General features: G+C 44.8%; 35 protein-coding genes and 2 pseudogenes (1 of these 37 running past the window's edge). 2 read left to right on the top strand and 35 right to left on the bottom strand.

Annotated elements, in window-relative coordinates:
* From ASL11_RS23645 to ASL11_RS23635, 3 genes are all read right to left on the bottom strand, one after another.
* On the bottom strand, nt 1–450 hold the 5' portion of the coding sequence (locus ASL11_RS23645; protein ID WP_056620454.1) for a carbohydrate ABC transporter permease. The gene continues 402 nt to the left of window position 1, outside the view; the window shows 450 of its 852 coding nt (coding positions 1–450); its start codon is at nt 448–450; its stop codon lies beyond the left edge, outside the window.
* Nucleotides 410–1,372, bottom strand: coding sequence for a carbohydrate ABC transporter permease (locus ASL11_RS23640; RefSeq protein ID WP_056620452.1), 963 nt, complete (start codon nt 1,370–1,372; stop codon nt 410–412). Before ASL11_RS23640 ends, ASL11_RS23645 begins: the two co-directional genes overlap by 41 nt.
* A 69-nt stretch (nt 1,373–1,441) precedes the next feature.
* Entirely contained in the window at nt 1,442–2,758 is a 1,317-nt protein-coding gene (locus tag ASL11_RS23635) for an ABC transporter substrate-binding protein (protein WP_056620450.1), read from the bottom strand.
* A gap of 290 nt (nt 2,759–3,048) precedes the next feature.
* Here ASL11_RS23635 and ASL11_RS23630 point away from each other — a divergent pair, with 290 nt between their 5' ends.
* Nucleotides 3,049–5,328: a helix-turn-helix domain-containing protein gene (locus ASL11_RS23630; RefSeq protein WP_162261677.1), complete on the top strand. Its 2,280-nt coding sequence runs from the start codon at nt 3,049–3,051 to the stop codon at nt 5,326–5,328.
* 60 nt (nt 5,329–5,388) lie between these two features.
* On the opposite strand, the gene ASL11_RS23625 is transcribed toward ASL11_RS23630, so the two are convergent.
* The 30 genes and pseudogenes from ASL11_RS23625 to ASL11_RS23470 form a co-directional block, all read right to left on the bottom strand.
* Nucleotides 5,389–6,048 carry an ABC transporter ATP-binding protein gene (locus ASL11_RS23625; protein ID WP_056620446.1) on the bottom strand — a complete coding sequence of 220 codons (660 nt, stop codon included), beginning with the start codon at nt 6,046–6,048 and terminating at the stop codon, nt 5,389–5,391.
* Nucleotides 6,049–6,133: 85 nt separating this feature from the next.
* Nucleotides 6,134–6,490, bottom strand: a pseudogene (locus tag ASL11_RS23620) (sigma-70 family RNA polymerase sigma factor); the annotation flags it as partial.
* A 1-nt stretch (nt 6,491) separates the two neighbouring features.
* The coding region (locus ASL11_RS23615; RefSeq protein WP_268796225.1) for a sigma factor at nt 6,492–6,779 on the bottom strand (288 nt) is incomplete at its 3' end.
* A gap of 195 nt (nt 6,780–6,974) precedes the next feature.
* Entirely contained in the window at nt 6,975–8,564 is a 1,590-nt protein-coding gene (locus tag ASL11_RS23610; RefSeq protein WP_157257023.1) for a glycoside hydrolase family 3 protein, read from the bottom strand.
* Nucleotides 8,565–8,586: 22 nt separating this feature from the next.
* The gene (locus ASL11_RS23605; protein WP_056620442.1) at nt 8,587–9,510 is read right to left on the bottom strand and encodes a dienelactone hydrolase family protein; all 924 of its coding nucleotides are present in this window, start codon (nt 9,508–9,510) and stop codon (nt 8,587–8,589) included.
* Nucleotides 9,511–9,536: 26 nt separating this feature from the next.
* Complete coding sequence (locus ASL11_RS23600) at nt 9,537–10,784, bottom strand: carbon-nitrogen hydrolase family protein (RefSeq protein ID WP_056620440.1); 1,248 nt, start codon at nt 10,782–10,784, stop codon at nt 9,537–9,539.
* A 73-nt stretch (nt 10,785–10,857) separates the two neighbouring features.
* On the bottom strand, nt 10,858–14,079 hold the full coding sequence (locus tag ASL11_RS23595; protein WP_056620438.1) for a golvesin C-terminal-like domain-containing protein: 3,222 nt from the start codon (nt 14,077–14,079) through the stop codon (nt 10,858–10,860).
* Nucleotides 14,080–14,157: 78 nt separating this feature from the next.
* Nucleotides 14,158–15,855 carry an extracellular solute-binding protein gene (locus ASL11_RS23590; RefSeq protein WP_056620436.1) on the bottom strand — a complete coding sequence of 566 codons (1,698 nt, stop codon included), beginning with the start codon at nt 15,853–15,855 and terminating at the stop codon, nt 14,158–14,160.
* Between the two features lie 47 nt (nt 15,856–15,902).
* Nucleotides 15,903–16,793, bottom strand: coding sequence for a carbohydrate ABC transporter permease (locus tag ASL11_RS23585; protein ID WP_056620434.1), 891 nt, complete (start codon nt 16,791–16,793; stop codon nt 15,903–15,905).
* A 17-nt stretch (nt 16,794–16,810) separates the two neighbouring features.
* On the bottom strand, nt 16,811–17,707 hold the full coding sequence (locus tag ASL11_RS23580) for an ABC transporter permease (protein WP_056620432.1): 897 nt from the start codon (nt 17,705–17,707) through the stop codon (nt 16,811–16,813).
* Between the two features lie 379 nt (nt 17,708–18,086).
* A complete protein-coding gene (locus ASL11_RS23575) occupies nt 18,087–19,115 on the bottom strand; it encodes an NAD(P)-dependent oxidoreductase (protein ID WP_056620431.1) in 1,029 nt (342 codons plus the stop codon).
* A gap of 5 nt (nt 19,116–19,120) precedes the next feature.
* Nucleotides 19,121–19,981, bottom strand: a complete 861-nt coding sequence (locus ASL11_RS23570; RefSeq protein WP_056620429.1) for a PmoA family protein — start codon at nt 19,979–19,981, stop codon at nt 19,121–19,123.
* Nucleotides 19,982–20,006: 25 nt separating this feature from the next.
* Entirely contained in the window at nt 20,007–21,110 is a 1,104-nt protein-coding gene (locus tag ASL11_RS23565; protein WP_056620427.1) for a Gfo/Idh/MocA family protein, read from the bottom strand.
* A gap of 349 nt (nt 21,111–21,459) precedes the next feature.
* A complete protein-coding gene (locus ASL11_RS23560; RefSeq protein ID WP_056620425.1) occupies nt 21,460–23,136 on the bottom strand; it encodes a response regulator transcription factor in 1,677 nt (558 codons plus the stop codon).
* Nucleotides 23,130–24,905 (bottom strand): sensor histidine kinase, encoded by a 1,776-nt coding sequence (locus ASL11_RS23555; protein ID WP_056620424.1) that lies wholly within the window; start codon nt 24,903–24,905, stop codon nt 23,130–23,132. The genes ASL11_RS23560 and ASL11_RS23555 overlap by 7 nt, the downstream gene beginning before the upstream one ends.
* 175 nt (nt 24,906–25,080) lie before the next feature.
* Nucleotides 25,081–26,376 (bottom strand): Gfo/Idh/MocA family protein, encoded by a 1,296-nt coding sequence (locus ASL11_RS23550; protein ID WP_056620422.1) that lies wholly within the window; start codon nt 26,374–26,376, stop codon nt 25,081–25,083.
* Between the two features lie 93 nt (nt 26,377–26,469).
* The gene (locus tag ASL11_RS23545) at nt 26,470–27,414 is read right to left on the bottom strand and encodes an SGNH/GDSL hydrolase family protein (protein ID WP_056620421.1); all 945 of its coding nucleotides are present in this window, start codon (nt 27,412–27,414) and stop codon (nt 26,470–26,472) included.
* A gap of 19 nt (nt 27,415–27,433) precedes the next feature.
* On the bottom strand, nt 27,434–27,766 hold the full coding sequence (locus tag ASL11_RS23540; protein ID WP_056620419.1) for a hypothetical protein: 333 nt from the start codon (nt 27,764–27,766) through the stop codon (nt 27,434–27,436).
* Nucleotides 27,767–28,674: 908 nt separating this feature from the next.
* Entirely contained in the window at nt 28,675–29,343 is a 669-nt protein-coding gene (locus tag ASL11_RS23530) for an ABC transporter ATP-binding protein (RefSeq protein ID WP_056620416.1), read from the bottom strand.
* Between the two features lie 77 nt (nt 29,344–29,420).
* Nucleotides 29,421–30,122 carry an RNA polymerase sporulation sigma factor SigK gene (gene sigK / locus ASL11_RS23525; RefSeq protein WP_056620415.1) on the bottom strand — a complete coding sequence of 234 codons (702 nt, stop codon included), beginning with the start codon at nt 30,120–30,122 and terminating at the stop codon, nt 29,421–29,423.
* A 681-nt stretch (nt 30,123–30,803) separates the two neighbouring features.
* Nucleotides 30,804–31,469 (bottom strand): annotated as a pseudogene (locus ASL11_RS23515) (acetylxylan esterase); the annotation flags it as partial.
* A gap of 26 nt (nt 31,470–31,495) precedes the next feature.
* Nucleotides 31,496–33,799, bottom strand: a complete 2,304-nt coding sequence (locus ASL11_RS23510) for an FAD-dependent oxidoreductase (RefSeq protein ID WP_056620412.1) — start codon at nt 33,797–33,799, stop codon at nt 31,496–31,498.
* An 85-nt stretch (nt 33,800–33,884) separates the two neighbouring features.
* Nucleotides 33,885–35,438, bottom strand: coding sequence for an extracellular solute-binding protein (locus ASL11_RS23505; protein WP_056620410.1), 1,554 nt, complete (start codon nt 35,436–35,438; stop codon nt 33,885–33,887).
* Nucleotides 35,439–35,519: 81 nt separating this feature from the next.
* Nucleotides 35,520–36,380 (bottom strand): carbohydrate ABC transporter permease, encoded by an 861-nt coding sequence (locus ASL11_RS23500; RefSeq protein ID WP_056620409.1) that lies wholly within the window; start codon nt 36,378–36,380, stop codon nt 35,520–35,522.
* Nucleotides 36,374–37,336, bottom strand: a complete 963-nt coding sequence (locus tag ASL11_RS23495; protein ID WP_056620407.1) for an ABC transporter permease — start codon at nt 37,334–37,336, stop codon at nt 36,374–36,376. Before ASL11_RS23495 ends, ASL11_RS23500 begins: the two co-directional genes overlap by 7 nt.
* Before the next feature lie 188 nt (nt 37,337–37,524).
* Nucleotides 37,525–39,333, bottom strand: a complete 1,809-nt coding sequence (locus ASL11_RS23490; protein WP_056620405.1) for a cache domain-containing sensor histidine kinase — start codon at nt 39,331–39,333, stop codon at nt 37,525–37,527.
* Nucleotides 39,330–40,862 carry a response regulator transcription factor gene (locus ASL11_RS23485; RefSeq protein ID WP_056620404.1) on the bottom strand — a complete coding sequence of 511 codons (1,533 nt, stop codon included), beginning with the start codon at nt 40,860–40,862 and terminating at the stop codon, nt 39,330–39,332. The genes ASL11_RS23490 and ASL11_RS23485 overlap by 4 nt, the downstream gene beginning before the upstream one ends.
* A 176-nt stretch (nt 40,863–41,038) precedes the next feature.
* Nucleotides 41,039–43,219 (bottom strand): S-layer homology domain-containing protein, encoded by a 2,181-nt coding sequence (locus tag ASL11_RS23480; RefSeq protein WP_056620403.1) that lies wholly within the window; start codon nt 43,217–43,219, stop codon nt 41,039–41,041.
* Between the two features lie 46 nt (nt 43,220–43,265).
* Complete coding sequence (locus ASL11_RS23475; protein WP_056620402.1) at nt 43,266–49,472, bottom strand: golvesin C-terminal-like domain-containing protein; 6,207 nt, start codon at nt 49,470–49,472, stop codon at nt 43,266–43,268.
* 357 nt (nt 49,473–49,829) lie between these two features.
* On the bottom strand, nt 49,830–50,972 hold the full coding sequence (locus ASL11_RS23470; RefSeq protein ID WP_056620400.1) for a golvesin C-terminal-like domain-containing protein: 1,143 nt from the start codon (nt 50,970–50,972) through the stop codon (nt 49,830–49,832).
* A gap of 530 nt (nt 50,973–51,502) precedes the next feature.
* On the opposite strand from ASL11_RS23470, the gene ASL11_RS23465 reads away from it, so the two are divergent.
* Nucleotides 51,503–53,524: an S-layer homology domain-containing protein gene (locus ASL11_RS23465; protein ID WP_056620397.1), complete on the top strand. Its 2,022-nt coding sequence runs from the start codon at nt 51,503–51,505 to the stop codon at nt 53,522–53,524.
* 131 nt (nt 53,525–53,655) lie between these two features.
* On the opposite strand, the gene ASL11_RS23460 is transcribed toward ASL11_RS23465, so the two are convergent.
* On the bottom strand, nt 53,656–55,401 hold the full coding sequence (locus tag ASL11_RS23460) for a cadherin-like beta sandwich domain-containing protein (protein ID WP_056620395.1): 1,746 nt from the start codon (nt 55,399–55,401) through the stop codon (nt 53,656–53,658).
* A 223-nt stretch (nt 55,402–55,624) separates the two neighbouring features.
* On the bottom strand, nt 55,625–57,671 hold a 2,047-nt coding region (locus ASL11_RS23455; protein ID WP_200962476.1), incomplete at its 5' end, for an Ig-like domain-containing protein.

Genomic DNA, 57,671 nt, shown 5'->3' with positions numbered 1-57,671 from the left:
TGCAATGACCAAACCTGCATGCGTGTTCAGCAGACCGTACGATTTGTACATCGCATAAAGCGCAATCAGGAGCGAAACGACCGGAAGCATCTGCGTCGACAGGATAGCGAACATCAGAAAATTTTTGAATTTAAAATGGAATCTGGAAAAGCCGTAACCGGCAAACATGGCCACAAGCAGCGTAATCAATGTCGTGCAGCTGCTGACAAACAAGCTATTCCGATAATAAATCACAAAGTAATTGTCGGAGAACAATTTGATATAATGCGCTAGGACAAGTTTCTTCGGTATCCATTCTGGCGGAATCTGGAACAGCACGGAATTATCTTTGAAAGAAGTGACAAACATCCAGTAAAGCGGAAAGATGAGAAAGAGAATGAATACAAGCAAACCCGCATATTGTCCCAAATTAGGTAGCTTGCTTTTGCTTGACGGAGCTGATCTTTGCATGCCTCTTCTCCTTTCTAGATGCTGGTGTGTCTTCTCCCAAGGCGAAGAGCTTATTGTAAAGACTAGAAATAAGGACCATAATAATGAGCCATAACGCGCCGATTGCAGCACCTTTCCCCAAATTCATCTGTACAAATGCTGCTTTATAACTGTAAATGGCCAATGTCGTCGTTTTGTCTAACGGACCGCCACCTGTCATGATCCAGAAGAGCGGGAACATTTTGAAGTTCTCAATAATGGAAATCAGTGTAATTGTCTTGATGTTGTTTTTGAGTAATGGAAGGGTGATGTTGGTCAAAATCTGCCAACGGTTTGCACCATCGATACGCGCTGCCTCATACATGTCTTCAGAGATGCCTTGCATGCCTGCGAGCAGCATCGTACTCATGAAGGGCAGCTGGCGCCAAAGCGCCGTCACGATTACGGCCGGGAGCGCCAGATCCATATTTGTTAACCATTCCTGCGGCTTGTCAATGATATGGAGCAGCTGGAGTACGTAGTTAATCAAGCCGTATTGCGGCTGGAACAGCCACATCCAAAGCAGCGCCGAGACAATTGTCGGCACAATCCACGGAATGAGAATGATCGTACGGAAAAATTTCTTGAAGCGAATCGAGCTGTTTAGAATCAGGGCCAACGCCATACCCAGCACAAACTGGACACTTACGATACAAAACACATAGGTTAAGGTGACGCGAAGCGCAGTAAAAAATTCACCATCCTGCAAAATTTCCTTATAATTGGCAAAATTGTTCCACGGCTGACTTTTCATGCTGAGCAATGAAACTTTAAAGAAGCTCATCGTAATGGACTTTACAATCGGTATGCCAATCGTAAAGAGCAGCATGGCCAGAGCCGGTAAAATCAACGCGAGTAAAAAAAGTCGGTCCTTCGCCAGCTCGGAGAGTCTTGTTCCTCTCATGTATGATTCACTCCTATCCGCTTCTAACGGGAGAGTTCCCGAAAGAGCTCTCCTGCCAGATGATGTTTGTTATTTCAGCGATGTCTTCAGCTTCGCATCAAGTTCTTGTGCAGCTTTCTCCGGTGAAGCGGTATCCGTCGAGACTTTCAGCAGCGCATCGGCAATGTCGATATACGCTTGCTCCATACCTGGATGATTCTTAGGAAGCGGTTGAATGTTGTTCATTTGCTGCATCAATACTTTATCGAATTCGCTTTCCGTGAACATCGAGCTAAGCGATTTACGGGCGGAAATTATGTCGTTCTGCTTATGATAAATCGAGATCGCATCTTTATCCGTCAAATATTTAATGAAGTCGGCAGCAGCTTGCTTATGCTTGGAATCTGCCGAGATGACGAGACCGTGCGCTTCCCCGATCGACACGCTCTTGCCGGTTGCACCTGCCGGAATCGGAGCCGCCCCCCACACTTTGTCAAACTCTGCGCCTTTGCCGCTCAAGTTACGGAACACCGCTTTCCCGTAGTTCCCGTCGACATACATACCCAATTGGCCGATAGAGAACAGGTTTCGAAGGTCCTTCAGCTTCGCGCCGGACGGGCCGATGCCGTCTTTCACCAAACTTTTATAATAGTTCAGCGTGCTCACCATTTCTGGCGTATTCGCATTTACTTTTCCATTTCTATCTAAAATAGATCCGCCAAAGCCGTACAAGTTCCTCATCGCGATCTCGCCGTTAATCGCCAGCTTGTCCGAAGGCTCTCCGAAGCCGTAAATCTTCTGACCGCTGTCTGTTTTCAAATTCGAAATCGCTTTCGCCGCCTTCAGCATTTCATCAACCGTCGCAGGTGCTTTATCCGGCAAGCCCGCCTTTTTGAACAGCTCTTTATTGTAATAGAGAATATATGGCGTTGGTGCCCAAGGCACACCCATCAGCTTGCCATTATAAGAGAAATCTTCCTTAAAGCTCGGCATTAAATCATCTACATACGATTTGCCCATGAGATCATCCAACGGTGTAATGATATCTGATGCTGCATAAGAACCGAACCAAGCTGGGAACGTTTGAATAATGTCCGGAGCATTGCCCGTTGAGGCCATTACGAACGTTTGCTGTTTAATATCTGCAAAAGGAATGCCGACAAACTCAATTTTGACATTCGAATTTTTCGCCTCGTAATTTTTTACCATTTCTTCTAATGCACCTTTGGTTGCCGCTTCACTTATACTCCAAGATGCAAACGTTAATTTAATCGGTTCACTGCTTTTTCCTGCACTCGCTGTTGCTTCCGCCTCATTAGTTGTATCCGTGTTCGAGCCGCAAGCAGTAAGTGCGCCGGTCAGCAAGGCTGCCGATAACGTTAGGTACGCCGCTTTTTTCATCTTCATATAGTAGTTCCTCCCTTTTGGTTGAAGCTTCATTTGTTGTGTGAACTTCACACCTTTATTATCGATGTCCGCATGACGGCCGTATATCTCCAATGCGAGAGAAACACACATAAATCATGACTTTCCGCATCATCAAGTATTGACATCTCTCATAAATTCATGACATTTGGTCTGTAATTTAGTTTTATTTTGACTGCTCAGCTCGCATCTATGGCATAATATGAGTACTTATATTGAAGTAGGTGTTCGTTCTGATTTCTATCGTAAAACTTAAAAGGTCGCTCCAAGAATTGCCGAAGCTATTTTGGACGTATTTCATTTCCTACTTGATTGTCATTCTCTTACCGCTTATTGCGCTGAGCTATGCTTCCTACAATTTCACCGTATCCACGCTGGAGAACGAATTGAGTCAGGCGACCATCTACGCGTCCAAACAGAAAAATGCTTCCATCGAGAATACGATAGCAGAAATCCAATCGATCGCTATCCGAATCGGACTGGACGGACGGGTCACCAGCTTTCTGAACGATTTGACGAATCCATTCCTTCTGAATGAGACTCGCGATATTCTAAAAACGGCCGCATCCGCAAACGAAGCCATCCAGTCGATCGACTTTTACGCCAAAGAAGCTAATCTGATTATTGCCTCTGACGGCTATACGCGCACATATACGAACTCAACACAGGATATTTGGATCGACGAAGATCTCGGCGAGAACGATATGGGTTTCTGGTTAAGCTCCCGTCATGGAAACGGCATTGATCTAGATAAAATTGTGACCTATGTCGTAAAGGTGCCCGTACAACGGAATGGATTCCAAGGTCTCTTGGCCGTGCATATTCATGAATCCGTCTTAAGCAGTCTGCTTCAGAAAATGGAAGGCAATCCGCACACCATCACCTATATTATGGACCGTCTGGGCAACGTCATTTCCACCTCAGCTGCAGTTTCACTAAAGCCGGAGCATGTCCAAGCCTTATTCAAGGAGAGCAGCAAGGCTCCTGCCAGCATCGGGTACCGCATCTTGAAACAAGATGGCGATCGAAATCTCATTACATATGTAAAAACGCTGCATAACCAGTGGAGCATTGTAACCGAAACGCCCTTACAGTATTTACTCTCCAAACTGTCGTATATTCGGACCGTCGCTTGGGCAGCTTTTATTATTTTAGTTGCTCTGGGACTTATTTTATCCTATTTCATATCTAGAAAAATGATCAGTCCAATTCAATTATTAATTAAAAAGGCGCTTCCTTATAACAAAAGCGGCAATGAAGCAAAGGATACGCTTCGCCCGCAGAAGAATGAGCTGGAAGCGATCTCTCATATTCTGGACCATGTATTCCGTAAAAATGAGGCTTGGGAGCAGCAGTTTCATATGAATTTGCCTGTATTACGCGAACGATTCCTGCTTGCCCTTATCCATCATAAATTCAGTAGTATTCACGAAATGAACGGAAAATTGGAATTTTTGCATCTTCAATTTCCGTATCCGCAGCACGTCGTTTTTCTAATTGAGATCGATAATTACAGCCTGCTCGTCGGCAGCTACTCCGTCACAGATCAAAACTTGTATAAATACGCCATGATGAACATTGCAGAAGAGATTGCATCCGGCAGCCATATCGCTTTGGCTGCGGAAGCGGATGAGAACCAACTCGCGCTGCTGGTCAATATCGGCGGCGACTCCGAGCATATGAAACATGAGCTTGCTGCGCTTGGCGAGCAAATCAAGAATGTGATCTACCAACTGCTGAAAATCTCCGTTACCATTGGAATTGGACGTCCTTATCCACAGCTCTTGGACGCCCATTATTCCTACAAAGAAGCGTGTGAGGTCATTCGCTCAAAGATTATGGTCGGTACCAATACCGTATTAACCTATGAGGATTTGATTAAGGAAGCGGATGACGAGTTCTATTTGCCGCCGCATTTTACCAATCATATGTACAACTTCTTAAAAGCCGGGCAGCTTAACGAGGCGCTTGGCAGCCTTGAAGAATTGTATCAACAGATAAAGGCGCGCACGAAGCTGAGTGAGGAAGTCATTTTCCGGACGTACAATTTGATCGTGGAGGGTATTTTACGCAATATGCAGGAATTTAACGTGCAAACCGAAACGATTTTCGGCAAAAACCATAACCTATTTCGCGAGCTTGCCTCCAAAGAGACGATACATGCAATTCATGAATGGATTTGTGGCATGGTGCAAAAAATTTATCACACACTAGAGCAGCAACAGCCCAAAAAGAATACCCACATCGAAACAGTCATCGCCTATATGGATGCGAATTACGATCAAGACCTCTCGGTCGAGATGATTGCCGAGCAGGTGAATTTGAACCATGCCTATGTCAGCCGCATGTTTAAGCAAGAAGTTGGCAAAACCATGCTGGAATATCTAACGCTGAAGCGTCTGGAGGTCAGTAAGGTGTTTCTGAAGGAAACCGAACAAACGATTCTTGAAATCGCGACGAATGTCGGCTATAACAACGTCAACAGCTTCATTCGGTTCTTCAAGCGCTATGAAGGGCTAACCCCGGGAGATTACCGCAAAACGATTCGCTGACATCAAATAAGAGAGCTTCATCACTTCTTCGAAGTGATGAAGCTCTCTTTCTTTTGCGATTCAATTAACTAGCCGACCATCCCTAAACCTCACAACCCGCTTTGCTTGCTCCGCAACCTGCCGATCATGCGTAATCACAATAATCGTCCGCCCCTGCTCATTCAACCGCCTGAATATTTCCACAGTCTTCGAATCCAGCGCGCCCGTCGGCTCATCCGCCAAAATAATCGGTGGACCGCCAGCCAACGTCCGAGCAATGGCAACACGCTGCTGCTGCCCACCAGATAGTTCCGAAGGAAAGTGCTTCCTTCTATCCAGCAAATCAACCGCTTCCAACGCTTGTAGGACAAGCGGCTCCCGCTGCTTTCTCGACAGTCCCCGGTAAATCAACGGTAACTCCACATTCTCATAAGCACTCAGTCTCGGCAGCAAGTTAAAGTTCTGAAAAACAAACCCGATCTTCCGATTCCGAATCTCGGCCAATTGTGAATCCTTCAGCGAGTGAATCTGCTTCCCATCGAGCACATACAGACCTTCATCCGAAACGTCCAAACAGCCGATGATGTTCATCAGCGTGGACTTTCCTGAGCCCGAAGGCCCCATAATAGCAACAAATTCGCCCTGCGCGATGTCTAAAGAAATATCGTCTAGGGCGCGGATTGTCTCCCCGCCCATGTGATAAAATTTGCTTACATGCTCAATTTGAATTAAGGCTGTCATTGTCTTCGCCTCCATTATTTGATGCCAAATGAATGAAGAATGCGATTTAAATCAATGTGTACTAATTCAAATGAAATCAATTCTTTTACCGCTTCGCCTTATAAAATTCATGATACAGCTTCATTAACGCCCGCTTCTCAATCCGCGACACGTACGAACGCGAAATCCCCAGTTCCTTAGCAATCTCCCGCTGCGTCCGCTCTTCACCGCCAAGCTCCAAACCAAACCGACCAACGACAACTTCCTTCTCGCGGTCGTCCAAAATTTCCAAATTGCGATAAATTTTCGACTTCTCGATCTTTAACTGTACTGCATCCACCACGTCGTCAGCCTCGCTGCCAAGGATATCAATCAGCGTAATTTCATTCCCCTCTTTATCCGTTCCGATGGGATCATGCAAGGATACATCTTTCCGCGTTTTCTTCAAGGAGCGCAGATGCATNGTCGTCAGCCTCGCTGCCAAGGATATCAATCAGCGTAATTTCATTCCCCTCTTTATCCGTTCCGATGGGATCATGCAAGGATACATCTTTCCGCGTTTTCTTCAAGGAGCGCAGATGCATTAAGATCTCATTTTCAATACAACGTGCTGCAAAAGTCGCCAGCTTTGTGCCCTTATTCGGCGAGAAAGACTCGATGGCTTTGATTAGCCCAATCGTCCCGATGGAGATCAAATCTTCCAAATCTTCCCCCGTATTGTCGAATTTTTTGAGGTTGTGAACACGAAGCAAGGTAAATTACTTTACATATCTTTATTTCAAACTGATGTGTTGAGTAATGACCAACTATGTTGAAATTACTTACTTTTTCTTCCAAGTGAACATAAAACTAAACCCAATACCTGGTAGGTACTGAGTCTAGTTTTTGTTATGTATGTTAGCCCATTATAGTGAATTCATTTTATTCCGGTATAGCCTACTGTTGCTTTATTGGTGAGCGAACAACTCTCGATTGATTGGAATTTTGCCGGTCATCGCTTGCAGCAATAACTCGGCCGAGCATTCAATATCACCATACATATTAATTATAGAATCAATAGAGGCTTCATACTCTCGGTGAACGAACGGATGGAAATGAGATACGAAAATGATCGGCGTTCGTAACTTCGTCCACCCTCCCATCATATTTCTAGCCACTTCATCATGTAGACGAACTACGTTTAGCCCATAACTAAGCTTACAGCCAATTGAACAAATAATCAGGTCGGCAGCTTTCTCCGAAGCTGCTTCAAAAAGCGCATCTGGTCCTGGATCCAACCATTGCGTCACATGACCGGAGAACTTACTGATCTCCTGCTTCATACGAGCATGCAGTTCCATCAATTGATCATGATTGTTCATTATGACCACATGGAGTACTCTGGTCTGTGGCTCAATGGGGAAAGGAATTAATTCGGCGCGATCGCGTACGACGGTAATGCAAGCCTGCGCCACCTGCTTGGCGGTTCGCTGGTGTGCTTCCCGATCGAACTGTGTACTTCCCGCCACCACTGCTTCTTGATTGAATAGCCCCATCTGCGTTTTGACGGCTACAATGCGGCTAGCCCGATCGCGTAGCGTTTCGATCGAAAGCTTCCCGCATGCAAGCCGCTGCTCCATCTCTGAGTAAAATCGCTCATTTATACGGGGAAAGAGCAGCATGTCACAACCACTCTCCAGCGCGTCAGCACAAACATCGTAATAATTTCTAAACCCGACGGCACCACCCATTTCAAGCGCATCAGACACGATTAATCCTTCAAAACCCATCCGCTTGCGTAGCACCCCCTGCAGTAAATTAGGAGAAATTGTCGCCGGCGGATACAGACCACGTTCATCTGGCTCGTCTAGGCATGGCAGCGCGATATGTCCCGGCATCACGGCCATTGCACCTCGGTCAATTAATTCCTGAAAGACTCGTCCTGGCCCATGCCACCATTTTTCCTGAGATAATGAAATGACCGGTGTCGTCAAATGATGATCCAAACTAGTAAATCCGTCTCCTGGAAAATGTTTAATTGTTGCCATCATGCCATGTTCTTGTAACCCCTTCATGTATGCGCCGGCTATTTTCACAACATGTTCCGGGGTGACACCTGGACTCCTCATACTGACAACTGGGCTGTCGGGATCAACTGCCAGATCTGCCACAGGTGAAAACGTCCAATTGAACCCAAGCACTTCAGCTTCTTGTGCTGCTATACGTCCGGTCTCATACGCCAACGTCTCCGAATTTGTTTGGCTTAAGCCCATCATATAGGGAAACTTGGTAGCTCCTAAAATCATATTACCCGGTCCGCATTCCAGATCGCTGACGATAAATGGCGGAATTGTACAGGTTTTCTTGAACTCTGCAATTACCCCCTCCAGCCGGCTGCGCTCCATGGGATGAAAAAACATTGCGCCGAACTCCTCTAGACACTCTTCCCCGATTCGTCCTAAAGTAGGACAGCAGACTTGCTTCAACAATTGTTTATGGCTAAGCGATTGCACCTTCGCTTGTATTTCTTCCGTGACAGTGACTCGATATTTCCCCACTTAGTCAGCTCCCCACTCAAATTCATACGTTCATTGATTTGTTTAACCACGCTTGTAAGTAAGCAATAACTTCCTCCCGCATCGCCTTCGTCTCCAGATGGGCAACGTCATACCTGGATAACTTCCATGACTCGGAAGCTCCTAATACTTCATAGACGCTTCTTAATTCGCGATCTATTTTATCTAAGCCCTTGACCGGGGTTAAGGGATCCAGACTGCCTGCCAAGCTCAAATGGGGTCGCGGGGCAATCAAAGCATTAATTTGAGCCGTTGTAAAATGATTCAATAAATCGGATACATAGTAATATAAGCCATGTCGGTCGAGCCCGCCCTCCTCCAAGAGCGCCTCAAAATCAGTCAGGCAGCAGATGTCAACCGTCACTTGAATACGCGGATCCAACGCTGCGAGCCACCATGCCATCGTACTCCCCATCGACATCCCTAGCGTACCTATCCGTGCAGGATCCACATCAGAACGAGATACGAGATAATCTACAGCGCGCAGGCTGTCAAAAACCATCATTCCCCACATCGTCCGCCCTTGCCAGAGCAGCTCCTTAAAAATGGTCGCTTCGCTGCGCACACTTCGTTCCCCAAATGCCCAAGCGTCAATACATAAAACAGAAATCCCCAATTGTGTGAGACTCTCGCCGTAGGATACTTCGTTCATATAAGGAGCTGGCGAGAGCAACTCCTCTTTGCCAACCTTGTATCGCCCGCCATGCGAGTGGTTATAGAGCATAACCGGAGAACGCGGGCCTGCATGCTTGGCGCGTAAAAAATAGGCAGGAACTGGCTCGCGATCATTCAATTCCAATACGAGTTTCTCTAATATATACGAACTGTTCTCTTGTTCTTGCAACAGATGCGCTTGAATCGGCTTCGTTCGAGACGGCAGCTTGCCCAGCAGTCCCATCAATTCTTCTCTGCGACCAACGACACTCATCATTCACAGCCTCCCCGTAGTGCGATTTAGATTAGATCCGCGTAAGTATCAGGTCTTCTTTCTTTTCTGAAAAGACTACGCGCTTCCCCATTTCCTGGGCCTACCGACAGCCAGTACTTATACAACCGTTGATCCAAGTCAAGATCTGCAGCAAAAACACCCATCTCCTCGTCCTGTACATATCCGATCAGTTCACCGTTAGGAGCAATCACTCGACTGGCGTTAGCTCCGCCCCCGCAACCAGCCACGACGACATATAGTCCATTATCCCGTGCCCTGGCTCTTGTCTGCAATAAGCCATTTCCTATCGTTGGGATAAAAATGACTTCCGCACCTTGCAGCGCCAAGACCCGCGCTGACTCGGGAAACTCCTGGTCATGGCAAATTAAAATCCCCATTCGACCAAAATCAGTGTCTATGACGACATGCTCATCGCCAGGCATGACACCCATTTCCGCCTCGTACAATGGCAGATGAATTTTTCGATACTTCCCTGCAATCTTGCCTTCACGGTCCAGCAGTACTGCCGTATTGTAAATATGCGCTTCGTCGCGTTCATACATTGTAAAAAGAATGTAGCTGCTAAGAGCACTCGCTTGCTCCGATAGGATCTCAGTAAGCGGACCCGGTATAGGTTGACATCTTTGAACCAAAGGTAGTTGCACGAAACCTTCATAGAACGTCTCTGTCAGCACAATGATATCCGGATGATGAAGCCCCGCCAAATGAAGCAAATCCAGCATTAATTTCAGATTGGTATCCATGTCTTCCGTGGGTCTGGCGTAGGTAGTGACGACTCGTACGGCTCTTTGGGTCGTAGCTTTGCACAATTGAACTTGTGCGTTTCGCCATATGACGGTTCCATCAGCGCCCCAACGAAACGTCAGCTCCAGACGCAATTGCGTGGCACGCGAAGGCGCATCCAGTGTACGTCGCATTGTTCTCCACGTTTCTTCCTTTTCTTCAACAAGCTCAAGATAGTCACGCTGCAGCAAAATCCCCTCATCGTCCATCCATGTCGCAATCATGTAGACGCTCACTTGCTCATGGAGAACATCGCTCAGCTGATATTCCGCTTGAATGACATAACTCTGCTTTTCTACAATAGGGATATTCCGGCTATGCCAACTTCCATAACACCCTTTTTTTCCTGCCCCGCTCATCTCCAGTTGTAATCCCTCATCTACCACAATTCGTGCATGAGAAGGCGATACTTCTTCCCTGGGTGCCCAGAATTGCCATTCCCCATCTTCCATACTCATGATTGTTCGCATCGGGGCGAGTTCCCTCCTGATTCTATGCATGATCGTAATCTGAAAGAGGGGCTTTTCAGCCCCTCCAGAGAACCTAATTTTTAGTAAACTTGACGGCATCCGCAATCACATAGTTACTGTTGGCATTGTCAGTTAGCTCTACATATCCTGTAGCCCCTAGAGCAAAGTCAAAAGTACCTAATAAAATCCAGTTACCTCCAGGCGACGTTTGCTCGTTGACCAGGAACGTTTGGGAGCCTCCATTGTAGTACACGGTGAACGGGGCGTTGGAAGCCCGATCACCATTCCCATTCGGCAAGCGATAATACACTTTGTAATTGCCTGACTGCGTAATAGTTGGTTTCCAGCAAATGGAATCCACTCCGGTTCCTGTTGCATTAAACGCATAATCCGAACCGTAATAATTAGGGAGTGAAGCTGACGAGTTCCAAGTTCCTGTCTTTTCCGCTTGGAGATTATCAATGATAATACTTCCATCAGCAGGAGTGGCTTTCACACTTTTGGAATGTACACTTGTCAACGTGCTGTTCACAGCTGATACTACATAATCATAAGCTGTTCCATTGGATAAACCTGTATCCGTATAAGCAGCCGATGTCAAATTGGAGGCAATTGGGGTATAAGCACCTCCAGCGACTGTACGCCGCTTGACCGTATAGCTGGTTGCGCCAGGTACGCTTCCCCAGCTTAGATTCACTTGTGAATCTCCTGCCACTGCCGTGAAACCAGCTGGTGCAGACAAGAACTGCGTGGAAGAGTACGCCAAGAAATTATCGAATACAGCGGTGACAGAATCCCCATTTTGTCTTGCTTCACCTGTCAGCATGATGCTGAAATCATTATTCCAGGTAACCGGAACACTTGCATACTCCACATCGTCAACTAAGAAATGAACGTTGCTGCCGTCATGAACAAGCTTAATTTCATGGTCACCATGATCCGAATTCGTATACACGGTAACATCACTGCCGTCATTTAAATTATAGGCCCATACCCCTGTATCGCTATTTTGACTAAAATGAATATTCTCTGTATAGGTACGCCACAGCTTAATTCCGCTGCGATACCCCGACCCCGTGCCATTCGCAGAGACCCGATCTACTTTCACGGTTAGTGGAGAACTTGCCGTCGCCTGAAAAAATGGAATGGATTGCACCCCTTTGCCACCCCAGTAATTTACACTGGTCGTACCGGAAAATGTCAACGATCCACTGGATTGGCTGGCACCAATGCCAGTCACAGCTGTCGACCGAAATCCCTTGTCGATGACTCTCCATTTTGTTAAATCAATTGCCGTGCCGTTAAAATTATCAATAAAATAATTGCTCGGTGTGACTTCACTCGAATTTCCGTTTTCTCCGTAGGCACCTTCGGCAGAGACGACATAGTAATAGAGCGTATCATCCGATATATCAGAGTCTACATAAGTAGTTGCCGTCACACTTGAAGCAATCACCGTGTAAGGTCCGCCTGGAGTCGTACTTCGTTTAACGTTATAACTAGATGCTCCTTGGGAAGGCCGCCAACTTAAATTCACATTCGGATAATCGCCAACTGCTTTGAGTCCAAGCACTTTGAACTGAATCACAGCTAATCCATATACACTTGGATCGCCGACTCTCGTTGCCTTAATAATGGTCTGGGGCATAGGCGGCATGGCGTTCGGCGCAGTAAATGTCCCGCTGGTCGAGATCGCTCCTTGCGACACACCGCCAAGCACAGACCATGTCGTTCCATACGTGCTGCCAATGACTGTATCATTGAAAGTAGTTGTACTTCCAAACACAGCAGAAATTTCTCCAGGCGTAATCTCAATCTGCTCCGGTTCCCCAACCGTCGTGTATACGGCTACACTATTCGCAGGCAGATTCGTATCACTAAAACTGCTCCCAACACTCGTCCAAGAGGCATCACTAGGTATCGTTACAGCTCCTGGTGTAGGTACCAACGTACTGGTATACAAATGCCGACTAACAGTTTTGTTTATACTCGAATTAAACTGAATGTCTACACTTTTGCTCGCTGAAGAACTGCTGTTAACAACATACACCGTGTACTCACCATCAGCTCTTCTCACTGACGTTACATGCAAGTCAGGATCATCCGACGTTGTCAATAGCACCTGCGCATGCGAACCTGTAAAAGTAGAGAACAAGCCAAGCGAATAATACGAATACCGAGGCATCGTTGATTCCGGTAGCCATGGCCAAGCTCCAAAAGTAGTATCGATAAAATTCAGCGGATCGACCAGCTGTTGATCGGCAAGGCGCCAATATAGCATACTGGATACGCCATTTCGCATTCCGGATACCATTAAATCTGCAAGATTAACACCATACTGAAAGGTACTACGGTCTTCATTGGTCCCACGAGCTGCAAATTCGGTCAAAATGTGTGGTTTCCCCGTAGGCGCGATATAACTATTGCGAGTTGAAAGCCAAATCGGCAATGTGCTGTAATCCATGTTATAAGCATGACCATCATAAATATCGAGAACATCATTCATATACGTCGCTGCATACGCTGTCCATTCTGAACTCGAACCGGATTCATCAGGCCCGACTAACTTTATCGTGGAGCGCATGCCGTCTGCAATTAACCGATCGTGAATAGCTTGGTACATGTCCTTGTAATAGTCCTTTGGATCAATGCCTGCTGGTGTCTCGAAATCACCACCACTTGGTTCATTGTAGGACATCACATACTTAATGTTATCATATCCCTTTACCGTAATCAGTTGGTGCAGCGATGCCGAAACCCATTCGGCCCACTCATCCAGATCGTTCGGGGCGCTATTGGCTGAACTCGGTAATCCACTGAATGCGAGCCAACTCTGTACGGCAGCATCCATCTTCCAACCGGCGACGAGCATGACATCGATTTGTTCTGATTTTAGGAAATCAAGCACTTTGTAAACAGACTGCATTTTAGCGCTATTCGTCTGCATATTCGACCAGTTCGTGACGTCAGGGTCGTTGTTATCGTTCGCAGGCTCCATCCAATCGGTCTGATACCACACGCGAACAAGGCTCGGATGCAACTTGGCTACCCGCTGTTTCTCCACTTCCCACCAGTCATCATTGAAACCATTGGCTGCAGCTTCGCTCATGAACTGCGTAGGATCAAACTCGCCACCGAATCCGAGGAAATCATTGTTAACAATAGAAGATGTATCTATGGTTACTGTTGAGCCAGATGCATACGCAGAAGATGCCCCAAACATAGCCGTAATCGCGAAAGCCACCAACATAAAGGTCATTCTCACCCTTTTTACAAACCATCCATTACATCTCATTATTTCATTTCCTCCTTTTTAATAAGGGAATGTTGTTTGATTGGAGGACAGAACGATTCTGCCCTCCAGCAAATTTTGTTAGTTACCTTTATTTTTTTTGTACGCCTCGTTAGCCTCCTGTTCGATCTTGCTTCCACCTGACAGTTTCCATTGCTCAACAAACTTATCAAAATCAGAGATAGGTGCTGCGTTCATAATAATTTTGGTGAAAACTTCCATTTCCATTTTCGTTAGCGTTGCAAGTTTATCGACCATCGTTGGTGTCGGCGAATAGATAAATTCGTCAAAAACAAATGTTTTCTGCTTATCGTACTGATCAATGACTTTAAAGGCACCCTCTGGCCCAAACGTCCGATCTGAATACCACATCTTGTAATCGCCATTTCTAAACTTGGTAATGCGGTCAAAGTGAACAGAGGCAGGGAAATCAAGTTTGCTGCCATCCCCTGTCTTGAGCGCGTCGACAACTTTATACCAAGCTTCTAGATTAAGATTAGGTGACTCTAGTTGAACCGGCGCAAATTTGGCAGGGAAAATCCCGTCTTTCGCAATAAAAGGATTAACTGACCCGGAATAATCGGTTTCAATATATTTTTTCAAATACGTGTTCAGCAGCTTGATAACAGCTTCCGGGTTCTTCACGCCTTTTCTTACAACGATAAATGTTTCTGCCGTTGGATTCGCTTGTACCTTCGCCGGGGCTGAGTCTACGGAGACGATTGGATACGTCTGCCAAAGCGGATAAGCGGCATCCTTGTTTTTCTCATAATTAATGTCATACGTTTTGCCTGGTGGATCCCACAGATGCCCGTATATTAAGCCGATTTTCTCCGCATTCACGTCTTCCAGGATCTTGTTCGTGTCCTTGACGGAAAATTCTTTGTCTAGGACGCCGTTTTTATACAAATCCTGAAGCTTCTGCAACGCGACTTTCATTTCTGGCTGCACCGAACCGAATACGATTTTACCCGATTCGTCTTTTACCCAATAGTCTGGATAAGCATGGTACCCGTTAAAAAAGCCCCTGACCGAACCAAAATTCTGCAGCATCTCTTTGTTAATGGCCAGACCGTATGTGTCGTTTTTTCCGTCCCCATCCGGATCCATCTTGCTAAACGCTTCTGCAATTTTCATCACATCATCCATCGTCTTAGGCGGTGAAAGGTTCACTTTTTTCAGCCAATCGGTTCTAAGCCAGATCATTTCAGTCGAAGCAACGCCCCCGTTTGAGGCTGTATGCGGAATTGCCATCAATTTACCGTTCACGGTCGAGGCTTTGATCGCAGCCCCACCATCGACTGTGAGCGTTTTCTTCGCAAAGGGACTCCCATACTTTTCGTAGACAGCAGTCAAGTCTTCAAGCGCTCCTTCGTCTACGAGTCGCTGCATGGTCACCTTGTCGACTTCAAAGAAGTCAGGCAAACTGCCCGAAGCAATCGTTACATTTAATTTCTGGTTGTATTGCGACTTGTCCACAACCCACATATTTTTCACTTTTATGCCAAGTTCATCTTCAAAAATACCGTTCCAAATATTCTTATCCAGCGACTCTCCGTCTTTAAATTTAAACCCAGCATCAGTAAATCGTACCGTCGATACTTCAATAGGCGGATTGTACTTACCATTGGTTGGCGTTGCGGACTGCGAATTGGCTTCTTTCGATGGTTCTGATGGACTTGGACTCCCCTTTTCATTCGTATCACTGCTGCATGCGGAAAGCGTCATAAGAGCAGAAATCAGAACCATATTCAGCACGTTGACATGTTTAACTTTCATTTTCAATCCCCCTGGGAATAATATGTTACCTACTGATTTCATTGAACTTAACCTTTTACACTGCCTACAACAATTCCTTTGATAAAGAAACGCTGAAGAAATGGATATAAGAGCAAAATGGGTAGCGCACCTAAAAAGATTTGTGCTGATTTTGCCGTCCGACTTGAAACATCCTCAAATAACTTCATATTAACCAAATCCATGCTCCCCATTATGGTATCAACATTATTGACGATGGTGTACAGATAGCTCTGAAGCGGATAATTTGATGGTGAGTTCATGAAAATAAGTCCATCGAACCAGGCGTTCCAATGACCTACGGTAGCAAATAGCGTTAAAGTCGCGATGGATGGCATGGATAACGGAACGTATACTTTCCATAAGATCCTCATATATCCTGCCCCGTCGATGAAAGCGGCTTCCTCTAACTCTTTAGGAATTCCTCTAAAAAAGTTCAGGAGCAGCACGACATTAAAGACCGGAAGGGCATGTGGAAGAATTAGCGACCAAATGGAATCAAGCATGCCTAGCATCTTAACTGTCATATACAAAGGAATAAGACCGCCCGAGAAAAGCATCGTAAATACCAATATCCAGACATACACAGTCCGACCTTTAAACTCAGACGATTCCTTAGATAAAGGATACGCTGCCAAAACAGTTAGTACCATATTCACTGTCACCCCGAGCAGAACCCGCTTCAGGGTTACAATCAACGACAAGAGAAATTCTGACTTTCGAAGAATGAATTCGTACGATATGAATGTAAAATCTTTTGGCCAGAGCTTAACAAATCCTGCAGAAACCGCAAGATTGGAGCTAAGTGAAATCGCGAGTATATGAATCAGCGGAAGGATACATAAAACCGCCAGCAGGATCAGAAACGTATAATTGAGCACAACGAACAGCCATCTCGACCAAGAATAACGATCTACCAAGTTCAACTTCCTTCTCTCTAAAAGATTCTATAGTTCGCAATCCGGTAGGCAAGATAGTAGGACACGGAAATGAGTACTAGCGAGACTACCGACTTCATCATGCCAACTGCTGTTGCCACACTGTATTGTGCATCGATCAAGCCAATCCGGTACACAAAAGTATCAATAATGTCACCACTTTGATAGACTACTGGACTGTAGAGATTAAACACTTGCTCAAAGCCGGCATTCAATATGCTGCCGATGCTTAACGTAGCCATCAGGACAATGATCGGCGCAATACCCGGCAGCGTGATATGAAGCGCACATTTCCAGCGATTCGCGCCATCGATAACAGCCGACTCGTAGAGCGACGGATTAATACCCGCAATAGCCGCCAGATAGACAATCGTACTGAAACCAAATTCCTTCCATTCATTGGACAACACCAGTGTAAAAGGAAACCACTTATTATCGCCAAGAAAAAATATCGGATCGATGCCAATCGCTTGAAGCAACTGGTTCACAATCCCTGCCGATGGGGACAAGACATCCACTAAGATGCCTCCCAAGAGTACCCAGGACAAAAAATGCGGTAAATAAACTAGTGTCTGGATACTTCTCTTGACGAACGTAATGCGCATTTCATTTAAGAGCAGCGAAATGACTATGGGCACCAGGAGCCCCGCTATAATTTTCATAACGGCGATGATGATGGTATTTAGAGTTACTTGGAAAAAGTCGGGTAAATGTATGACATAGCGAAAATTATCAAGTCCTACCCAATTCGAACCCAATATTCCTTTGGAGGGCACATACTTTTCAAATGCCATCACCAAACCGAACAACGGAATATAGCTGAAGATTAAGACTGTGATAATGCCTGGTAAAACCATTAGATGCAAGGAAACCTTGGAAACCCATCGATTATTCATTATTTTTCTCTCACCCCCTCGTTATGCCCTGCTTCTCTTTCATAATAAAATGTATTGGGATGTAAAAATACGAGACATTTCATACTTTCTTATCTTCTCTCATGAACTTTGTTAAATAAGTTCGTACGCTTCCACGCAACAAAAATACCGCCGAATCAACGAGGGGACTCGCATGTCCGACGCCAGTTCATTCACAAAGCATTTAATTAGTTTCCCGATATCCTTTGCAATGTTTGAAATGGAGTATGATAAACAAGCTGACGCCGGTTGAATACCGACGACAGCTTACAGCCTAGAGGCTTTGCTAATGTCCACTAAAAGGGGGAGTGACCAAACAAGGGTAGTAGAGGCTTTGTTGTTCGACAAGGTTGTTCTTGAATTACCGTCTCACGATAAACTGCTCATATAACTTGGCGGCATATTGAAAATTTGCCTCTTTCGTCCTGCCGGCATTATGCGGTGTATGCACGACATTATCACGGCCGAGCAACGGATCGTCCAGCGGCAACGGTTCGATGTCGAAAACATCGGCGGCAAGGCTTAGCTCATCGGCAAGCACACGGCGGCGCAACTCATGCATGTCGCATATTTGTGCGCGCGTAGCTAACACGACTAGAGTGCCTTGCGGCAATGCTCCGATATTTTCCGCTGTAATTATGCCTAGTGTTTGCTCGGTCAACGGCACCATCGGGACAAAAATCTCCGCGTCCCGCACCAGCCGCTCCAGGTGCCATTCCTTACGAGAACCCGCCCGATGAAAGCTGGGCTCACTTGCGTAGGGGTCCCAGGCCGCAACGTCCGCGCCTAACATATGAACGAAACTAGCATAGCGGCTGGCGATGTTGCCTGCTCCGACAATACGTACACGTTTACCTTCGACCGTGCCATTCGTAAAGCGCACATCATCGCCAAATTGTTGCCCGCGGGCATTTGGAATTGGATCTCCACCTGCAGGACTGTAATCCCATGGATGAACACTTGTTATGATCTCATGATGGGTTTGCGGAATTCGACGCAGCCCGCATAACGTCAAAGCCAGAGCGAATTCGCTCACGGATTGTCCCCAGAACCCCTCTGTTGGCTGGGCATATACACGTATACCACGTTTGTTCAAATAATCGATAGTATCGGAATCTTTCTGCAGAAATCCATAATCTTTGTCCGCAATAACAACCTCTTCTAGGTTTGTAAATAACTCTAAACAAGATATTGTAACTGGCACTCGTAACGAGATGAGCCGTTCATAGCTCTCTGGCTGTTGAACAATGTCACTTAGCAATTGCGTGGAGTCTTTCGACAAACGGATGAAGGTAACCTCACCGTCTAGAGCTAGGAGCTGTCGTAAATGATCCGCCGCAAACGGCCAAACAAAATCAAAATTAGGATGAACAACCAATGCACTTTTCATAAGAATTATCCTCCAATATAGCTAAGCCACTTCTTTTCAATTTCGTTCGCATCTAGTGTGCCATGATATATAACAATACGGTACTGCGCCAGATGGCTTTCTCCCTTATTTAGTCGCCATGATCCTGCAATGCAGCGGCTAGGGGATATGCCTAATTCGCCATCTACACGCCAAGGAGAGGGGTACTCCGGATTTCCTGCATGATCAAAAATCGCCATGCCTGCATGGCCTTGACGACCTTCAATAGGCATATGAATCGCTGCCCATCGGGCACGCTCTCCATCAGCTTCTTGCGGCGTATGTCCTTCGCTGTTCAAGAACACTCCACCTTGCTCATGACGATACGGCATCCTTAGAAACAACCCGCCATATGCGTATTGACCGAACGAAAGATCCTTCTCTGCTTTCAGCGTCCAGCTCATGTCCAGTTCATATGTACTGCCTAGATCTTTGAGGCACCAGTTCTGCTCTTCGATCAGCAGCAGTTCGCCTCCTGGTTCACGCCATGAGGACCTCACTGTCCAGCAAACTTCATTTCCAGACAGAGAGATGTTCATAAGCGGAGCAGGATGAAAAGAACCATCCGTTGGCGCATTACTCACTCCTTCCGTCCAAAAACCGTAGCCATTGACGTCATTCAGTCCCACATACAATCCATGCTGCCAGGGGTGGTGCGCCGGCGCATCTTCCGTGAGGACACCTTTGCCATCAGGGGCTACAATGGGATGAATAAAAGGTCGTCTATTCAATTCTGCTTGCTGTGTGAGGAACGGCCTTTCCTCACCTTTGCGATTGATAAACATATAATGATCGGAGCTAGTAACAACTAACGTCTCGCTTTCAAGTTGTTGCTTCATGATTGTCATATGCTACACATCCTTCTAATCAAGATTATCTGAACACTGGAATTCGGACTGGTTCACCGTTTTTCAAAGCCGAGTCATGTGCACATAAACCTGCACTCGTCCAGTTCGCGGATGTAAACACATCAGGAAATGCTTTCCTGGACTCCACAATACTCATGATGAATTCATGAACCAGGTGCGGATGAGATCCGCCATGTCCACTGCCCTGCTTGAAGGAAAGATGTTGATTATCTTCAGCATCATAGACGCCTTGTGTGGTGTACTTTTGTATAGCTTCGGGAAGCAAATGGGCGTAATCAGGAATCGTCACGCGTTCCCCATCTTCACCCCTAAACAGCACGGGTTCTTCCCCCTCCATCTGTTGCCATTCAAAGCTGATCTTGTCCGCATACACATCGAAGCTCTCCACATATTCGCGCGCCGTCTCAAACAAAGACCGAGTTACTTCCATGGCTAGGTCAGAATCCCTGAGCCGGAAGAGTGCCGATTCCACTGCAAACGGAGAATCGTATTTGGAAGCCAACTTATCGGCAATCTTGCCTGAACCAAGGCAGTAGACAAGCTCAGCTTCCTTCTCCGCTAGCGCTAGCAGCGGGCTAACCGCATGAGTGGCATAATACATGGGTGGCAGTCCTTCCCAATAGCCTGGCCAACCTGCCATCTCCTGCTGATGAGCCCCGCGAAGAAACTGAAAACGACCGAGATGACCACTGTCTCGTAGTTGTTTAACATACAGAAATTCACGTGTATACACCGCGGTTTCCATCATCATATAGTTTTTTCCAGATAGTTGTTGCGCTTCAACAATGCGTCTGCAATCTTCGATTGAGGTCGCCATTGGTACGGTACAAGCGACATGCTTGCCTGCGAGCAGCGCAGCTATTGTCTGCTCTGCGTGATCTGGTATCGGCGAATTAATATGGACGGCATCAATAGCCGGATCCTTAAGCAGATCATGATAGTTGGTGTAACGAACCTCAATGCCAAAATGATCACCAATCTGGTTCAAACTTGCTTCCGAACGTTGACATATGGCATACATCTCGGCGTGCGGGTGATGTTGATAAATTGGTATGAATTCAGCTCCAAAACCCATCCCTAAGATTGCTACTTTTACTTTTGACTGCATTACATCCTCCTACTATAAAGTAATGTTTTCTCCTGTTTTCTCGCTTATTCTTAGTTTTCAAAATTGACACGACTCATCCTCAATAATGTAGATGCCATTATGGGGAACCTGAATCTTGTTAATATCAAGTTACGAGGAAGTTTCAAGCCGGATTTCCTCTCCCCCTCGTTATGCTTTGCTTCTCTTTCATAATAAAAGGTATTGGAATGTAAAAATACGAGACATTTCATACTTTCTTATCTTCTCTCATGAACTTTATAAAATAAGTTCGTACGCTTCCACGCAACAAAAATACCGCCGAATCAACGAGGGGGCTCGCATGTCCGGCGGCAGTTCATTCACACAGTATTTAATTACTTTCGCGATACTCAATTGGCGTTGAACCTGTCAGTTTCTTGAATACTCGGGTAAAATACGGCGCCGATTCAAAACCAACCTCGCAGGCAATTTCGTGGATTTTCATCGATGTGTTTTTGAGCAGCTGCTTTGCACGCACCATTCGTTGTTCGGTAACATAATCCGTCAGGTTATTACTAGTAAGCTGCTTATACAACCGGGACAAATACGGCGGACTGAGATAGACGACCTCGGCCAATCGCGTAAGTGTCAAATCCTCCCTCATAAAATCATGCACATATTGATGTAAAATGCGGATCATTTCATGGGTTCTTTCTTGCTGCAGTCTAGCGTTGTAGTCAGCCGCCATCTCCCCTAGCTGTCGGAAATAGGCTAATGCAGCCTCCCAAGAGCTGTGGTTATCGAATTGTACATATTTATCCAACTTCATTGGAGCACCAAGCTCGTCAATGAGATTTCGCCGACTCATATAGGAGAGAAAGAAGGAGGATAGATTTGCGAACATTTCCATGGTTAAATAAGTCAGCTTTGTCTCGGACACTTCCATGTTGTTCAGCAGAGTAAACTCATGAAAATGTTGAACGAACTGCGCTTTATCCCCGTTATCCAAATGAGCCTCCAACAGGTCTAACTTCCGCATATGATTTCGTACTGCCATCTCTGCGAAAAAGGTTTTACTGGAACGCTCTAGCCCAGCTGTGTCTGAACTAGGCTCCACTACCAGCTTCTCGACGCTTCGAATCAGACCGCTGCTAAGATTAAGCTTGAGCGAATCGAATTGACCTGCCGCCTTCTCCCACGAACTTGGATTTGAACTTAGCATGAGAGAGATCGGCAATTTTAACAGCTGACTGCAAGTCGCTTGTATGGATTCAGATGTTCCTTTTACGAATTGCCGTACACGCTCCCAAGCCACCTCAGCCTCTTCCCCTTGAGAGAGTGGAAATTGCTTGGGTTGAATGAACCAGACGAATCGAAACCGATCGTACAACAGAAATACAAACCGAAACTTGTCTGCCAGAAACTCCTCTGAAATGTTTTGAATGGAGTATGATAACAACGTTCTATCTGACGTTGACAGATTCTTTCCCCAGTCGTCGACCCTCCCTACCACAAGGTAAACGTCTTGCTTGGGATCCAAATGAATGCCTAATTCCGTGAATCGTTTCACTCTTGCAGCCTCAGAACCCATCTCCCCGCCTAGCATTTCCATGAAATAATCGCGCCGCATGGCTGGAATTGCTTGCTGCATAAGCTCTTGGGCCTTCTTCAATATACTCCCCTCATGCAGCTCGGTTTTGATTTCCTCCGCCGCCTTTTCAATCGCTTGAAAGATGAGTTCATCGTCTTCAGCCTTCAGGATATAGTCCATTCCCCCCTTGCGGATCGCTTTCTGTATGTACTCGAAATCATTGTATCCGGAGAGGAAGATGATCTTGCACCGAGGCCATAAATCTAGCACATGGTCTGCCAACTCAAGACCGTTCATGCCAGGCATGCGAATATCTGTGAGCAAGATATCTAGACGGCGTTCTCGAATCCGCTCCAAAGCTTCATTGCCTGAATAGGCTTTATTAATTGTTAATTCATACTTGCCCCACTCTTCAAGCGTATTCGATAATAAATTGACTGCCACAGATTCGTCGTCCACAATCATTAAGTTTAGCATGTTTTCCTCTCCTCCGTTTCAACTCGGATCGTCAAGATTACGCATAAACCTCCACCTGACCTCGCTCTTACTTGAATACCCGATTCATTACCGAATTTTAATTGCAACCGCCGGTGTACATTCATCATTCCGCTGACATCGATATTTCCTGTTGGATTTGTGAACCGATGATTCCAGAGCATCATGTCTTCCTCCGTCATGCCAACACCGTTGTCTTCGATTAGGATTTTTAAATCTTTATCGTCCGTCTCTACCGTAATGGTTAGTTCTCCATTTGCCAAAGTATGCTCGAGTCCATAGTTGTAAGCGTTCTCGACCAGTGGTTGCATAATTAATCGTGGCACGAGTAGATTGTGTTTATCATCGGGCAGCTCGGCAATTGATACTTTTAAGCGATTGGAAAATCTAACATTCTGGATCTCCATATACATGCGCACGTGATGCCATTCTTCAGAGAGAGGTACATCTTCCCCTGCTACCTTCGTAATATAGCGAAAATAATCACCTAAATACTTGGTAAGTCTCAAGCTGTTCTCATAGTCTTCATCTTTCGTGATACGATAAAGCAAGTACAGGCTGTTATAGAGAAAATGGGGCTTAATCTGTGACTGCAGCTGATTTAACTCTGCCTGCTGTTTTTGCAGCTGTTTTTCATATACCTCGTAAATCAGGGTTCTTAGTCTGTCTGCCATCCGATTGAATTGCCTATAGAGATAGTTGAATTCATCCCGACTCTTGTGATGCAGGACAAGGTTCAGATTGCCTGATTCCATATTGCGGAAGGCACGTACCATTTTAGAAAGCGGCTTATGAATCACCTGATAGATCCAATAAGAAACGAGCACAATCAGTACAATAGTTGCGATGGACATAAGAAGAATGAACTTTTTATATTTCTCCAGCGGCCCAAGTATATCTGACTCCGGCACGAACACAAGCAGTGTTGTGTTCGAATCTGAGGCGTACTCAAAGGCCGTAATATAGTTTTGATTGTTCACCCGGATGTTTTCGATCCATCTCCCGTTTACTAATTGCTTAGCCACCTGACTTTGAACACGCTCAATAATTGGCGTCATAGCTTCATTGTTCTCATCGCTCGAAATCCGCCATGCATCACTGACGAGAGCCGATCCGCTCTTTTTGAAGCTAGATATTTGCAGGAGGAAATTTCGTAGTTCATTCACGGAAATCTCCGTCTCCAGAACAAATACAGGATCACGTTCAGGCGTTATTGCTTTGGTGGGGTAAAATTCCCGTATAAACAGCTTGCCATCTCTAGCATATATAGGCGTACCGTTCGTAAATAGCTCTCGTTCTTTTTTTAATTGTTCAATTTGTCCTGAAGGGAGCGCTGTTGTGAGATCATCTGTGCTTATAATTCGTTGTAGTGACGGGATATAAGCTTTAGCTACAGTTGCGTAGATACCGGAGCTCTTGATAAGATTCAGCTTAAGTTGAAGTTGTCGCATCATCAGTGAACGGTCGTAGTCAGGTAGACCTTCTCCAATTACACTAAGGTTTAACAAGTCATCATCAACCACATATTGACGCTGAAGTTGAATCATCCGATCAATTTCTTTGTTAAGGGAATTATGGTAGAAGCTAATTTGTGCTTGGAGCGAAGATGAAATTTCATTGCTGACAAGGTGTGACCCGGACTCATTACTATGAATGGCCATCGCATACACAGGTAATATCATAATGAAGAATAATGCCAACAGCTTTGTGAAAATGGAAAACCACCAATTCTGCCAGTTTAATTGCATCATGTTGGAATAACCCCCCATCGTGTTCAATACTGCCTACTAATTATTACCAGCATAGTTGACAGAACTATTCGACAAATACCTACACTTTCCTCTTATATCCAAATAAACGGTTACACAAAAAATCTGCTCGAGTTTCGCATAGCTCGAGCAGACAGTTTAGTTCTATATATTTCGTTTATGCATTGACGACTAAGGAGCTAATTTCCACAATAGTATTCTCAGATCTTGAGCGTTCTGCCGCAAAGCCGATTTGATGGCCATAAATCGATTTCTCCAGAGATGTCGAAGACAGAGAAGGTTTATCTCCCCGTAAGGTGCGAACAAAATCTGCAACCAGCCGCAAATCGCCGCCACCGTGCATGTCGGATGTGACATTCGTCTCGATCCGTTCTTCCTTGTATAAATGACCAGGCCTTGTATCTGGTTGCCTAACCAAGAAGTAACCATCCTCCATCGTACCGGAAATTTCGCCTTTCGTCCCCGTGATATGAATCGTCCTACACGACTTGGAGGTGGCGCCTGTTAGATTGTGCGATGCCGTACTTCCGTCTTCGAATTCGATGATGACTGTTTGATGATCGACAACATCATTGTCACAGCGCCATACGCAGCGCCCGTATGGATTAGACGTTCGCAACGATTCGATTTTTTCTTCGTGGGTTGGGATACTGCTTACATATCTATTGTCCCAAGCATAAATGCCCCATAAATCTTGTTCGATATACATTTTATTCGCGGAATACATACATGTAGCTTCAATTGGACAATCAACAAGACACCTTCTACCAGCGCCTTCCGGGGCTTTGTCCGCTCGAAACTGGAATAATCCTCCGAAGCTACTAACCTTCTTCGGTCGTATGCTGCCTTTCATCCAAGTAATCATATCTAAGTCATGGCAGCATTTGGCTAATAACATGGAGGAATCGCAACTCGCTTTACTATTCCATTTCCCTCGTACGAAAGAAGTCGCCATATGATGGTAGCTGACATTTTCCTCTGTCTGTATTGCTATGATATCCCCGATTACTCCGCTTTCGATTTGCTTACGGATTTCCAAATAAAATGGAGCATGCCGCATTACATGACAAATCATCACGGTACGGTTGTATGAACGGGCTGCTTCGTACAGTTCAAGTACTTCCGTTTCGCTTATGCCGATCGGTTTCTCTAACAGAACATCGTATCCCGCCTTCAAAAGTGGCAGCGATGTTTGAAGATGGAATTGATCCATCGTTCCATTAATAGCGGCATCCGCTAATTGGTGATGAACAACAAGTTCCTCAACGGATGCAAAGCAATTGTCCGGAGAAATACCGAAGCGTTCTGCCGTTAATTGCCGGCGTTCTAGGTTAGGCTCAACAACGCCAACGATTTGCAATTCATCTGGATGCTGCAAGGCATAGGAAGCATAAATCAAACTTCGGTTGCCTGCGCCGATAATGACAGCCTTAATAGGCTGATCTTCCGACATACGGGAAGGCCCCAATTTCATATCCATATTCTTGTAATCATACCTTTCTGATTTTAGACATCGCTTCTTGAGTTGCTTATATCACCCCAATCATCAAATACTTGGGATTATGAACTTCTTAATAATTTCCTGATAAAACAAGGAAGCGAGTACACCCTGTCCTTCATCGCCCGGGTGTACGGTATTCTCCGGCTTATTCAAATAAGTGTTTCCTAATGTTGGGCTATACATGTCCACACACGGAACCCCTTTCACCGCGCATGCCGCTTTCACTTCGTCTACTTTGACGATGTTTTGTTCCGATGTGTAATAGGTATTATATTGAATCGTGGCCACGATGATATCAGCATTGGGGAGGTAAGCTTTCATTTTATCTAAACCGATTTCTAAGGAAGCCTGAGGATTCGTATTGTTCATGCCTGTTAGCCATAACACCAAGTCCGGATTTCTAGATGCTACAACAGACTCTATCACATTGGTAATCGTACTGACATCCGCTCCGGATAAACCATGGATACTGACAGGACGAAACAGCATTTGCTGCAGCTTTCTACCGTATAAGTTGTCTGGTCTTACAGCGACATTGGCTCCGAAAGTAATGGAATCACCGATGCAGACGATACTTTTATACTGAGTTTGCTGCGGTTGCACCAATTCGGAATACAAATAATCAATTGAAATGTAGTTGCCTGTAGAGCTGGGATTTTTCGTTTCTTTCTTACGAATTTCTATGGTATGGTAACCCGCTGTCAGTTCTATTACCGCATAGATCAAAGTTCCGTATGTCGCAGTGGGAGCATAATAATCCGCTTCACCATGAATGACCCCATCAATATAAATATCCGCTTTTCCGAAGCTTGGCGCCTTCAGAGCATAAATTTCTATGCTCGTACAATAAGCCTTCCATATTGCCGACGCATTAGCCGTTGCAGTTCCATCTGAATCGTGCCTGCTATCCATGCTTCCGTTCGTTGTACTGACATGTGTCCATGTGCCCGAATAGCTCAAAGCCATATCCTCAATCTTCATCCTCGCCATCACAGCAGCCTCCCTCTCATCACCAAATTGGTACTACCCAGATCGTCCATTTCCCAGATAGATTCGCACATTTTACTTTTACAAATCGTGATACGTTATCCAGGACATAAGAAGTTGTTCCGTTAATTCCGGTCTTCACCGCATTGACGCTTAATTCATCAGTATACAGTCCGCTTTCATTCGGCGCGCCGCTTATAGTAACATCAATACTGCCTGCAACGTTTGCCTGCACATAGATTCTGCATCTAGAGTACCCTTTTAAATCCATCGGATTGCTGATTAGCGTCGAACCCGTCGGTAAATAAACAAACGACTCCGGCGGTGCTGGGTGTATTCTAGCTTGATCGTCCATTATCTATCACTCTCCTTAAAATTACTCATTTTTCAGTTGGATAACCATTTTTGTAAAAATGCAATACTTTCCTTGCGCATTTCTTCCNCTAGCTTGATCGTCCATTATCTATCACTCTCCTTAAAATTACTCATTTTTCAGTTGGATAACCATTTTTGTAAAAATGCAATACTTTCCTTGCGCATTTCTTCCGTTTCCATATGTCCTACATTGTATCTTAGTAATTTCMATGCATCTTGCARCATCGTGAGCTTGATAGATTTTCTATTAAAATTAGCATCAATTTCGATCAAACCAGAGGGTAGGAGTCCATGAATCAAGATTGCCTGCTAAGCTCAAATGAGGGCGAACTTTATCGTTCCCGAAANAAAATTAGCATCAATTTCGATCAAACCAGAGGGTAGGAGTCCATGAATCAAGATTGCCTGCTAAGCTCAAATGAGGGCGAACTTTATCGTTCCCGAAAAGCAAAATTTTCCCAATCATTACAATCCTCCTTCTCGAATGTTGATGATGCTTGGCTCTTCTTAAGAGTAAAATATACGGTCATGCARATCTACGAGATTCTATAAACATTCTTATCTTCTCTTGTGCTTTTTGCGAGCASATCGACCATTTTCTAAAAAAGAGAATCACTTGAACGTTTGATACTACTCAAACATCCAAGCGACTCTCCTCATGCTTCCGTATTCGATGACATTGCGTTCTGCCGTTAATCCATTTTAACGTGATAGATATGCGGATTTTGACGGCGGCATTCTTCCATAATAATATAAAACCGGCATCCTCATTTCTATTTTAACGTGATAGATATGCGGATTTTGACGGCGGCATTCTTCCATAATAATATAAAACCGGCATCCTCATTTCTCAGGGATACCGGTCTTTATGTTCAAGTGGTATTTAAATTAAATCAACCGCCCATCCCGAAACCTCACAACCCGCTTYGCYTGCTCCGCAACCTGCCGATCATGCGTAATCACAATAATCGTCCTGCCCTGCTCGTTCAACCGTCTGAAAATATCCATAATCTCCGCGCCGGTTTTCGAATCCAGCGCCCCTGTAGGCTCATCCGCCAAGATGATCGGTGGGTCACCTGCCACTGTCCGCGCAATCGCAACACGCTGCTGCTGCCCGCCAGACAACTCCGACGGAGAATGCTTTCGGCGATCCAGCAGATCAACCGCTTCCAACGCTTGTAGAACCAGCGGCTCCCGCTGTTTCCTCGTCAGTCCGCGATAGATCAACGGTAATTCCACATTTTCATAAGCGTTTAATCTCGGTAGCAGGTTAAAATTCTGAAAAACAAACCCGATCTTCCGATTCCGAATCTCGGCCAATTGTGAATCCTTCAGCGAGTGAATCTGCTTCCCATCGAGCGTATAGAACCCTTCGTCCGACATATCCAAACACCCTATGATGTTCATCAGCGTGGACTTCCCGGATCCTGACGGTCCCATGATGGCGACATATTCGCCCTGCGCAATATCTAACGAAATGTCGTCCAAAGCCCGTATGGTTTCCCCACCCATATGGTAAAATTTACTCACATGCTCAATCTGAATTAAGGCTGTCATTGTCTTCGCCTCCATTATTTGATGCCAAATAAATGAAGAATACGATTCACCGACTTGTCGACCTCAACTTGTTGACCTTAACGCTTCGCCTTATAAAATTCATGATACAGCTTCATGAGCGCCCTCTTCTCAATCCGCGACACATACGAACGCGAGATCCCTAGCTCTTTCGCAATCTCCCGCTGTGTCCGCTCTTCGCCACCTAGCTCCAAACCAAACCGACCGACAACAACTTCCTTTTCGCGGTCGTCTAATATTTCCAAATTCCTGTAAATTTTAGACTTCTCGATTTTCAGCTGTACCGCATCCACTACATCGTCAGCCTCACTACCGAGGATGTCGATCAACGTAATCTCGTTCCCCTCTTTATCCGTTCCAATAGGATCATGCAAAGATACGTCTTTCCGCGTTTTCTTCAATGAGCGCAGATGCATCAGGATCTCATTTTCAATACAACGTGCAGCGAAAGTCGCCAGCTTTGTCCCTTTGTTTGGGGAGAAGGATTCGATGGCTTTAATCAATCCGATCGTCCCGATGGAGATCAAATCTTCCAAATCTTCCCCTGTGTTGTCGAATTTTTTTACTATATGAGCAACTAACCTTAAATTGTGCTCAATCAGCTTGTTCCTAGAGTGATCATTACCTTCTGCCATAAGCCTCAGATGTCGTTCTTCTTCTTCCTCGGTAAGAGGCTGTGGAAACGCATTATTTTTGACATAGGATACTAGTAAGGTTAGCTGCTTAATTAATACGGCTATTGCGCTAAACAATCCAGGCATTCCAGCCACCCCCTTCAGTGTTAGCGGATCTTAGCTGTTCGGAAGTCTCCGCTTTGAGCTTAGTATTAGTGTATGTAGGTGGGAGCCTAGAAGTGCCTGTACCTAATAACTTACACGAAGAAGTCATCTGGAACTAGCCCATTTATATTGAGTTGTTTTTCCCGGGTTACACTAAGAGGGGAAAGAAATTTTAGTCTCCTCTGATTGAACTCATACATCGCCTGCTCTTTTGTGATCTCCATCAGAAAAAATTTCAATTTAATGTCCTTAAACTGTCTATACTTTCTTATTTCTGACATATAAATAAACCCTCTGGCTGCAAGTTCTTCAACCCTACAGATATCTATAACAACTTAAGTAGGGACTCGGCCTCTCCCGCGACTGGACTTTCACCGATTAAAAGATGCGTGGACAGTTCGACACGCAAATACGAAAAAAGTTTCCTTAAAGTGACACAAAAAGCACGTACCTTTCCCCTTTGGGACGTGTACGTGCTCGACAAGATTGGTTCGACCATGTATTTCTCTTACTCCTAAGTATTCTACTTTTTATCGAATACCGTGCATTTATTACCACGCCGATTGTTCGGTCCAGTCTTGCTTGTCCAACAAAACTAAATAGCTTCGTGTCCTCAACATGGGCAACTAATCTTAAATTATGTTCAATCAGCTTGTTTTTAAGTTAAAGCTGCAGCATAAACTTGAGAATTGTATCGTTCAGTCCAGGCAATCCCTCATGTCCGAAGTCAGGGAAAATTTCAAGTTTCTTGCTCACTGTTATCTTGTTGTAGGCAGCAAACTGCGTCGATGGCGGACAAGTACTGTCCATTAAGCCAACGCCCATGAGCACTTCTCCTTGGATACGTGATGCTAAATGCTGTATATGGATGTAACCAAGCTTCGTGAAGATTTCTTCTTCCTTCCGATGTTGAGGATCGAAGTGGCGAAAAAAAGTGCGAAGCTCGTTATACGCATCTTTGGCAAGATCCATCTCCCATACCCGCTTATAGTCGCTCAAAAAAGGATAGACAGGGGCAAGCTTCTTAATTCGCGGTTCCAGCGCTGCGCAAGCTAAGGTAATCCCTCCACCTTGCGAACCTCCGGTGACGCAGACACGATTAGCATCGACTTCAGGCATGTCCATGACGATGCCGGCCAGCTGCGCCGCATCCAAAAAAATATGCCGAAACAACAGATTTTCGGGGGTATCGCCCAGTCCACGAATAATGTGGCCGCTATATGTTGACCATTTGACTCCGCCTGTATCTTCCAAGGATCCGCCTTGCCTTGGGTTACGGATTGCGCCCTGCATACTGTTGTAACTGCTAACGGCATATCCAAGATTGGCAGGTTCTTCATTTCTCCAATTTTTGATTATTCATAACATCTAATCTCATAAACAGCGGCGCTAGGGTCGCCATTCGTCGCGTGAATGACAATTCTCAACTGAGCGGTTCTTACCTGTGAATGCAACTGGTGTTTGCGATGCCTTTGATAATTGTCCAGGATCCTTTTCAGTTCGACCCATTCCCCGTCTACCCATGCATTGATGCTATAGTCTCTCGGGCATTGGGGATCCCTGTAGAAAGGTTCATACACGTGATACTCGTGCAACAAATGACCGGGGAACGTCAATTCAACGCATCTAATCGTCTGCTCCTCCGGCCAACTCAACTGTATCCACTGCGCATTTGGCAAATTGGGATCGGATCTCCATAGGTTCGTGTATTTGCCCGGTCGAGTAACCCCATTAATTACATTCATCGGGCCATAACAAGATTGGGCAGGTTCGACACGAAAACTGAGCGTGCCGCCGTATCTGCGCATTTTACCTTTGCCCATCTCAAAAGAAGAGACATGTCCGGGTTCGAATGTACCAGCCGTATACCAATGCACATGCGGATTCGCCATCAAATCCAGACGGGCATACTTTCCTGTGATCCAACTTGCGTCATGATCGAGCTGAACTTGCCATTCGATCCACTGGTCTACGCCCGGAGGTACTTGCAAGAAGGTTTTCGCTAGCGGTGTTCCCGTCTCAACCCGGTAGTCCCATATATGATCTACTGGATGAATGGCTGCTTCCACTAACTGTATCTGATCGGTCGGATTACTCAGGCAAATGAAAACAGCATCCAATCCCTCCTCGCCAATCGCAATAAGCTGTCCTCGGCGATGATTTAACGGTTCTGCCTTTCTAGCATCTGGTTGTTTGCTCCGCTCTTTCAGACCGGACACTCCACGGCTTTCAGGCCCGACGCCAACTAATTTGGCCTCGCTGCTTGACGTAACTGTAGCCAGGCGCGCCAAGTCCTGTGGATCCTCATTACTGACGTTCGGCAAAAAACACCCGTCTCGAAGCAGTATTTGTTGTACCTCCTTAATGCCGCGAGTCGGAATCTCCGATAACGGAATCCCGTTTTTCAACGAACACGCAGCAGCTATTCCCACAGCCTGACCCATCAGAGCTGTTGTGGACATAACACGGACCGTCCCCAACGCGGCATGCGTCACACTTACGTTGCGTCCCGCCATCATCAGATTATCGATATCCTTAGCAATCATGATCCGAAGCGGAATACCATACGGCCCGCAATAGCTCTTAATCGCATATTCGCTCGTTTCGGAGTATCCCTCCGCACTTGCGGGCTCGGCTGTCGGCGCGAGCAGACCACCAGGCGTATGCAGATCAATGAACCACCCTCCAAAGGCGATCTCATCCGGAAATACCGTTTTGTTGGCCGGATCGTGTTCCGTCATGAAATATTGCCCCATAATACGGCGGCTCTCCCTTTTACCTGGCACCTGTCCGATCCAGTCCAGTGCAAAATTGGCTGCTTTATCCTTCATTTCTGGATCCTTATTTTTAATCCAGTCCCAAATGCCAAGGACATGGCGTGTCAATTCGTGTCGAATATTCTCAGAATCGTAGATGGTATTCCACGGAACACCGATCTCAATCCACCAGTATCCACCATGCAAACTTTGAAAAGGCCTTCCCTGCTTATAAAAGTAATCTGGATCTTCATGCTTAATCGCCCATTCTGGCGCTTGAAACGGAACTGGACGTCCCATATCTTTGGCCCTGAAATGAATGGAATTACCCATTGTATCCTTGCTTGCCTTGAGCGGAGCATGCGGTTCGTTAAACTCTTCAAAACTCTCAGAACCCCACCGCCATTCGCAGCCAGCCTGATCGGCAACAACGCCGTCGCCTGTACAATCGACGAAAATTTTGCCTTCGATCGTAATTTCCGTTTCTGCATTCGCCACTCGTGCCACAACAGCGCTGATGGTACTATCACTACTTTTCTGTACGGAGACAATAGATGTATTTAAGTGAAATGACAAATTCGGCGTACTCATCGCCATATCATACATCGTCATATCCCAAACGCTATTCGTCCACCCATTCTCGAGAATGGGTGCGTGGTTGCGCGCACGCTCTTCGATGAGCAATTCTGAAATGATTCCGGTTTCTCGCGCATAAGCATGAAAAGCAGCCGCTCCATGCGGTGTCACGCACACCTCCGAGGAACTGTTGCCACCAAATACAGGACGGTCCTGAATGATGCAAGTTTGAGCTCCGTGCCTAGCTGCCGATATGGCCGCACAGAAACCAGCCAAACCACCGCCGCAGACAACTACATCATATTGTTCCTGTTTTTTAACTGTCACTCTCTCCACTCTCCAATTTCTGCATACTATGAACGAGTACGGAGAGAAGAAACAAGGTTCTCCCCTCCGTTTGGCAATTGTTGGATTAGTTTATATAACCAAGTTCTTTTAAGCGTTTTTGTGCCCCATCCAAATACAGATTATATTTGAATTTCGTTTCCAAATTCTTCAGGAATTCATCGTATTTGTCCAACGAGGTTTTACCGTAAATAAATTTAGATAATTCTTCTTTAATAAATCGAGTGGCATCCGCAGTCATAAAGTCTGCTGGGGGGTTTAGAAGACCATTGTACGCTGTCATTCTCGGCTGCTTTTGCACAAAGTCAATTAATGGGGCTTGCGTTGGAAATTTCGTTTGCAAGTATTCCGCTTCAGGACGACCAGTCACTTGGTAGAGCCACGTATAAGCCCCCTCTTTAGCTAATAGATCTGTCGGAACTACTTTCTCGCCATTTAACGTATAATGCCGGCCTTCCACACCATAACTGACCAGACGATTGCCCTCTTTGGTGGATATATAATTCACATATTCAAATATTTTATCTAATTTAGCCGTATCCTTCTCTAAGGCTTTTGGAATTCCAAACAATGTAAAGGACGTTCCTTTTCCAGTGGAAACATCATACTGGCCACCTGGCCCTTTGGGAGGTGCAATCTGCATCCACTCTGCCTTAGGATTGACCTCTTTAATTTGTTTCGCAGGTGCATCCTTCGCTAGGTCTGTCCATGAGAAGTTACCCATTCCAGCCTTACCTTGAATGGCCTTCTGAACATATTGCTGACCCGTGGACGCAAGCAATTCAGGGTCTACAAGTCCTTCATCAATCATTTTCTTAATGAAAGCTAGCGCGTTTTTCATATTAGGATCATAAAGGGAACTTACCATTTTATTATCTTTAATATAAATTTCCGGCAAACTGTTGTTCGCAGTTGGAGCGCCAACACCAAACGCTCCATAAATAACAGAGAAGGCATCAAATCCTGCTCCCGTAATCGCATAGGTATCCTTTTTGCCATTTTTATCCGGGTCATCATTCGTAAAGGCTTTCGCAACCGCATACAAATCATCCAACGTAACAGGTGCTTTCAAGTTTAAATTATCCAGCCAATCTTTGCGGAGCCAATAACTGTTGGAACCAACACCAGGTTTCTTCGTAATGGTGTATAACTTTCCGTCTACCTTATCGTTATTCAGTGTCTCCTCGCCAACAAAGTCAGCAAATGGTTTCAACTTGGTTTTCAAGTAGGGGGTTAGATCTAACAAACTATCCGAAGCAATACTTTTCAGCAAGCTGTCCCTGTTCAGAATTTGATACACATCCGGTGCCGTCCCGCCAGCCAAACGCACATTCAATTGGTTCTGATAGTCTTCATTTGTAGCTGGAGATGTTAAAATAAGATTTGTTCCTAATTTCTTATCCAATTCCGTCTTGACAAAGTCATCGCTAGAAGGCACATTCGTGCCCCATCCTACTTGCATCCACTCAATTTTGACTGGCGCTGCTGGCGCTTTGCTTGCTGCTGGTGCATTGGTTGCAGCTGTTTGGTTGGTTTCTGCTCCATTAGAGCAACCGGCCATGATGACAGCAACTGGAATCGACATAGCTAGAAACGTTGTTAAGCTCCTTAATCTCTTCATTGTAATCAACCCTTCTATTTTTTCTTATTTATTGAATTTGACAAGCATCGGTAACGAACAATCCCATACCTCGTCAAAATATCAACCCTTAATCGCGCCAAGCATCATGCCTTTTGTAAAATATTTTTGAATAAATGGGTACACCATAATCATCGGTGCACTCGCAAATATGACCACAGCCATCTGAAGCGTAGCGGAAGGCAATGTTGCCTCCGGATTTTCGAAAGCCTGATTGGACTGCAAAAGGATGGATCTGACAACGATCTGGAGCGGTTGAAGCTTAATCGGTGTCACATACAATATCGCCTGGAAAAATTCATTCCAATGTCCGACCATGTAAAAGAGGCTCACGGTCATGATGACAGGCATGGACAAGGGGACAATAATTTGCATTAGAATCCGTAACTCTTTGGCTCCATCTATATTAGCGGACTCAATAAGCTCCTCTGGCAAGCTTTCAATAAAGCTTTTTACGATCAATACATTAAAACTCCAGATCGCTCCTGGGATGATCATAGCCCATACGCTATTCAGCAGCCCCAAATATTTAACGGTCAAGTAGGACGGAATGATCCCTCCACTAAACAGCATAGTGAACACAATCATCAACAAGAAAAAACTACGACCAGGAAGCTTTTTTCTACTTAATGGATAAGCCAGCAGTATCGTTAGAATCATATTAACAATCGTGCCTACGACGGTAATAAAAAGCGTTACTCGAAACGCATCCGGTATACGTGGCATCGCGAATAGTTCTTTATACGCTGCGAAAGTAATTGATTTCGGTATAATGACAAACCCGCCATTCTTCAATAACTCAGAGAAAGGGGTGAGTGAAACCGAAAATACATACAATAACGGGAATAAAGCAGCAATGCCGACAGCTATCAGAAAAGTAAAAATAAATCCGTCAAAAATCCGATCCGCTTTCCCCCTTACCATATACCTTCACCCCATTTTTTAGCGATTCGATTAGAAAGTAAGACCAACATACAGCCAATAATAGATTTAAATAAACCAACAGCTGCAGCCAAACTAAAATTCAACTGTTCAAGACCAGTACGGAATACCCATGTATCAATAATATCTCCTACCGAATACACATAACTGTTGTACAGGACATAGACCTGTTCAAATCCTGCATCCATAATACTCCCAAGTCTTAAGATTAATAGGATCGTGATGATCGAGCGTAAATTAGGAAGCGTCACATGCCAAATGAGGCGAATCCGTTTGCACCCGTCCATTGTTGCTGCTTCGTATAGTGAGGGATCGATTCCTGCGATTGCGGCCAAATAAATGATCGCTCCCCACCCCATGTTTTGCCAGATGTCCGAGCTAACCAGAATGCTTCTAAACCAACTTTCCGATGTCAGAAATGGAATGGCTTTACCGCCGGCTTCAACAATCCATCGATTGAAAAGGCCGCTATCCTGCGATAACAATGCGATGAGAATCCCATAAATAATCACCCAGGATAAAAAGTGCGGCATATAGCTCAAGGTTTGTATTATTCGTTTGAACCACGAGACCCTACATTCGTTCAGCAGTATGGCTAGAATAATCGGTGGAATCATGCCAAATATGAGTTTATAAAAACTGATTAAAATCGTATTCGTCAATAGTTGTGAAAAATAGGGTGAACTTACAAAAACCTCAAAATACTTATACCAAGGATCTGCCCAAGGGCTACTCAGAATACCTTTCGTAATGTTGTACTCTTTGAATGCCACGATAATCCCAAACATGGGCAAATACTTAAATATCAAGTAATAAAGGATACCAGGGAAAAGCATGGCATATAAAGCTCTATACTTCCATATTTTGACCATGAATTGTTTACCTACAAGTTTCCGTTCCACCTCATTAGATCGTTTTATCGCTAAGTCTTTCTGCATCTCCCGTTCCCTCCATATAACTACTTTCGATCCTCTGATCTTCTAATAAACCGCTTTCATTCAATTTCTATCCCTATTATATCGCCCCTGCCATACACACAGATATACATAAAACCTTCAATTATGTTCTAGATTTTGTCTTGATTCAAACGGAAAGACCGTCAGGCATAAATGCGCTGACAGTCCCTTTATATCCTGCGTATTACAGACTCTTCTTCTTCATGATCATCTTCCATAATGGGCACATCGATTCGAACGATCGTCCCCCGATTGGGGCGGCTTACAATATGCAGGCCGTATGGTTTGCCAAAGTAGATTTGAATCCGTTCATGCACATTGATGATGCCAATACTGTTAAACCTGTCCTGCAGCTTCCTGTCTCTGCTAGAGATCAACAGCTTGCTGTACTGCTCTTTCTCCATACCGATACCGTTATCACACACATACAATCTCACTGTGTTATTGACCCTTCGCCCCCGTATGTCAATTCTGCCGGTGCCTTTCTTCGAAAGCAGACCATGAAATATCGCATTTTCCACAATAGGCTGCAGGGTTAGCTTGAGAACTTTACACGTCATGATTTCCGGACTGATATCAAAATGACAAGTAAAGGTATCGCCATAGCGGACTTTTTGAATATTCATATAGCTGTTCAAAGCAGCGATTTCTTCCTCAAGCGCAATATACTCATACTTTTTGTCAAAGCTGTACGACAACAGATTAACAAGTGAACGGACCGTATCCCGGACTTCCGTATTTCGCCCCTGTTTAGCTAAACTTCCGATACAAGCTAATGTATTATACAAAAAGTGGGGGCCTATCTGGCTTTGCAGCATTTTTAGCTCATATTCTTTTTTCTGAACTTCAACTTCTTTCATCTCATGAATCAGAATATGGATCCGATCCATCATGGAGTTGTAACTCCTGGCAAGCTGCCCAATTTCATCTTCACGATTCATTTCAATATGGGATAATCTCCCGTATTTCGTAACCGCATTCATTTTAAGAACAAGCTTGCGAATTGGATTCGTAAAATAATAGGAGATCAGAAAAGATCCAAACAAGAACACAATAATCCATAGCAACGCCGTCACTTCAAAATTGTGATACAGCTTAGAAACGTTCGTATTCAAAATGTTTTCATTCATAATAAACGATGCTCGCCAGCCCAAATTATTTCCTTTTGAATTCGCAACGATAAAGTTCTGTGCGCCAAATTCGGTTCTGTTGATACCATCGCTCATCTGTTCGAGGGTCGTAATAAAATCACCTTGAATCTTGGGTGGAAAAATCCCCTTTGCATACGGCAGCAGATCGCTCTGAGGATCATAAACGATAGGCTCGTTCGCTAAAGAGCTCAACGTAATGGTCTGGCCACGACTTGAAACCACAGGAATGATTTTCTGATTCAAATACTCTAGGCTAATTTCAGCAATGGCCGCCCCTAAATATTTGTTAGCCTTACTCCTGACGGGAAAAACGAAGGCCACTGTTCGATCCGATAATGCGGTTTCGTACGGTTCACTCCACTTCAAACCGTTAACGCCCTGACTTCCCATTTCGTTCAATTTAGGCAGCATTCGATTTCCGTAGATATCATACAGGACTTGCTTGCTGCTAAAAACCTGCCCATCTGCTCGCACGAGATACAGCGTCTTAATAAGTTGACTATTCGTTTCTCCGTAATGCAATAGAACATTTTGTGCCTCTGTGCTGATACCGTTTTCAAACAATTCTTTCTGAGCGGAAATAAGCAGCAAGATATTCGTAATGTTTTCCAAATACATATCCAAAAAGGTATTTGTCCGCATAATCATTAACTTCGAATCTTCCATCATCTTGGTTTCAAAGCTTTTTTTCGATATCCCAATGTTATTCCAAGAAATCATCATAAATATCGTGACCGTCAGCACAAAAAGCAATAAAAACTGTTTGGTTGCTATGCCATAGTTTCTGTAGCTTTTCACAAAATACTTCTTGTTCAGCATTTGTCTCATCCCTTTTTAAACTCCAATGGCGTAACACCCATCCAGTTGCGGAAGACGATTGAAAAATACCGATAGCTGGGAATCCCAACCTGTTCGGCTACCTCATATATTTTTAGATTCATATTCTTCAGTAGATATGCCGCCTTTTCCATGCGCAACCGAGTCACGTAATCATTGAAAGATTCACCGACCTCTTCGCTAAATAAACGGCTGAGATAAGACGAGCTTAAGCCGACTTCTTCAGCTACAGAGGACAGAGAGAGTGGCTGGCTGATCTTCTCCCGAATGATCTTCCCGGCAAGCCGAATTTCTGGACGATACCTTTCTTCCCCGCTGAAATTGATATGTATATCATGAAGCAACGCTGTCATCATTTCATGCAAGGTTACCGTTTGGTAAATATGTTGAGATAAGATTTCATCATGATCTAAATCACCACGTTCTTTATTCCATAGGATGTTCCATTTGTGAATCATTTTTTTGAGCTCATTCGGCAGGATGCGATGCTCCCTCGCCCAGTTCGTAAAATCTCCTTCAATAAATGCGGATATTCCTGCCTGATCCCATATGACCTTCTTCATCTTCTCTTCAATCGTTGCAAGTGCCTTGGGCTCAATGACATGTGCACCTTCTGGTTTCCCTAGAAATACGCGTGTGCTGCTATCGTAAAAATAGTCATTTTTCCATAGGCTCATTTCTTGAAACGCTGGTTGGAATTGCTCCGGCTTATCCACATCATCGCTTATTGATGCATAGATATGAATACATTCCCGCTTATGCAAGTGAATATTTGCCAACTTGTGATGGATGTCCGAAATGACTGCTTCAATTGTAGTGATTATAGAGAGGCGATCTTTACTTGGATGACCAAAGTGCACAAAATGCTCCCCAATATCTACCGGTACCCAGGCAAAATCATGGTCATAACTCCCCAGCACTTGCCGAACCTCGCGGTCAACAAACAGCCAATCGCCATGCTTCGCTTCCACATAAAATCGTACGATCTGGAGTGGAAAAGTTAGAGGGAGCCCATTATCCGCCAAGCTTTTATATACGTCCATCGTGGAATCGTTGTGAGTAAGCAACTGTCCTAGCAGCTTAGACTGATTCCACCTGTTTTCTTCCATTTTCTTCGTGTTGTATGACTTTTCCTTTTCAATGGCGCGTCTTGCCTCTGCAAGCGTTTGTTCCAATTCACTGTCATCCATCATAACTTTAATGACATAGCCAATCGCCCCTAGCTTCAATGCCTCTCTGGCATACTCGAAGTCACTGTGGCAGGTAAGAATCACGACCTGAATCTGTGGAAATTCTTTCTTTACGGTTCGAATTAGTGCCAACCCATTCATAACGGGCATCGTAATGTCGGTAATAATCACATCAGGTACATATTTCCTACAAAATTCAAGTGCCTCTTCTCCATTGCCTGCTTCACCTACAAGCACGGCGCCTTGAGCCTCCCAATTGTACATTTGTAATTCTTGCCGAATAGGAATTTCATCATCCACAATAAGTACGCTTAAAACCTGATCATCCATTTCAGGGTCTCCATTCTCGTGATGGGATTAGAACCGTAACCATGAAAAATACGGGCATTAAAATATACAGAAAGCCCCAAAAATACTGGGGCTTTCTCGGCTGAAATGATTATCCTCCAATTATAGAGCTTGCATAGATTTGGTGCAATAGCGCCAATTATGCGTCTATAATTCGACTAATCGTTCAATAGATTGGCAATCACTTGCGCGCTTTCCGCACGCGTCATTAGCGCTTGCGGCGCGAATTGATTGCTGCTGCGCCCTTGAATCAAACCAACTTCTTGTGCAGCACGCACTGCGTTCTGTGCCCACTCGTGAACTTGAGCTTGATCACTAAACGAGTTGGTGTTCGACAACGTAACTTGTTCACCCTTCACATGTTCATAAGCGCGAACGGCCATTACGGCCATTTCTTCACGCGTGATGGCGTCGTCGGGTGCAAATGTATCTGAGCTACGTCCAAGTACGATACCCGCTTCACTAACGGCTGCAATCACCTGTTCATGCCAATCACCCGGATTTACATCCTTAAAGTGTGCACTTCCAACCGCCTTCAAACCTAAAGCTCTTGCAAGCAAAGCTGCAAATTGTGCCCGTGTCACATTACCCCCAGGGTTGAACTCCGTATCTGTGACACCTTCAATGATATGTTTGGCTGCCATTTCCTTAATAACACGGCTAGACCATAAGGAGGAAGCTACATCTGAGAATGTTTTGTCATAGACCAGCACGGCATATGGACTGAAATGGGTTAGTTTAGCGGTCATGCTACCATTTACCAATGTGCCACCCATATATTGAATCGTTCCGTCAGACGCAATATAATACATGCCTAAAAGATGAGAATCCGCATTCGGATTCACTTGAAATGAAAGCACCAACGGCTCCTCAAACGTAGTGATAGGTATACGTGTTCCATCTGTTGTTACAACATGTAAGCTAAAATCATACACTTGACTTGCCGTGACGATACGAGTAGAACCGTTTATTGCGTCATTAACGAGCTTGGTTACCCCATCTTGGGAGGCAATGATTGCCGAGAAGCTAAGTTGCGCACCGTCAACTTGCTTGCCAGCGAGAGCTCCCTGCATATTTTTGAGTGCTTCCTTGGGGATTTCAATTGTAAAATCTTTCTGCACGATTTGAAGGCTGTTCACTCCAATCAGGTCAGTAAGACGGCTTGGCAGCAGGATCGTATTCTTGCCTTCTTCCATTTGGATAGTTATCTTCCCCTTAACGGCAGCAGGCAAATCATTTTGTTTTACAATCTGAATTGTCGTCGGTTTCGGGGTTGTTGGTGGTGTGTTTGAAGTTGGATTCGACGGGGAAGATTGTGTCGGTGCCTTCTTGTCAACTTTGAACTCCACCGTTTTGAGAGCCTCTTCATTGCCAGCTTGATCCTTACTGCGGTAACCGAGCTTATGCGTCCCATCTCCGAAAGCAGGAATGGAACCGGTGTAGGTAATCCAAGCACCGTCATTCACCTGATATTCAGTCGTGACAACACCTCCAGCTTCATTGGCGACAGCGGTTAGACTTACCAATACATCTGTCTTATACCAACCGTTCTCTCCGTTAGGCACAGCTGGACTTAAAATTGCGGAAGTTACAGGAGCAATCTTATAGATGTTACTTACCGTAATGCTGGTTACATTGGATGCCTTACCCGCTGCATCCGTTCCTCTTGCGTACACGGTGGCATTATCGGAAACGCTTACTGGGGCGGTGTATGTTGTCCATGCACCGCTGTCGCCCACTTTGTATTCTTTCACCACTGCCTCAGACGGATAGCTTATTGTTACGGTTACATCCGTGTTGGTCGGCGTCGTAATATTCGCTGACATGGTTGGCGCTGGCAGTTGAACATCGACACTAAAGGCAGTCTGAGTCTGTGTACTGGACTGAACCTGTAACAGATTACTATCTACCGCTATAATTCCACTTAATCGTATTGTCCCTATTCCGCTCTTCAACACTTTAAAATTGATCTGACCTATGGGTTCGGTTTTTGTATATGAAACAGGGGCTTTATTTAATATGTCATAGGTCAACGCACCATTGGTTGTATCTACAATCGCTCCTCCAAAGGATTCGTACGAAGGGGACAGTACAATACCACTTCCCTGCAAATTTAACAGGCTTGCATCATAATTCAGCGTAAAACCGACCCCATTCAGGTCGAGAATATTCTGTCCCGTTATCATTACTTTTACGGTATCGCCTACGTAATAGCTGGCTTTGTCGGTCGTCGCTACAATTGATGTATTACTCAGTGCATGGACTTTATGTGTATCCATACCAGCTGCAGTGCCTAATAGAACCATCAGCACTAGAAGCATTGCAATTAATTTCCGCACAGTGCTACCTCCCTTTTTTTGTGATTGTATTCTGTTTCTGTACACTTTACTGTTGACTTCTCAGTAAGATGAGTCTTTTATACACATAGACCATATCCACGATGTCGATCTTTCCGTCCATGTTCATGTCTAGTCTTGGGTCAAAATTGTTATCGCTGGTAGTTAGTCTCGAATGATTGGCGATATAGCTTAGCACCTTTTCATAGGCTTGTTCGTTCATCATAGCAACGCCGTCAATATTGGAATTGGCCACTATCATGTTGTCTTGATAATCATTTTGAGCGAAGGTAAAGCTGCCGTCTTTATTCGATATCAAACTTTCCTTGCGAACTTTAAATGGCACCTTGCCTGCTGCTTGTTTTCCTTTAAATTTAATTTTCAGGAGTTCGACGGAGATGCCAGGCTGCGGGTTAATCTGTTCATTCAAGTGAAATTGAATGGAAATAACACCGCTCGAACTATACACTTTGGTATAGACCGACGCCGTTACGCCAAGATTAACCAACTGACTGCTCAGCATAATGTCAGCTGTCCCAACTTCAAGCAAGTTATTATCGTAGGAGATGCTGAAGTTCCCGCCCCACACAGCGGCCGATGACATCAAACTTACTGATGTTTCTTCCCCTGCTTCCATTATCTTGGCTTTATTGTCAAAAGAGGTATACAGCGAATTCGCTGCACTCACATTCAACTTCGTTGTTGTGCTCAAGCTCTCCGTTGACCAATTGCCAGCTGCGTCTCCAGCTGTAACCTTAAATTTGTAGGATGTGTTCGTTGAAAGACCCGTTACATCAAGTTGATATACATTTCCTCCGACGGTTTGCAGCAAGGCCCCATCTTGATAGATTTTATAATTGGTTACACCAACAAGATCGGTCGCAGGCAGCCAGTTTAAAGTAGCGCTATTGTAGGTAGCATTGCTGACGGTTATACTGCTTCCTGCTGGCCATGAAGGCGGCTGCATGTCTCCTTGCGGGGTTGCCGGTAAATAGAATCGGATCGCATCGGCGATGATATTGCCGTAGCTCCCTTTATCGGTTAACTCCACATACCCTGAAGCACCTGGAACAAAGTGATGCTTGCCCAGCAATATCCAGTTGCCGCCTGGAACAACCCTTTGATCAACGTTGTACAGCTTGCTGCCTCCACTATAGAAAACCGTATATTGGGCTGCACTCGGACGATTGCTGGTGCCATCTGGAAGCCAGTAATACACGTCATAATCGCCTTCCGTAGTGATCGTTGGTGTCCATTTAAATTTATGTGTGCCAGTGCCATCCCCCGCAATGGTACTATAATTGGCACCGTATTTGTTAGGTTGCGCTGTTCCAAGGTTCCATGTTCCTGTTCCTGTAGATATCGCATTCACATTGTCCACGATAATTTCTACTGGTTCGGTGACAGCTGGAGTCGTCGGTATCTCTGGTGTCACGGGCGGTGTGCTGTTAGGAAGAGCAAATTTGATGGCGTCGCCAATCACATAACCGCTTGCGTTATCATTAAGCTCCACATAGCCGCTCGTCCCTTCATCAAAGAAGAAGCTGCCGAATACAACCCACTTGCCCCCTGGGACAGTTTGATCGACATAGAACACTTGGTTGTCACCACTGTAATTAATCGTAAAAGGTGCCGCATTCGCTCTGTTGCTGCTGCCGTCAGGGAGCCAGTAGTAGACGTCGTAATTGCCGCTTACCGGTATATACGGTCTCCAGGTTAATTTGTTAGCTCCAGCTCCGTTCGTGGCATTCATATAACTAGTCGAATAATAGTTGGGGTTAAAGCTGGATTGTGTCCATTTCCCTGTAGCCAGCGCATCGCTATCATCCATGATCATGCTTCGCATGACGAACTTGACAGCGTCACCAACGATGTTGCCTGTCACGTTGTCAGAAATTTCAACATACCCTGTGGTGCCGCGCGTAAATGCATACGTGCCAAGCGAAACCCACTGTCCACCAGGTTTACTCTCGTCTACCGTTATGGCTTTACTCGCCAAGCCATTATAAACCGTAAACGCAACGTTTTTCGCCATACTGTTATTGCCATCAGGCAGCCAGTAGTACGCCTCATATTCGCCGGATGCCTGAATATTCGGCCTCCATCTCATCTTATTGGCACCTGCTCCGCCTCCGGCCACAATGGCATAATCCGCGCCATACTTGTTGGCATTGATCGAGGCTGTGCTCCAGGTTCCCGTAAGTTCCGCACTTCCATTATCGATGGTGATCTCCGTTGCCGGTTTCACAGGTGCAGGCGGAACAACCGGAGGCGGCGTTGTTGGAGGTACAACAATCGGAAGGTTAATTGGATACGCAACCAACTCGAAAGCAAATCCTTTCGCCGTATCCAGATTAATCGAGATATGCTGACCGTTTACCTGGACAGGCATTTCTTCCAGTCTTGCGCCGTTCGTCGCCAACTTGTAAGCCTTGAATTGCGTTGGATCCAGCGTTGTTGTCATACCGAATTCGGCTGTACCATATTTGGTTAATGTGGGTCTGCTCCCTTTGCTGAACTGCACTTCTCCATTCGTTAATTGGACAAGGCTTTCCCCCGTACTTGCCGCGTCTGTCGTATGCGTAATTAAAATTCTGCTGCTCTGATCTAAATGTTTACTTTCAAGCGATGATGCCATAAACGTGCCCTTGTCCACACTGCCTTGGAAGGAGGCTGACGCTTTATCAAACGTAAAATTGTGATTGTTGAGCGTTCCCGCAGCTGCGACTAAATACGGTGTATTCACGGTGTATACATCCGTTCCGATGTCAAAAACCAACTCACCAGTATCGGAAATTAGCTTATCCTGCTCTAAATAGGCAAGCTGCCTATTCTTAATATCCGCATCTTCATTGCTAAGTGAGCGGATGAAAACCTGAGCTGCTTCTTTCAACGTCATCGAGGACGTGATGTTCAACTTATTTTGCGCCGGAATATTCCCGCTTGCGATCTGGGCTGGCGTCAGATCAGGGGTAACCTTATAGATGGTAAGCGGTTCTCCTGGTTTGTCGGCATAAACCGTCTGTGTATTATATAAATGAGAAATATAATAGAGGTTCTCAAGCCCAATTTGCGGCTGTGCGCCCTTCTCATCCGTGGTGCTATATGTTTTATCTCTTACGAATATAAATCGCGGATCTGCTTTTTCAATGAAGCCATTTCGGAATAACAGCGTTCCTGCATATTCAGACATGATTTGCAAAGGATCGCCGAGGATCTCGAAACTCCCTAATTCCCCTATCCCAAGATTGTCGATAGCATGTGCAGGGTTATATCCAAAGTCAAACCTGTTCAGCATGTCCCAGCCCTGATAGGCGCCGACGGCTCCAGTGAATATATCCGTTTCATCTCTGCCCTTCATCGGATAGTTGTCCTGATATTCGGTTAGAAAGACTGGCTTGGCATATAGCTGTTTCAAAGATAATGCTGGATAGTAGTTTTCAAAACTGCCATCAATTACGTCAAATGCTTTACTTAATCTCCTCATTGACGATGGATCGTATTGGTACCCGCTAAATAACGGCTGATAGTACAGATGCGTCTCTTGAATATCAGACGTCTCGCTTCTCCAATAATCCACCATCGGATTCATAATATGATTCATACCGCCAATAACAGCCTTCACGCCGAGCGTATTTTTGAGATGGTCCTTCATATTGTTGTAGACCGCTAATGTTTTACCCGTATAATAGTCCATCATATAGCCCTTGATCGGGCCGAAGGTGTTCCAAAAGGATGCCGGATAACTGGCTATAGGCAATTGGCCCTTCGATTGCAGGAAGGCATTAAAGTCATCCAGTAAGAACTTTTTAAAATCCGGTTTGGTCGGAACTAGGTTCGTCAAAAGCTGCTCATTCCATGGGCTTATGCCAATCACAGCAGGATCGTCCTTAAGCGCCAGTCCTGTTTTTTCATTCACATGGGATAACCACAAGTCGACTGCCTGCTTCCACATATCGTAAGCTTGCGGAAAAAACGGAAGAAGATACTTGGAGCTCTGTCCTTCCGCATAGTTGCCAAGCCCAGGCACGTTTCTAAAATCATACAAATGAAAAACGTCAAGCTGTAGATAAATGCCCCTCTTCTTCAATTCATTAATAAAATTGTCTAGCAGTTTGACCTTCTCCATATCAAGCTCAACTGCCCCTGAAGTTGGTGTCTTGAACATACCCGGTGCCCACGTTTCCATGGAATCCTGTCCATGGATTCTTACAATGTTATATCCCATTCCTGCCAGTCTGTCCGCAATAATTACGGCTTCAGCAGGCGTTGGAAAAGACATGTTCCAATTGACATTCGGTCCGAAGAAGCGAACAGTTTCTTCCGGCTTCCCTTCAAAGTGCAGGTCTCCCTCCGCATCCATCTGGATAAAGCCGTATTGACCTGCTGGGCCAACGTTCATACCTGATAGGTCAAGCGCACTTCCGGGTACAATGGCTGCCGTCGTGTCTACCTTGCTCCATGCACTTTCGTAGCTCCCCATGTCAAATCCACCGTTATTCGGTATTGGAAGACTATCCAAATCTTTATTCAAACCCACATCGATCCCTGCATTCACAGCTGGGGACGTGGCAAGCAAATGAAAATCCGATTTCTCCACCGAAACAAATTGGGGATCACTGGCTATAGAATGACTTTCTTGCGACTTGTCAAAAGAATAATACCCCGCAGCATTACCGACAATATGCCCGAAATCATAGGCATGGGAAGCTCCGTTTTGCTTCCAATAGATTGCATTACCCGAAGTCTGGTACATAAGATTGTAATCTGACACGTAGTTGGTCAGCGCAGCCCCGCTGTCTAGATCGACTGAAACCGCATAGTCTGCCGAATTTAATGCAAAGATATTATTTTTCACCTGTAAATTATCGACCGTGACACCACCAACTACCTTGAGTCCAAGCGCAGCTTCTTTCCCCGTACTGCTCGTAAACTTGGAATTGGCAATCGTATTATTCATAATTTTCGATCCACCAATACTGCCGTTTTTGTTCTCCAGCAGAATACCATGGCTTCCTGCATCAAGCGTATACGTTTTCCCCGTGTCAAAAATCAAATTCTCATGGATCTGATTGGAAGCAGCATCGCCATAATCAGTCTTAAGCTGTATCCCCGTCCGCCAAATACTGGATAGTTTATTATATCTGATGATATTTGAACTGGAGGAATTAACCACAATCCCCGTGCTCTTCATACTTCCTCTGGCGTTGGTTCCGTTCTTCCCTTTATAGAAGTCCCTGCCAATGTCGGTCACTGTATTGTATTCAATGGTATTCATCGAAGGCTTTGAAACGGTATTGGTCCCTCCAACCTCAATTCCTGTCAGTTCCCCATCATCCGAGCTTAACTTGCCGATGGCACTAACTTTATTATACGATACAGCGCTTCCACTGGAACCGCTTTCAATCCAGATACCTCTTGCATTGATATCATATACATTGTTGTAACTTATCGTGATCGCAGAGGATCCGTTTACCCTAACACCCGCACCATCTGCGGCATGGATATCGTTTCCTTTTACAATCACATTCGTACTGCCAGGGGAGATATAGGTTACTTCCTCCATGCCTCCAGTTAGTTCGAGATTGTTTACCTCCACATAACTTTGGGAATTGGAATCAAATGCTCTTGCTGTTCCTGACACAATTTCCGTTATATTCTGGTTGGGTATCCCCTTTGACGGTTTATAGTAAATATAATGATTTGCTACATCTAGCGCCCATGATCCGTTAACGAGAGCTCCTTTCACAGGGCCTGGTAGGAGGGAGTCCTGCATTTTACCTTTTAATCGTCTGCCATTTTCTAAAAGTATCATTTGGGAAGCAGCTGACCCCGGAAGTGTCGTATAATATTCGCCATTTGCATTGGGCCCCAGCCATACCGTTACTGGCGTTGCACCAGAAATTTTCGGTTTTGGAAGTGAAGAAGCACCGTATGCGTCAAAAACGATATGGTTTGAACTCGTACCAGAGCTTGAGGGTTTTAATGCCGTGCCCAACCAAGCCTCTCCTCTTTTGAACAGAACCTTATCACCAGGGGTCAGAATTTGACTATTCACCCGATCCAGTGTCCGCCAAGGTGTTTCCGTTTTCAAACCATCATTTGCGTCATTTCCAAGCGTAGCATCAACGTAATACACGCTTACACGTGGCGTTACCTCTGCCTTTGCAGGCCTGGCACCGCTGAATAACACCGCATTTACAACGAATATAAAGATCATAAACCCTGATATGACTTTCAATGTAGACTTGCTCATTTATACAGCCTCCTTATTCAAATTCCCATTGGGATCGGTTAATCGTTTCTAACGCCTCGAAAATCAATCACCCCTCTCAATAAAACATAATTGCTGCTGTAAGCTATAATCAAATCAACCCTGTGAATTAGACTGAAATCGCTTTCAAACAGCCTTGTCAAATGGTTCTAATACACGCCGCCAGCCGTTAGACAGGCGTATTCTTCATTTATTTTATCACCTGATAAAACCATTTCGGTATACACAAACCTTTCAATAAATGTACCAATTCTTGTTCTTCTGCAGCATTATATTTCCAATTCAATATAATGAGACGAAGAGGGTGAACCAGCTTTCGCTCATTCACCCTTTCCTTATTTAATGTGCGACAAATTTAACAGCATCTGCAATTACGAATCCCGATGTTGACGTATTGCTAATCACAACATTACCCAAGGTTCCTGCATGGAAGGTGTAACTTCCTATGAAGTTCCACTGTCCCCCGTTTGCCTGCTGATTAACTGTTGTACTGGTTGTCCCACCAGCATGGTTTACCGTGACCGGTACGTTATTGGCTCTGTTCGTATCAGCATTCCACCACATATACACATCATATGTATTTGGATTGACTATGGTCGGTGTGAACGTGACGCTCATTGCCCCTTTCCCCGCATTGCCGTCATGCAGATAGTCAGTACCATACTTCTGTGGACTAAAAGAACTGGCCGTCCAGGTTCCTGTCTTCGTCACTTTCGTCGAATCACTGTTATCGACTAGAACTGTTGGATGCTCATATCCTCCTATGCTTGGCGGATTGTTCCTTGCGTTTTTATAATAATCTTCTGAAACATCCGTTACATTATTCTTGCCCTTAGCTATACAAGGAGAATGGGTCTGCAGCTTGAAATAGTTGGGTCCGAATGTGCCGCCAACAAGAAGAGGATCCCCAATGACATCATTCCCATTCGAGGCAACTCCGGTGACAGCGCTATACCAACAGTTATTGGAGAACACCAATCCTGGTTTCTGGTCTACATTTTGTAATGTACCCGAACTTGATTTGAATATATTATTTTCTATCCTTGTGTTGACATGGTTGGCACCACCGGTAATCGATATGTTCGTATTCGTTGAATGAATAAACGTATTGCCTGCAATAAGATCATTATTCAAAGAAGTGCCTGTTGCTAAGCCAGTATTCCAATATGCAAAATTCTGACCGTTCCCGTACAGGAAATTATTAATAATTTTCCTATCGTGTCCTGCTGGATAACTTAAATAAGGCTCATCTGCTATGGCAATTCCGATGGAAGGGCCGACACCTCTGAAATAAATCGGATTTCCCGTCTTATAGATCATATTCCGCTGGATGGTTATATCATAAGCTCTGTCTACATAGACCTCCAGTGCATAATTATCATAGACAGAGCTATCCTCTAACACCACATCATGAATTTGGCCTTGTAAAGGAAAATCGAGCTCTCGGTCATACACTTTACGTGTTTGTGTTTGCTCTACCATTCAAAACATATCGAATTCCAATTGGTAGATCATACCATTGTCATTGCCGATCAAATTTAATGCTTGTACACGCATGCCTGGGAGCAGTAAACATAACATTTTGCCATGAACTTGAACGTCAGTCTGATTGATTTGAAGCTGGCCTCTTGTCTTAACAAAGAAAAGGAGTGTATGATGAGCAGCTTTCTCCGCAGTTCGTTTCCATCCCGTTATTTCAGTTATAATTTCAAGCTTGATTAGCTCTAGTACACGTCGTGGTTCGTGTCGTGATTCACTCCGAATCCCTCCATGTTTAAATGATAACCATTCTCACAATGCTATATCACAAATATCGAATCCCCGCTGAAAGGATACCTCTCATAAATAAATGAAACGGAAACATGGAAAAAGAGTCTTACTTTGCTCGTGTTAATGGTGACCAAACCCATCCGTATCCGCAAAAGTATCGATCCTGAAATCTCATCTACCCAATTTTGTTTAATTATGAAATAATTAACTTCATATCTGTTAAATAAAGGGAGAGTGTCCTGTTGAAGAATGTCCGTTTCATAAGCGCCATACTCGTATTATTCATGAGTTTCGGGTCGGCTGCCTTACCTGTTTCAGCTCAACTCACGATAGATCCTGTGCAGACGATTTCTCCGATTACGAACCTTAACCCTAACATTAAGGACCTCATAACTTTTCAGAATTCTAGCTTTGTACAATTAAAATGGAAAGCTCCGACAATCGCACTATCGTATATCGGTACTCCCACCGTTGCTGCCGACGATACCATTTATTTCTCTTTTACTATACTAGCTGGAAACGGGATTGCGGCACATTTACCTGATGGGACGAAAAAATGGCGGATTGCAATCAATGAACAGATCTTAACATCACCTGCCATCGATAAAGATGGCACCATTTATGTTGGTACTGGCCGAGCCAACGCTCCAGGCAAGCTGATAGCATTGCGAGCAGATGGTTCATTGAAATGGTCTTTCACTACAGGCGATCAAGTCGCATCTGTGCCGATTTTCGGAGCGGACGGAACGATTTATGTCGCATCAAAAGATGGCATTCTGCATGCTCTAAATCCTGTGGATGGCACAGAAATCTGGTGGCTGGATATGGAGGTTAAAGCCCAAGCGAAGCTGGTTCTTGGCTCAGATGGCACCATTTATGCAACAATGGGCACGAACTCACTTTACGCGATTAAGCCAAATGGGACGAAGAAATGGACATTTCCAATGGGCGGTCTAGCAACATCGACACCTACTACCGGGTTAGATGGAACCATTTATGTCGGATCTGATGATCATAAGCTTTATGCCATTTCACCTAACGGAACTAAACAATGGGAATTCGATCAAGGTAGCATCATATACGCACCATCTGTGGGTCAAGACGGAACCGTTTATTTCGGATCAGAAGATGGAAAGCTCAACGCACTGTTACCTAATGGAACGATAAAATGGCAATTCGCTGCAGGCGGTACGATCACCCCGCCACTTCTTGGGCCGAATGGACTTATCTATACCAACTCATCAGCAAATAAAGCGATTTACGCGCTTAGCCCAGATGGTACCATTCAGTGGCAATACAAGATTGCCACTAACGAGATTTTACCCTTATTTACTGGACACGATGGGACCCTCTACGAAGTATCCACCATATTTGCCAATCAAGATGAAATTAAGTCCGAAGGCTTATTAGACCTGTTTGTTTTGTACATGTACGCGCTCAAAGTTCCCGTAACAGCCATAACAATTAATAAACCTACACTCAACCTTCAAGCTGGAGAACGCGTCTCACTCAGCGCGGCGATTTCACCCAGTTATGCATCCAATTTCAAAATAACTTGGAAAAGCAGTAATCCAAACATTGCAACCGTGGACAGCAACGGGCAAGTCAGTGCACTCATCCCCGGAGCAGTTACAGTTACGGCAACTTCCGGAGATGGCTTAACAACGCAGAGCAAGGTCACTATCACAGAAGGAACAGGCCCTGCAACGACTACAACCACAGATACAAGTCCCTTTACAGACACGAAAGGACATTGGGCAAGTCCTGAGATTACTACGGCCTACGAACGAAAAATTGCGAGCGGTTATCCGGACTTTTCATTCAAGCCGAATGCTAGCATTACACGTTCTGAGTTTACGGTTATGTTAATGAATGGTCTGAAGCCTAATTCAGACGGTGTACCGCTCACTTTTACAGATACGAACCTGGTAGAAGATTGGGCGGTAAAATCAGTCAAACAAGCCGTTCAGCTTGGCCTGATCAGCGGCTATCCCGATGGCACATTCCGACCGACAGCCAACATTACTCATGCAGAAATGATTTCCATGGTCGTCAAAGCCCTGGGTCTCCCCCTAATGGCAGGTATCCCATCAGGCTATGCTGATGATGCCGACATTCCAGATTGGGCTAAGCCAGCGGCAGTCATTTCTAGCAAAAACAATCTACTAGGCGGCACCACTGGAAATAACTTCGCCTCATCTATGCTTGCTACCAGAGCGGAGGCCGTTACAGCCATTGTTCGCATGCTTAATATAAAACCATAACATCTAAAACCTCTCCCCCCTACAATAGACAATAGAGAAACTATCAGGTTAATCTATACTATTTTAGGGGGGTTTGGCATGGAAAAAGAGACACCTCAATGGATGTCTCTTCCTACAAAAGCACTATTATATTAATTCAACACGATAAAATAAGGATCTATCTGTTGCAATAACTGTTCAATTTGTCCTCTACTTAAATCAGTTCTTTGTTGCATTGTCAAAAGGACATCAACCATATCGCATACTTCGTCATTATTTAAATCTGCCAACATGATGGGCATACGATTTACGATTACTTGGTAATTTTGTGTGCTGCCATCCTGTGCGGTTACCGTAATTTGAATCGTATTCATTCCTTCAACTAGATTCGGTACATCATAGGTGTAAGCTTGATCTGCAAGCATATTGTTATATACTGCACCCGTTATCGTAATCGTTTGGTAGGAATCTGCTGGGGCGAGCACGATTTGAAGTGTTACAACCTCATTGGGCACTTCTACTACATAGTCCACTTGCGATGACTCAAACCCTGGTGTTAACGTACCTTGAGTTATAGTTAGATTAGACAACAGGGCATTGCTAGATGGTGAATTAATGTCTGTTAGCTTTACCAGAATGGTTTTAATGCTTCCTACATCATTTGCAACACGGATACTAATCGTATCCTCTACGTTTACGTTAATATTATCGACCGTTGTGCCCGTTATCGAAACATAATTCAAACCATTAATCGCATACGCCATGCCATTTTCGGTATTATACAACTTCGCCGTTCCGGGGTTCGTACCCTTGGTCAGCTTAGTGAAAGCCCATAGTTGAGGATATTCATTCGGAAGTTGATACCAATCTGATGCAAAATCCCAACCCATAAAGTTAGCTCTCACTCTCATTTCACTATCCGTTAGTCCAGTGCCTCTCCCTGTATCAACTTGATGTGTAGAACCGTTGTTGTAATAGCTGTTGGTGATAATCCTATTGTTCACACCCACCAACCCAGCTGCTTGATTAGTTCCACTCACAGTCCCTGTGGCGTAGCTAGTAGTGATTGTTCCATTCATATTTACCCCAACCAAACCGCCAATCTCATAATTTCCATTTACATTAGCAGCCGCGTAGCTAGTGGTGATCGTTCCATCATTAAATCCAACCAATCCGCCAATAGCATGATTGCCATTTATAGATCCAGTAACATAGCTGTTGCTAATGGAGCCGAACCTATTGTGTCCAGCCAAACCACCAACAACCCAATTACCCGTTATATTTACATTTTCCAATCTCATATTCGTAACCGTACTACCTGATTCTAGTTGACCAAATAAACCAACAAAACTAACACTTGACCTATTAATGGTAAGTCCCCTGATTATGTGACCATTGCCGTCTATATTTCCTAGAAAAGCTGAGCCATCACTGCCTATCGGCAGCCAACCGTCCCCCTCGTTGTATGGACTAACATTTAAATTAATATCATTGCTCAGTTTAAAATATAGACCCGGCTGCAAATTATTCCTTACTTTATCAAGTTGCTCAGCAGTTGAAATTTCATAAGGTTGTTGCTGCGTTCCGTTTCCTCCTGCAAATTCATCCAGATACTCACATAGTTTAACTACCCCTGGTGCAGGATCACCTTGCATAAAAATCCCCGTGTTACATGCCACTCCATCGGTGAATCTAGCATATACAAAATTGGCATTAACCCCGTATCGCACTAATTTCTCTCCTGTAAAGTGACATTCTGCCCCTTCACCAGCACAGTATACCCAATCGTTACCCGCCGCGGCTACATTACTGCTCCCACCAAATATCCCGATCGTTCCAACCAATACCATCATCCATACAAATAGGATAACCATTCCTTTTTTTAACGTGGAACGCATGATTATTTCCCCTCCAAAGCTAGTAAAACTCTCTGACATACTTATTTCTAAAATAAAGCCAGTACTAGATAATAGGTGCAAATATGCGACTTTATACCTACTATCATATCACATATCCATATTTATAAAGTAAATAGTTTGTCAAAATAAACCATTAATTGTCTATAACAATTGATAGATCTTTGCGCAAAAAAATAAGCCCCTTTTCGGGGCTTATCCAAATCTAGTCTATCATCGAAGAAATCAGACTCAGTATGAACGTAATATCATTCCGATCGATTCTACCATCCAGATTGAAATCTCGCGTTGGACTATTGGAACTAATAAAAGTAACAATATCATCAATTTGAATTCGACCATCGTGATCATGATCCAGTAAATCGAAAGTAGAAATAGGAATAACTGCAAAATTCATTTCTGTGGAAATTATTCCATTGTTAGCGATGACTGTATACATCCCTGGTTCAGCATTTTGAGGCAAAATGAACCTTGAATCAAAGAAGGTACCATTAGTTACAGATACATCATTGAAGCTAGTTAAAACACTGTCGTTAGGGGCCAGGATTGTAATTGTCAATCCATTCAGATTAGTCATCCCTCTTAATTCAACTACTTCACCTTGTACTTTGGTTGAAATTGGGCTTAGTTTAATCTGAGGCGCATCTGACGTGATCGTGATAACTTTTTTCCCAACAATGCCAGACCCGTCATTTGCTCTTGCCTCAACCGTAACCGTCCCAATGCCAGTTGCTGTTAACAAGCCACTTTGACTAATTAAGGCATTTCCCGTATTCCCATTTCCGTTCCCATAAACATGCCAGGTCACTGAAGAATTCGTTACGTTCAAAGGTAAGACGGATGCTTCCAACTGTAGTGTTCCACCTATAACTACCGCATCTCTATTGGAGGTTTCTTTTACAGAGATACTAATTGTCATAACAGGTACTTCTGGTACCGGCGTTATTGAGATAGCTGTGCTACCTTTGATACCTGAACCGTCAGTTGCTGTCGCTGTAACCGTAACAATACCTGGTTCAATAGCATATAACACACCTAAATCACTGATGGTTGATGCTCCTGAATTCCCATATACACTCCATGTTACTGATGCGTTAGTCGCGTTTTCAGGTAGTACATTTGCAATCATTTGCAGCGTATTCCCTGCAACTACTGAAGTTAGGTTGCCTGCTCCTTTAACTTCAATTTGACTAATAGGAATTGCAGCAATTGTGATTGTCGTACTTCCTTTAGTCCCTGATCCATCCACTGCTGTTGCAATTACCGTAACTGTACCTACTTGTGTAGCAGTCAATAACCCCGTTGCGTTGATCGTCGCTTTACCTGTATTTGCGACCACACTCCAAGCTACATCGGTATTTGATGCATTCTCTGGCCATACAGCTGCGCTCATCTGCAAAGAGTTTCCATTGGTTACCGTCGTGGCATCGTCGGCTCCAGTCACAACTATACTATTGACAAGTAAAGCAGCAATCGTGATGTTCTTCGTTCCCACAATGCCGGAAGTATCTTTGGCTGTGGCTTTGACTGTGACAGTACCTACTGCTGTTCCCCTAAGTATGCCGGTTGTCTCGTCAATTGCTGCATTTCCTGTGCCTGCTTCAACGCTCCATGTTACGGATTGATTCGTTGCATTTTGTGGTAATACCGTCGCATTCATTTGCAACGGGCTACCATATGTAATACTTGTCACACTATTTGCACCTGAGACGATGATCTCTGTGACTGGTACCGCTGCAATCGTAATGCTTTTGCTACCAACAATATTCGAACCATCTTTGGCGGTAGCTTTGACCGTCACCGTACCTACGGTTGTTCCTGTCAATAAACCAGACGAACTGATCGTTGCAGTTCCTGTGCCTGCTTCAACACTCCAAGTAACGGAAGTGTCCGTCGCGTTCTCAGGTTGAACCGCTGCACTCATTTGCAATGAACTTCCGTTCGAAACGTTTCCAGCTCCATCTGCGCCTGTCACGACAATACTTGCAACTGGGATCGCTGCAATCGTGATGCTCTTGCTACCAACAATGTTCGAACCATCTTTGGCGGTAGCTTTGACCGTCACCGTACCTACGGTTGTTCCTGTCAATAAACCAGACGAACTGATCGTTGCTGTTCCTGTGCCTGCTTGCACACTCCATATTATGGAATCATTCGTTGCATTTCCTGGTAACACTTTCGCACTCATCTGGAGTGTATCTCCATTGGGAATGCTTGTTACATTGTCTTCGCTACTCACGTCAATGCTAGAA

It is taken from the genome of Paenibacillus sp. Soil750 (assembly GCF_001428045.1).
Lineage (GTDB): Bacteria > Bacillota > Bacilli > Paenibacillales > NBRC-103111 > Paenibacillus_E > Paenibacillus_E allorhizoplanae.
Note: the sequence above shows the minus strand (reverse complement) of the source record. Positions and strands in the feature narration are given on the sequence as shown.

Excerpts from the sequence above, each read along its gene's own strand:
- ASL11_RS23640 (WP_056620452.1), bottom strand. The coding sequence starts at position 1,372 with ATGAGAGGAACAAGACTCTCCGAGCTGGCGAAGGACCGACTTTTTTTA.
- ASL11_RS23635 (WP_056620450.1), bottom strand. The coding sequence starts at position 2,758 with ATGAAGATGAAAAAAGCGGCGTACCTAACGTTATCGGCAGCCTTGCTG.
- ASL11_RS23625 (WP_056620446.1), bottom strand. The coding sequence starts at position 6,048 with ATGACAGCCTTAATTCAAATTGAGCATGTAAGCAAATTTTATCACATG.
- ASL11_RS23605 (WP_056620442.1), bottom strand. The coding sequence starts at position 9,510 with ATGAGTGTCGTTGGTCGCAGAGAAGAATTGATGGGACTGCTGGGCAAG.
- ASL11_RS23600 (WP_056620440.1), bottom strand. The coding sequence starts at position 10,784 with ATGCGAACAATCATGAGTATGGAAGATGGGGAATGGCAATTCTGGGCA.
- ASL11_RS23595 (WP_056620438.1), bottom strand. The coding sequence starts at position 14,079 with ATGAGATGTAATGGATGGTTTGTAAAAAGGGTGAGAATGACCTTTATG.
- ASL11_RS23590 (WP_056620436.1), bottom strand. The coding sequence starts at position 15,855 with ATGAAAGTTAAACATGTCAACGTGCTGAATATGGTTCTGATTTCTGCT.
- ASL11_RS23580 (WP_056620432.1), bottom strand. The coding sequence starts at position 17,707 with ATGAATAATCGATGGGTTTCCAAGGTTTCCTTGCATCTAATGGTTTTA.
- ASL11_RS23575 (WP_056620431.1), bottom strand. The coding sequence starts at position 19,115 with ATGAAAAGTGCATTGGTTGTTCATCCTAATTTTGATTTTGTTTGGCCG.
- ASL11_RS23570 (WP_056620429.1), bottom strand. The coding sequence starts at position 19,981 with ATGACAATCATGAAGCAACAACTTGAAAGCGAGACGTTAGTTGTTACT.
- ASL11_RS23565 (WP_056620427.1), bottom strand. The coding sequence starts at position 21,110 with ATGCAGTCAAAAGTAAAAGTAGCAATCTTAGGGATGGGTTTTGGAGCT.
- ASL11_RS23560 (WP_056620425.1), bottom strand. The coding sequence starts at position 23,136 with ATGCTAAACTTAATGATTGTGGACGACGAATCTGTGGCAGTCAATTTA.
- ASL11_RS23555 (WP_056620424.1), bottom strand. The coding sequence starts at position 24,905 with ATGATGCAATTAAACTGGCAGAATTGGTGGTTTTCCATTTTCACAAAG.
- ASL11_RS23550 (WP_056620422.1), bottom strand. The coding sequence starts at position 26,376 with ATGTCGGAAGATCAGCCTATTAAGGCTGTCATTATCGGCGCAGGCAAC.
- ASL11_RS23545 (WP_056620421.1), bottom strand. The coding sequence starts at position 27,414 with ATGGCGAGGATGAAGATTGAGGATATGGCTTTGAGCTATTCGGGCACA.
- ASL11_RS23540 (WP_056620419.1), bottom strand. The coding sequence starts at position 27,766 with ATGGACGATCAAGCTAGAATACACCCAGCACCGCCGGAGTCGTTTGTT.
- sigK (WP_056620415.1), bottom strand. The coding sequence starts at position 30,122 with ATGCCTGGATTGTTTAGCGCAATAGCCGTATTAATTAAGCAGCTAACC.
- ASL11_RS23505 (WP_056620410.1), bottom strand. The coding sequence starts at position 35,438 with ATGAAGAGATTAAGGAGCTTAACAACGTTTCTAGCTATGTCGATTCCA.
- ASL11_RS23500 (WP_056620409.1), bottom strand. The coding sequence starts at position 36,380 with ATGGTAAGGGGGAAAGCGGATCGGATTTTTGACGGATTTATTTTTACT.
- ASL11_RS23495 (WP_056620407.1), bottom strand. The coding sequence starts at position 37,336 with ATGCAGAAAGACTTAGCGATAAAACGATCTAATGAGGTGGAACGGAAA.
- ASL11_RS23490 (WP_056620405.1), bottom strand. The coding sequence starts at position 39,333 with ATGAGACAAATGCTGAACAAGAAGTATTTTGTGAAAAGCTACAGAAAC.
- ASL11_RS23485 (WP_056620404.1), bottom strand. The coding sequence starts at position 40,862 with ATGGATGATCAGGTTTTAAGCGTACTTATTGTGGATGATGAAATTCCT.
- ASL11_RS23475 (WP_056620402.1), bottom strand. The coding sequence starts at position 49,472 with ATGAGCAAGTCTACATTGAAAGTCATATCAGGGTTTATGATCTTTATA.
- ASL11_RS23470 (WP_056620400.1), bottom strand. The coding sequence starts at position 50,972 with ATGGTAGAGCAAACACAAACACGTAAAGTGTATGACCGAGAGCTCGAT.
- ASL11_RS23460 (WP_056620395.1), bottom strand. The coding sequence starts at position 55,401 with ATGCGTTCCACGTTAAAAAAAGGAATGGTTATCCTATTTGTATGGATG.